Origin of the sequence: Bacteroides sp. ET225 (assembly GCF_024733745.1) — a bacterium.
Classification (GTDB): domain Bacteria; phylum Bacteroidota; class Bacteroidia; order Bacteroidales; family Bacteroidaceae; genus Phocaeicola; species Phocaeicola excrementipullorum.
This window is the reverse complement of sequence record NZ_JANRHN010000017.1, coordinates 1-57,671: the sequence shown is the minus strand read 5'-3', so window position 1 is coordinate 57,671 and position 57,671 is coordinate 1. Positions and strand designations below refer to the sequence as shown.

Genomic DNA, 57,671 nt, shown 5'->3' with positions numbered 1-57,671 from the left:
CCAGGAGTAATGCCATCAATAACTTCAAGAGAACTTGAATACATTGACCCTAGATTATACAAGGACACAATTTTGTCAGGCATTGCCATTTTACACTCATACATCAAACGGGAACCCGCATAAGCAGACCTTTTTGCGAGCCACGGATTAGATAAATCCGGAGAATTTGAATATTCATCATCAAAAGCCACACCGTCCAAATTGTAAGCGTCACAATAAGCAGCCAGTTCACGGGCAAATTCACGAGCCCCCATATCCGACAATTGAGCTACTCCAGCGATGTCGTGATTGCCAAGAATACTGATTATCACTTTCATTCCGGCTTTACGAAGCGGCTGCAGATATTCTTCATTATGGTCTAACAGGAACTGTACATTCGGGTTATTGTAGACATAAACCCGCTTCTTTTCTGCATCCCAATTAATATTGGCTGCAAACAGCACAATATGATCAAAAAAGTACTTTCCGCTTTCCGTCACAAACTCAAGCGCATTAAGCGGATTAACGTCGTTCACCTCAAAATAGAGAACATTCGTCACAGCGCCCTCCCCCTTAAAGGTATTAGGCATGTTACGATAATCCTTCACCAGAAGTACCATGTGCTGAGCATCTTCGGTCAATGTTACCCCCTCAGTCGTTGTTGTAACAGTCAACGGAACAATATAAGTTTTATCTTCTACCATTCCATCGAAAGCTTTCAACGTTACACCAATATTCGGGTATGTTTGTTCATCCGGCGCAATCAGATAAGCACCGTCATTCTCAAAACTTACATTTGCAGACGGAAACAGTTCAAAGTCAGTTCCATGTGCTGCATTATAAGTTTGGGCATAAGCCTCATCTACCGCAACCTTAATATCTACGCCTTTCTTTGGAAGCGTTGACAGACTAAATGTAATATCAGTAGAATATTCATCACCGCGCATTTCCACCACAGAATTATTTTTCAAAGTAGTTCCGTCAATCAACTTTCCTTTCAGCTGTATCACGTCTGCATACGGTGAAGTACTATCTGATCTTACGATAGCATCTTCTTCACACGAAGTCACCGTCATTAAAGTCAACATAGCCAATGGCAAGGCCTTCAGACTTTGTTTGAAAACATGTAGTATATTCATAATTCAGATTTTATCCGTTTAAACAATTATTTTCCGCTTTCAGGCAATGAAACTTTAGTCCAAGTAATATCTTTCATGGCAGTAATGTCATTACCATTTGCAGTATTGTCCTTAACTACTTTTCCTGCACCTTCATTAAATTTCCAATAAGCAATCAATCCCGGACTTGCAGGATCCACTTCATAGAAATGAGAAGCGATTTCTTCCTGCGTACGCTGCACGCTCCATACACGAAGTTCAGAGATCTCACCTTCCAGCCAGCGCTGATCATTCCAAGCATAACCAACATAACAGCCGTTTCCACCCCACAAACTAACACTGCCGCTAGCTTTTGTATCATGAGCAACCTCTTCTCCATTTGTATAGATAATACGATCACCCGTATTTGCATCCCAAACAACAGCTATATGTACCCATTCATTTGTCGGAAGCCCTAATGCTGAATTTCCTTCGGGGAAATTTCCATTCGGATTTACCAGCTGTACCTGATTTTGAGGAAATCCACTGTCACCGATACGAACCAAGAAAGAACCCTCAATTCCAAAAATGGTACTCATGGCTTCACCCTTCAGGCCATTCACTGTTCCAAAATCACGTACTCGAACCAATGCTTCGATTGTTACTGATTTCAAATTCCGTATTAAATCAGTACTTTTCCAATTTACCGGGAAATAGTTCTGTGAAATATCTGCCACAACATTAATCAAAGAAGCCCCCTTAAAGACAAAATAGGTAACTTTCTTTGAATCCAAGACATCTACTCCTGTTACATCCACCACTTCTACCGGCATTACATAAGTAGAATCCCGATTCAATGTTTCCAAATTCACAAAAGATACAGTTACAGGATTTGATTTTGTTGCACCTATATCAATGGTAGCCACTGGTGATTCAATCACACACTTATCCTCTGGCAAGGCAAGAGCCTTTTCCCCATAAAGCGAGTTGTACACGTCAACCTTTGATGGAGATGCGGCAAACGTTCCTTTTATGGTTGTGCCCGCTTCAAGAGCTGTAGCCAAATACAAATCCTGTGAAGCAGATTCCGGAGCTCCTGACCCTTTGAAAACAAAGTCATTCACAGGGTTCTCCATATCCACGAAGAGCTTGTTGTCGAAATGATGCTCATTCAATTCGTCGTTTGTCTTACATCCGCAAACGGCAATTGATGCAAAAGCGAGAGCAATTATATTCAGTTTTTTCAGTTTCATAGTTCTTTATCCGTTAGAATTTGACTAATTCATGATTTGCAACGCCTGACGAATATGCCCGTAAGTATATTCGCGCTGGAAGTAATCATCCCTTACATTGTCTACGCAAAGACCGGCCTTTTCAAAAGTACCTTGTGAAGATATCACTGCATAAGCAGCACCTATCACTGCATAAACCTTAGTTCCATCCTCATTTGTCCCGTTGAAATAGCCGTCCGTTGCCTTTTCATCAGCAAGATCAGGTATTGTCACTCCGAAAACGATACGGTCGGCAGGCACACCTTCGGTCAACTGCATTTCGGCATTCCATATCACATCATCCGAAGAAACAGCGTCAAGCATCGGGATAACAATATAATCCGCATAACTGAAAATGGAAGCGTCCATTATATTGGACGTGTATCCCTCAAATATGAATACAGCATCCTGATGGCTTTCCGCCCACGTCTTGATTTTTCCAAAGAATGTTGCCTGACGTGCCTGCAGCTGTGCTTTCTCTGCTTCAGGCATACCTACCGGTGATGCAGGATTTGAATAAACTACCTGAATGCCATCGTATCCGTACTTGTCATACAAAGCCAACAGGCTGTCTACATACTGATTGCACACTTCCGTAAAGCGGTCGGCTTCCGGCTCTGCCGGCTGTTCTGCCTCACCTCCTTCTTCAGCCTGACTTTCTGACTCCTCTTGAGAAGCGTCGTTCTCAGCTTCTTCTCTGTCCAGAATAGCCTGAAGAGCAGCTTCTACATCAGTATAGCTGATTGCATACAAAGTGCGGGTGCCCTTCTGCTCGCGTATTTCAGCCATTTCCTGCTCTGTAACCGGGTTCAGGCTGTCTGCCGCCTGCAAGACAACAAAGTCCGTGCTGTCGGGAAGCGCAGAAATACGGTCGCCCTGTCCTCCTACAGTATACCCGCTATTGTCAAACTTCGCTATCAATATCTTGTGGGGATTCTGCTTATACTCCCTCAGCAAGTTCAAGTATGCGTTATAAGCTTCCGGATCCTGTTCCGACGGAAGAGTGTAGTTATAGTCCAAGCTCTCCACATCTGTCCAGTCTGAACATGACGATACAACCGGAACAACGAACGCAGCCAGCGCAAAGCTTTTGATCAGTTTTTTATAGTTGTTCATAATCTTCAAATTTTAAAGGTTCAAGTTTACTTTTTGCAAGCCCACCATACATCAGTAGCCATATTGTCCGGACCATTCAGGTAATTGTCACGTGCATATTGAACGTTTTCCTGATTATTGGTGTTTTCTTCTGTAGGATAAGGCATCCGGCGCACTCCGCGGTTGCTGTCAACCACGCCTCCACTCTTGTTTCCTGTAGCTGTAGCAGGTATCAGATGAGGATATCCCGTGCGGCGATAATCTGCCCACGCCTCATTGCCCAGCATCCAGTTGGCAATCCACTTCTGCGTAATGATGCGTTCCTGCTTTTCTTCAACGGTAGCGCTTTCATCCCATTTGATTGTGATGTCGCTGATTGTGCTGGAATATGAATTAGCTCCGGCTGGATCTGTATAAGTTTCAGGCACGCTCGTGTCATCAGCCAAATATTCGTCAGCACCGGTAGCTCCCCACTGCTCAAATGACAGACGTACACCCTGCTCGTAGAAGCTCTGTGCAGTTCCACCCAGATCAAAGCCGAACACCGCCACACCTTCTGCACGAAGGAAAGCAACTTCTGCTGCATTCATCCACTGAACCGGATCTCCGGCAGAGATGTTTATTGCCGAATATTTTGAGAAATATTGGCTTGCAGACGAACCACGGTCTATGCTGCGGCGAAGCCCCACAAACGTGTTCTGGTTCCAGGCACCGTCTTCATTCTTAAAATAGCTGGCACGACGGTTATCCTTGTAACCGTTCATATAGCAGACGATATCTGCCGAAGGCCGGCTTTCATCACCGTTATAGTTAATAACAGTAAACAAAGAATTGGTAATAGTTCCAAAATAATGCCATGCAGCATTGTCTTCGTTCTCTTCAATCACTCCAAATTCGTGTTTGACTGCGCTTTCCGCCATTTCCTTGGCCTTGGTCGGGTTCGCATAAGAAATACGCATCGCCAGACGCAGCTTCAACGAGTTAGCAAACTTAATCCACTGCTGAACGTTTCCGCTATATACAAAGTCTGCACTCGGAACCAAAGCAGCATCCTTATTTTCGGTCAGCGTAACGATTGCGCTGTCCAATTCGTTGAAAAACGTATCATACACCTTTTCCTGCGAATCATAAGGCACTGTAATCTTTCCTTCTTCTCCAATCTGAGAATAAGGAATCGCTCCATACGCATCTGTAACACGGCTCATTGCAGCGACCTTGATCACCATAGCTATCGCATACGGAACAGGATTCTCCGTTGTCTGGGAAACGAGTTTCACGGTGTTGAGATTCGGATACAATTGCGGGATAATCCGGTCGCTTATCAAAAACACACGAGTCCAGTCATTCGTTGCATTGAAGTTTCCAATTGATGAAGGCCAGGCTCCGGAGTCAGCAAAATATCCGCCACAAGTACCTCCCAGCAAACAGTCGGTAAACTGCGCCGTATTATTATCATCCGATATCACTGTCCCGGCCAAATTACTCATAGCGGACCCAAGCGCATAGTCATCCGGATTCAAGTCACCCGGCTGATAAGGATCGGAGTTGATGTCGATGTATTTGTCAGTACAAGAAAAACTTCCCAAAGCCAAAGCACCGCACATCAATGTATTAAAAATATATCTTTTCATACCTATCTACTTATTAAAATTTAAAACTAACATTTACACCTATGTTGCGCAATGCAGGCATCATGAAATAGTCGATACCTTGATAGAAATTATCGGTAGAAGCCACAGCTTCCGGATCGAACGGAGCTTTGTTGTAAATCATCCAAAGATTGCGTCCAACCAGTGAGATGCGGATGTCACAAATATCACGAAGCATCTTTCTAGGGAATGTATACCCGAACGAAACTTCCTGCAAGCGGACATTGGTAGCCGAATAAGTATAGTATTGCGGGACAGCAGTACCTGCAGCCACCACATTATACCAATTTTCAGGAGCTATCCGGCCTCCGTCGTTGATGCCGACATAACCCAAGTCACGTGCGGCGGCAGTAGCCTCCGAAACGCCATAATAATCAAGAATAGCCTGTGTACGTGAGAATACGACACCACCCAAACGGGCAGAAATCATGAATCCCAGGTTGAAGTTGTTCCAACTGAAATTGTTTCTCCATGCAAGATTGCCTTTAGGCAGCACGCTTCCCAGTTTGATATAGTTTTTAGGATCGCTGATAGTCTGTGTCGCCACATTGCCGTTCTGGTCAACATAAATCCTTCCCTGATCGTCACGGGCCAAATCGATCTGCGAATAAAGGTCGCCCATCGTGCCTCCTTCACGAAGCAGGAAACGGGCTTCTCCCAATCCTCCCATATCCAGCTGGTCTACAGAGAATATTTCACCGGTAGCCGGGTTGACGGCATTGTCTGCCAATGTAAGGATCTTGTTGCGGTTCATTGAATAAGTGAAGCCTGTATCCCATGTAAACTTGTTCCATGTATTCTGGTAGTTCAAAGACAGTTCGACACCCTGGTTGCGCACAGCACCGGTCTGAATATAGATGGCAGAATAACCGCTGACAGACAATCTCGGATTGAATGTCTGGTTCTTGGTCTTTGCATTATAATAAGTAACATCCAGATCGAAATTCTTCAGGAAACGCATGGTCAAACCAACTTCAAACGATTCGGTACGCTCCGGTTTCAAATTGTACATCGGATATTGGGTAGTAATGCTCCACTGGTTGCCGTTCCATTCGTAACGCGGGTTGGCAAGATAACGCTGGAAAGGAGTACCTACCGATGCCCATGAACCGCGGATTTTCAGATAAGACAAATAGTCCTTATTCAAATTCGGCATCAGTTCAGACAAAAGCACAGAGGCTCCCACTGAAGGATAGAAGAACGACTTGCTTGTTGATTTCGGACCGGCAAGCTGTGAAGGCCAGTCATTGCGTCCGGTCAATGTCAGATAGTAAGTGCTCTTATAGCCGATTTCGGCAGAAGCAAAAATAGACTGTGTCTGTTCACGGTAACCGGTCTGCAAGCGCGTGCTGGTACTGCTCAAGTTCTGGATATTGAACCAGTTGGTCAATCCGACAGGCTCTCCGGAGAATTTGTCGGTACCGTCGGCAATAGGACCGCGCACCTGAACTGCATCCTCACGAACATCAGAAATAGAAGCACCTATATTTGCAGAAAGTGACCAGTCTGTTCCGAACGTTTTATTGATGTTCACCAGAAAGTCGGCATAAAGCTGTTTGTCCTGCGTCCGTGTGATGCTATAAAGTCCTCTGCTGGAACCCTCGGTCAGCTGGTCGTTGGTTGAAGCATAAAATTTCTCTGTATAGTCGTTGGTCGAGTTATCCAGACGCACACGCCCCGAAACACTCAGCCAGTCCAGAATCTCATAGCTCAATCCGGCATTCAGCATATAACGGTCCTTCTTGTTTTCGCGCAAGTTGCGGTAATTGATCCAATACGGATTCTGCATTGTCATTCCCGCGTCGCCAACCGGCCAATATTGCGTGTAAATTTTGCGTGCGGGGTCATACCGCTCATACATTCGGATATCTTCCCAGTCGTTTCCGCGCGGGAAAATATAAGCACCCACAATCGGGTTATTGTATACACCTTGATTTGTCATGTTCCGGTCGTTCTGCAAAACATAGCTGGCGCCGATATCCAGTTTCATCTTATCGTTAAGGAACGATGTAGTATTTCGCACCGTAAAGTTATAGCGGTTATACTTATTGTTGGGCACGATACCTTTTGAATTGACAGCTGCAGCCGAAGCGTATGTCTGGTTCTTTTCCGTACCGGTAGATAGAGAAACACTTTCCGTACCGATTATACCTGTTTGAAAATAATCGTTTTTCGGATCATAGCCGTAATAACTGTCCGCTGTCAGACGAGCTCCCCAACTGCGGTCGCCGGAAATAGAATACGCGCCTCCGGTACCCGTTCCATATCTGTTTTGAAATTCAGGCATCACAAACGGAGTGGAGAACTCAGTATTGCTGCTTACCGTAATGCTCAGTTTTCCTTCCTTACCTTTCTTTGTAGTGATGACAATGGCACCGTTGGCTGCATCCGAACCATAAAGAGCCGCAGCCGCCGCACCTGTCAGCACAGACATTGACTCGATATCTTCCGGATTGATGTCCGCAATCGGTTCAGAACTACCTTTTGAATCGAATTCCGTTCCGCCTCCTTCGCTTGAACGTCCGGTAAACATCGGCACACCGTCAATCACATACAGTGCGTTAGACGACTGCATGATTGATTTTGTACCACGCATCACAACTTTTGAGATACCGCCCACGCCGGAAGATGAGGCGTTGATATTTACACCAGCCACCTTACCGCTCAAGGCATTGACAAAATTCACATCCTTATTCGTAGTGATTGCGTCCGACTTCACTTCCTGCACATTATAAGAAAGCGCCTTCTCCGCACGTTTGATACCTAATGCAGTAACGACAACTTCATCCAGAATCTCAGAATCCTCCCGCATTGTCAGATTAATGGAAGCCTGGCCAGATACGGGCATTTCAGTTGATTTATAGCCAATGTAGGAAAATTGAAGCGTTGCGTTCTCAGGAACAGTCAGCGTATAGTTTCCGTCAAAATCGGTGATAGTTCCGTTTGTCGTTCCTTTCTCCAGCACCGACACACCGACCAGCGGCTCGCCATTAGCATCCACAATCCTTCCTGATACTTGTTTGGTCTTTTTCCCTTCTTGCTTGACAGATGAAGATTCACTTTCCCGCTTTGACAAATAAACGACATTTTCATCTATACGATATGAAATGTCTTTTCCGGCCAGAGCTTTCTCCAGCACTTCATTGATGGACGCATCCTTCACATTCACAGCCTCAACAGGAACCGACTCCACTTCATCATCGTAAAAAAAACGATACTTTGATTGAGATTGAATTTGCTTGATCATCGTCCCCACCGTAGAGTTCGACAAAGCAAGATTCAGTTGTGCCGATACGAACTGCGTCGGAACAGTGAGCATAGCCGCAACCACCATTGCTCGAATCAACGAGCGATTGCACGAGTTTTTGCTTCTCATACTGAACTTTTTAAGGTTACACATTACGTTTAATTTATTATTTTTACGAGTTATTCCGTTTAGGATAACACTATTATAACATAGAAGACGGGAAAAACACTTACTTCTGAGATGAACTTTTTTGGGAAATTCCCTTATTTGTCTTAGACCCTATCGTTTAAAAATACAGACATCAGAACCTTACAGACACCGAAATCTTACCGGCTAAAAATATTCGAAAAGAAAACGAGGAGAAGTAAATATCCGTGCAGATGCGAAAGGCGTTCGCGCAAGATTTTAAGTGCCTTATACATATGTGCTTCTACCGTGCGCAAGGAAATACTCAGCGTATCCGCAATATCCTTATTCTTCATATCATAAAGATAACTCAACTTGAACACCTCCCTGCATTTTTCAGGCAAACCGTTGATTGCCTGAAAAATTTCCTGACGAAGCTCACGATTTTCGATACGCCTGATCACTTCAGACTGATCCGGCTGATAATATTCGAGCTTTTTTTTCATCAGTTCAGCTTCTTCAGCCGTATAATTCTCTACGACAGCCTTATGATTGAGCACATTAATGGCACGAGTATAAACAGAACGGTAAAGAAAAGACTGAATCTGACCGCCGAGTTCAACGGTATCCTTACGCTTCCATATTTCCAAAAACACGTCCTGTACTATATCTTCCGCATCGTCTTCCCCAACAAGACGCGCAGCATAGAATGACAGTCCGGCATAATAGCGTCGGAATAAAGTTCTGTATTTTTCTTCAAACTCATTTTCCATTTTCCCATTCAGCCTATTGTACTAGTTATGCAAGATAGACATGTGTTTTCTCCTGCATTATATTACATAACATTCAGGAAACAAAAAATACTTACAGAAGCAACAGAAAAAACGTCACGCACAATCTGGATAAAAGACACCGACAGCACAAGCAACCCCAACGAGCCGGCAACTTCAGCGTAACGGATAAACGATACGAAGGTTATCAAGTTATATTTCAAAAAAAGAGAATAAAGAAAAAGATGAATTTACACGATTATTCTTTCAGCACAACAGTACTTATAACAAACATACCAGCGCTTACACAAAAGCACCATGAGTCTATTAAATATAAGGAACAAGTATCCTCTCCCGAGATGTCGGACATGCAATCCTGCCATTGAATAAACGCTCTGTTTATTTCCAGTTATCACATTACAAATCAGGAGCAAAAGGCGATGCGTTCTATTCTGCCACCTTTTACTCCTGATTCGAAAACCATCAGTCTATATAACGTTCGATAGTCTGCTCTCTGTCCGGTCCGACAGAAACTATTTTAATTGGAGTTTCCAACTGTTCTTCAAGGAATGTGATATAAGCATTGAATTCTTCGGGGAACTCATCTTCACTGGTCATCTTTGTCATATCCGTCTTCCAACCGGGGAATTCCGCATAAACCGGCTCCACTCCTTCGCTGATATCATAAGGGAAATAGTCGATTTCCTCGCCGTTTACCCGATAGGCTACACATGCCTTGACAGTATCAAAGCCATCAAGAACATCACTCTTCATCAAAATCAGCTTGGTCACGCCGTTAATCATTATCGCATAGCGCAAAGCCACCAGGTCAATCCATCCGCAACGCCGTTCACGGCCGGTTACCGCACCGTATTCATGTCCCAGGTCACGAATAGTCTTTCCTGTTTCGTCAAACAACTCCGTAGGAAACGGTCCGGATCCGACACGAGTGCAATAAGCCTTCATGATACCATAAACCTCACCGATTCTGTTCGGTCCGAGCCCCAGTCCCGTACAGGCTCCGGCACAAATTGTATTCGAAGAAGTAACGAACGGATACGAACCGAAGTCAACATCCAGCATTGTACCCTGAGCGCCTTCACAAAGGATGCTCTTTCCAGCCTTCAACAGTCCGTTCACTTCATGTTCACTGTCAACCAGATGGAATCCGCGCAAATAGTCAATGCCTTCCATCCATTGCTTTTCAAGTTCCGTAATGTCATATTCATAGTTCAGGCTCTTCAGAATCTTTTCATGACGCGCCTTGGCTTCCGCATATTTTTCAGCAAAATTATGAAGAATATCTCCCACACGCAGCCCGTTGCGGCTCACCTTGTCCGTATATGTCGGTCCGATACCCTTGCCCGTCGTTCCGACTTTTGCGTCACCTTTAGCCGCTTCATAAGCAGCATCCAGGATGCGGTGCGTAGGCAAAATCAGATGCGCCTTCTTTGATATGTGCAGACGTTCCTTCAACGGATGTCCGCTTGCCTCAAGCGCTTCAGCCTCAGCTTTAAACAAAGCCGGATCAAGTACAACGCCATTCCCGATGATATTTATCTTATCGCCTTGAAAGATTCCCGAAGGAATGGAACGGAGCACATACTTCTGCCCTTCAAACTCGAGCGTATGACCTGCATTCGGTCCGCCCTGGAAACGGGCAACCACGTCATAGCGGGGGGTCAGCACGTCAACGACCTTACCCTTACCTTCATCTCCCCACTGCAAACCTAACAAAACATCTACTTTCATGATTCTCTGTTTTATGTATTTTTCGTTATATTATTTTTCTTGCGCTTCATTCCCATGCACTTGCTGCAGAGTCCATAGATATACAGCGAATAATGCGACGCATGAAATCCTTTCAGCTTCGTTTCAGCTATGGCCTGCTTCAGATTCTCATCTTCAAATTCCGACACTTTTCCACAGCAAGTGCAAATCATATGATGATGGGTTTCATTGTTATACGAACGTTCGTATTGGGAAGTGTTTCCAAACTGGTGCTTTATCACCAGTCCAGCATCAATCAGCAGAATGATCGTGTTGTAGAGCGTTGCACGGCTGACACGGAATTTTTCCTTATCAGCCATGTAAATATACAGACTGTCTATATCGAAATGCCCTTTGATCGAATAAATCGTATCAAGTATCGCATAACGTTCAGGAGTCTTGCGATGTCCGTTCTTCTGCAAATAATCAGTCAGTATCTGCTTTACCTTATCTTTTATATCCTCTTCCATCATTCAACTGTTCAGCGTTCAAAGTTAACCTTTTTTGCGTAATATAGAAAGATTATAGACTATATTCTATCTCATTTTTTATTTCCCGGGCAGCAGCAGCCACTTCCGGCTTCTCCGATTTCTGAAGGGGTCCCAACAGCTTCATCATTTTCTTTGCCTGCATACGGCTTTGCAGAGCCAGCTTGCACAGCGAAGCAGAAGCGGCTCTTTTGATCCATGCAGAATCCCCCTCAACGGCTGCGAAAGCCTGGTCGGTAAACTCCGCCTCGGCACGTTCGTCAAGCTTGAGGTCGTTAGCCAGCAGGCGGGTCATCAGCAGGAAGCCGCACAAACGGAAATACTCACGGTCGTCCGCAATCCACCTGAACACGACTTCCGAAGCATAAGGCAGACGCTGGAACAGCGTCATCACAGTATATTCAGCCAGTTCCGGACAGGACATGTCATCCATCCACATTTCAGTAATCTCCGGATAAAAAGTTTCGGCCGGCTGCAACATGCCTGCCATGATCTTGCACTCGCGTATATCTTCCTTCCACAAAGCCTGGGCAAGTGCATGGTCCGGCTTATAAGCGGAAGCGATTTCTTTCAGCCGGGGATATTCAATGCCGAATATCACCTTGTACTTCATTCCCTTGTCGCGCAAGCTCTGCGAAACCGTACCGTTCATGAACAGACGGAACTTCGACTTTATATCTTTTATCGTTTCATGTATATCATTCATATCATCATAGAGTTAAACCAACGGCACTCCGGCAACAGCAAGCAAAAGCAATCACAGATTGCTGTATTCCCTGCTGTAACGAAGCATCTGTTCGGCATATCCTTCCGTATAGTCTACGGACACATCCACTATCTTATTCTCACTGTCTGTCGTCGCCCTGTATACAGGGTTGACAAAGCCTTTGTATGGTGCCAGGTGCAATCTCCTGTAGCGTGCGAGCACTTCTTCATGAAGCTCCTTGTCGACTCTGACTCCATATTTTTCAACAAGCACTCGGGCCGCCTCAAAATCTCCCTCACTCTTGATTCGCTGTATTTCAGCAAGCAGCCGTCCAAACAAATCCCTGAGAGCCGGATAGTCATTTATCTTCACATACGTCTTTCCGTCCCGCTTCACCAGCTCCACTACACGGGCGGAAGCTCCATGCTCCAGCGCCCACCGGGCTATCAACTGCCGGTTGCGCATATGCGCTTCTTCCACATTGCATCCAGGCTCTATCCGCACCAGCTGGGTCATCAGTCCATTCATCATATACGAATAGTATTCAGCCTTATATGCTTCCGTGTCCGGCGTGAGCTTCAACTCCACCAGCTTGGCATCAGGCAAGAAATACAACCCGAACAGATCGGCACGGGCTTCTTCAACAGTAGAGCCATAAGCTTTCAGGGCATCCGGATCGACACCTGGAAGAAGCTTGCCCGAACCATGCCCCAGACATTCATGCAGATCGGTATGAAGGTTGTCGGTCAGATCGGCATATTTGTCAAGAAGTGCCTTCTCATCCTCGCCATATACAAATTCTTCACGGAAACCGTTGCCTCGGGCCGCCTTGTTGTAAGCGTCAATCAAGTTGCCGATAGTTACAGACTTCGAACCATGAACGCTGCGGATCCAATTGGAATTCGGCAGATTGATTCCGATCGCTGTGCTCGGATACAGATCTCCGCCCAAGATGGCCGCTGTAATGACCTTGGCAGATACTCCGGCAACCTTTTCTTTTCTAAAACGCACGTCTGCCGGCGAATGGTCTTCAAACCACTGGGCATTGCTGCTGATTGTTTCCGTACGGCGGGTAGCTTCCAGATCCTTGAAATTCACGATCGACTCCCAACTGGCTTTCATGCCCAAAGGATCCCCGTAACTCTCAATAAAACCGTTCACAAAGTCTACATGCGACTCCGTATCCTTCAGCCATTCGATCGAATATTCGTCAAAAGTATGCAGGTCGCCGGTCTGATAGAATTCAATCAGCAGGCGGATCACCTTGCGCTGCGAATCATTCTCCGCAACCGTTTCCGCTTTCTCCAGCCAGCCTGTTATCTTTTCGATGGCAGAACCGTACATTCCGCCCGCCTTCCAAACCTCTTCTTTCAGCCGCCCGTTCTCTTTGACAAGCCGGCTGTTCATTCCGAACATCACGGGCTTATCGTTTCCCGGTTCTTTCTGCGCCGCATAAAACGCTTCCGCCTCCTGCTGGGTAACCCCTTCATAATAGTTGGCGGCAGAAGTCTGTACCAGATCTTCTCCGTCTGCCTGATTAACCCGCTTAGACATTACGGAAGGATCGAACATAACCGGAAACAGTTTTCCGCACATGGCTTCTTTGGTTTCTCCTTCCTCTAAAGGCAGCCGCGATTCATCCAGCGAATCAACCAGTTGTCTGAAATAGCCTTCAGAAAAGTCCGGAACAAATTTATCACAAGCATAATGGTGATATATTCCGTTTGAAAACCACACCCGTTTAAGATAAACTTCAAAGGCACGGAACTCATCTGTCGTCCGCTCTCCCTCATAATCCGTATAGACCGCCTCCAGCAGGCGGCGGATCTGCAGATTATATTTCCCGTTCTGGTCAAACAGAATATCTCTTCCTTCAAGCGCAGCCTGCGACAAATAATAAACCAATGTCTTTTGCCTGAGCGACAATTCGTCGAATCCGGGCACACGATACCGAAGCAGCTGCAAATCAGCGAACTGCTCTACCGTATAAACAAAACCATTATCCTTTTCCTTCATTTCTTTTCCTGTAATTATTGGGCGTTTCACCCAGATTTCTGTAAAAAGCAGCATAAAATGACTGACGGTTTGTAAAACCTGCCATCGCTCCGATTTCCTCGATGCTCCTTTCCGCATACCTCCTGTCCTGAAGCAGACGGAGGGCTTCCTTAATCCGATAGTCATTCAGCAGGCAGGAATAATTCTTGCCGAAACGAGAATTGATGACAGCCGACAGATAACGTGAATTTGTATGCAGATCTCTGGCTAAATCCTTGGCTGTGTAATACGGGTCCCGATATTTTTTCTGGCCTTCCACTATATCAACAATTTTTCTATACAGCTCGTCAGCCAGCCTGACGCGCATCACAGTCCGATAAGACGGCTTTTTATCCTTCTGCTCTCTCAAATTATAAGGCAACCGCTTCCCGGTTCCGCCTCCATCATCCGCATTAAGCTTTTCCTGCTCCACCATTTCATCTGCCTTATTAAAAACCATTCGTAAAAAATAGAATTACAAAAATGGCAGAAGTTTTTTTATTCTGCAAGTTTTGACCTATTTATTTCTGCCCGAAGAAAGGGCCGCCATTGCCCGCGACAAAAGTTGGAGAAAGAATAAGCAAGTCCGAAGCCTCTCGCCGGAAAGTTTGTCTTCAGGCTAAAGACATGTATCTCCAGCCTGGAGATATGCGTCTTCAGCCTGGAGATTTATATCTCTAACCTGAAGATACAGATTACTCCAATGCAAAATGCTCTTTTCCCGCATCTATCGAACGCACAGCATTTGCACAACAAGTGGAACCAAGCGTTGCTTCTCTTTATAAAAGAATCATTACCTTTGCAGCAAATCACGAACAAGATGACAAAAGAATTGATGCTAAATACCCTGAAAGCCTATTTCGGCTACACACAGTTCCGGCCATTGCAGGAAGATATCATAACAAACATCATGCAGAAAAAAGACACGCTTGTCCTTATGCCTACCGGAGGAGGAAAATCCATCTGCTTCCAGCTCCCGGCTCTCATGATGGACGGAACAGCCATCGTCATCTCCCCGCTTATCTCACTCATGAAAGATCAGGTGGAGGCTCTTCAGGCAAACGGCATTCCGGCCTACGCGCTGAACAGCATGAACGACGAAACGACCAATGCGCGCCTGAAACAAAAGTGCCTGCAAGGGAAAGTGAAGCTGCTCTACATATCGCCCGAACGCATCCTGTCAGAAATCAACTTTCTCCTGCGCGACATCAAAATATCTCTTTTTGCCATTGACGAAGCGCACTGCATCTCGCAATGGGGCCATGACTTCCGTCCGGAATATACGCAGCTGAAACTCCTGCGGGAGAGCTTCCCGAATGTTCCGGTCGTGGCGCTGACAGCAACCGCCGACAAGATTACACGCGAAGACATCGTGCGGCAACTCGACATGCACGCCCCGAAAATCTTCATTTCGTCATTCGACCGCCCCAACCTCAGCCTGGAAGTCAAACGCGGATACCAGCAGAAAGAAAAGATACGCACCATCACAAACTTCATCCTGCGGCACAAGAACGACAGCGGAATCATCTACTGCATGAGCAGGAACGGAACGGAGAAGGTTGCCGAACTGCTGAGGAAAGAAGGTTTCAGCGTCGCTGTCTATCATGCCGGACTGAGCAACGCCCAACGCGAAGCAGCACAAGACGACTTCATCAACGACCGTGTGCAAATCGTATGCGCCACCGTGGCTTTCGGTATGGGAATCGACAAATCAAACGTGCGCTGGATTATCCACTACAACCTGCCCAAAAGCATCGAAAGCTTCTATCAGGAAATCGGACGGGCAGGGCGCGACGGGCTCCCGAGCGAAACCTTGCTGTTCTATTCGTTCGGCGACATCGTCATGCTGTCTAAATTTGCAGAAGACAGCGGACAACAGGAAATAAACAGGGAAAAGCTGGAACGCATGAGGCAATACGCTGAAACGGACATCTGCCGCCGACGGATTCTGCTGAACTATTTCGGAGAAAACATGGACCATGACTGCGGAAACTGTGACGTCTGCAAAAACCCGCCGGAACGGTTTGACGGCACTGTCATCGTACAGAAGGCTCTCAGCGCAATCATGAGAACCGACCAGAAAGTAGGCATGCACACGCTGATAGACATTCTGAAAGGTTCGCCTACTCAAGAAATCACGGCAAAAGGGTATCATAACCTGAAAACGTTCGGCGCAGGAAGGGATGTCCCGGCGCGCGACTGGCAGGATTTTCTTCTGCAAATGTTGAATCTGGGCTTCTATGAGGTAGCATATAATGAAAACAATCACCTGAAAATAACCGATGCGGGACGCAAGGTCCTGTTCGGCCGCGAACGGGCACAGCTGGTGGTTATCAAAAGAGAAGAAAGAGTTTCCAAAACAGCAGAGAAGAAGAAACATACGGCATCCGCAAAACCTGCCGCTACTCTTTTCGACCGTCCGGCATCGACAGATGACGCGCTGTTCGAAGAACTCCGCCAACTGCGTAAAAAACTTGCCGACCAACAAGCTATACCGCCCTATATTGTACTGTCAGACAAGACGCTAAAACAAATCTGCATCCAAAAGCCTGTCACACTCGACGAGTTCGGAGAAATAAGCGGAATCGGAGAATTCAAAAAAACACATTACGGAAAGGACTTCACCGATGCCATAAAGAAGTTCCTTTCAAGCAACAGGCTCTGAAACAACAGACAGGGCATAAAGGAAACGGGATTTCATACGCTGAATTTGCGAGCATACGAAATCCCGTTTCCTTTGTATTTATGTCGGATACGACTCAGTCCGGCAACAGCAATTCTATTTCAAAAGTATGCCTTCCATCGGTTTCCGCTTCTTTTCGGGAATAACCGAATCGGCAGCATAGCCAAGCGGAATCAGAACAGCAGGCTCAATTCCGGCCGGAAGGCTCAATGCCTCAGCGCATAACCGGACATCGAAATTGCAGACCCAACAGGTTCCCAGACCAACTTCGGTGGCTGCAAGGCAAAGATGTTCTACCGCAATGGCCACATCAATGTCGCCATGATCCTTCCCGTCAGACGGACGATGCCACGATTCGTTGTGATTGACACATGCAACGACAATGCAAGGAACCGAAGCAATCCAGTCCCGCGGGTAAGCCCTTTTAAGAGCTTCCAATGCAGTGCCCTCCGTAACGACAGCAAACCGCCACGGCTGAAAATTGACCGCCGAAGGAGCCATCCGGACACATTCCATGATGTAATCAAGTTTGGACTGCTCTACCGGATTAGGCAGATATTTTCGCACCGAATGTCTGGACTTTACCAAATCAAGCATTTTCATAACTCCACCTTTCCTTTTCTAAACAGCCAAAAGCAATATCAGTAACTGAGCTGTCAAAATACGCAAAAACATAGCCAATGGATAAACCGTTGAATAACCTACCGCCGGAGCGTCATTTCCAGAGGTCTGGTTGGCATAAGCCAATGCAGGGGGGTCTGTGTTGCTTCCGGCAATAAGTCCCATCAGCGTAAAATAATTGACCTTATGATGCCAACGTGCCACCGCACCAATGATAATCAGAGGCAGGAAGGTTATCAGGAATCCGACCCCCACATAAAGCAGCCCGTCGCCCTCAATGACTGTCTGCACAAAATTCTCTCCCGCCTTGATTCCGACACTTGCAAGAAAGAGAACCAGGCCGACCTCACGAAGCATCAGATTTGCACTCATGGTAGTATAAGTGACCAGCTTCACTTTATAGCCGAAACGTCCTATCAGGATAGAAATGATAAGCGGACCACCGGCAAGACCCAACTTCACCGGAGTAGGCATACCCGGAATGGCAATAGGCAGACTGCCGAATATGATACCGCAGAGAATACCTGCGAAGATAGTCACGATGTTCGGATGGTCAAGACGCTTCAACTGATTACCCAGCAGATTGGCTACGCGTTCGATAGCGTCCCGCGGACCGACAACCATCACACGGTCACCGACCTGCAAGCGCAGTTGGCGCGAAGCGAACAAATCCATACCCGAACGGTTCACTCGCGTCACATTTACACCGTACATACTGCTGAAATGAATCTCACCTAACGTCTTTCCGTTAATGCTGGGCTGAGTAACCAGGATACGACGCGACACCATTGTCTTGTCGTGCTGGTCGGTGATTCCCCACTCCTGCTCCACTCTCGGACCAATGAAGGCCACAATCGCTTCAGCATCATCTTCCGCACAGATAATATACATCCGGTCGCCCAAATGAAGTTCCGTCTTAGAACTAGGCGTATGCATATGTTCATTCTGGATAATGCGCGAACAAACGAAGTCACGCGCAAGGAAGTTCTGCACCTGCGACAAGGTTTTCCCGTTCAAAGCCTCGTTATGGACTTCCAGAGAAAGAGAGAACGGTTTCAGATGCGGGTTTGCTTCTTCCTGCTGCTGTATCTCTTTCATTTCCTCAGCCAAATCCACCCGGCAAAGGTAACGGATAACAATCGTAGAGAGAATAATGCCCATTACGCCCAACGGATAGGCACATGCATATCCCATAGCGATTTCCGGACCGTTGTAATGCAGCTGCTGCAACGCTTCGTTCGCAGCACCAAGTCCCGGAGTATTGGTCACCGCACCGCAAAGGATACCCACCAGCATCGGAATCTCAATGCGGCCCTGCAATGCATAATAGCAGACTAAAGCTACGGCAATATTCAGCGCCACCACACCGACAGCCAGAAGGTTCAGCGTTATACCTCCTTTCTTGAATGATGAGAAAAAAGACGGACCTACCTGAAGACCGATACAGTAGACAAACAGAATAAGTCCAAAATCTTGCAGGAATGAAAGAATGGCCGGATTACCGGTAAAGCCAAAGTGTCCGGCCAGGATTCCAGCAAACAAAACAAAAGTTACTCCAAGCGATATGCCGAAGAACTTAATTTTTCCCAACAACACCCCTAAAGTGATGACAAATGCATAAAGCGCCACTATATGGGCGATGGAATTGGGGTTTGTCAATAAATCTTGTAGCCAATTCATAATATTAAATCATTTCAATTTGCTGACAAATGTAACCAATTAAAAGCAACATGACAAACTTTTCTTTCACAATATACGAAAAGCCAGACATAAAAAAGCCGGACATAAAAAGCCGGACATTCCCTATGACTCGCACAAAAACACGCCCGCTCCTTCAGTTATACCAGAAGTAAGACACGGCCTTTGCCGTTGAAACGGACACGGACATCCATTAAAAAAATATCCCGATGCCATCTGCCGGCACCGGGATACCTGTTGGGGATATTGAAATTTTCTGCATTACCAGATGTTCACGCGCTTTTCCGGAGCAACATACAAAGAATCGTCTGCAGTAATGCCGAACGCATCATACCATGCCTGGATGTGAGGAAGCGCACCGTTCACGCGCCATTTGCCCAAAGAGTGAGGATCAGACTTGGTATACACGCGGATCTGCTCGTCACGGATGTTCCCGGCCCACAAAGTGGCGTAAGCGATAAAGAAACGCTGCTGCGGAGTGAATCCTTCCTTCACTTCCAAAGGAGCATCCTTCGTTGCATTCTGGAATGCCAGATAAGCCACATTCAGACCTCCATGATCTGCAAGGTTCTCACCCAATGTCAGCTGGCCATTGCCATGCAGTCCCGGAAGCACTTCGATGTTGTTAAAGAAATCAACCATAACCTGGGCACGTTCCTTGAAACGTTCCGCGTCACCTTCGGCCCACCAGTCTTTCAAATTTCCGTCCTTATCGAACTGGCGGCCCTGATCATCGAATCCGTGAGTCATTTCATGGCCGATAACCACACCGATGGCACCGTAGTTGGCTGCATCGTCAGCATCCATATTGAAGAAAGGAGGCTGAAGAATAGCTGCGGGGAAACAGATTTCGTTTGTAGACGGATTGTAATAAGCATTTACAGTCTGCGGGGTCATCAGCCACTCTTCTCTGTCCACCGGCTTGCCCAAACGGCTGATCATATCATTGAATCCCCATTCAGAAGCACGGCAAACATTCGCCCAATAAGAATCTTTCTTGACTTCCAGCTTTGAATAGTCCTTCCACTTGTCCGGATAGCCCACCTTTACATGGAAAGCAGCCAGTTTTTCATGTGCCTTGACTTTCGTACTGTCACTCATCCACTCCTGCGCATCGATACGTTCGCCCAAAGCTACCTGCAAGTTATTGACAAGCTTCACCATACGCTCCTTTGCAGCTGCCGGGAAATATTTCTCTACGTACATTTGTCCAACCAGCTCGCCCAACATGCCGTTTACTGAATTTACCGCACGTTTCCAGCGAGGCTGGTTCACCTGACGGCCCGACAGCACTTTTCCGTAGAAATCAAAGCGGGCAGCCACGAAATCATCGCTCAAGCAAGAAGCCGCTGCATCAAGCAGATTATATTCCAGATAAGAAACATGCTTTGATACCGGCAAAGCGTTTATCAAACGCGCAACTTCCTGAATCGGTTCCACCTGCTCCACATTCAATTCTGTCGGAGGCTGAATACCCAGTCCGATCATGAAAGCGTTCCAGTCAATGCCAGGAATCTGCTTCTTCAGATCAGCATAAGACATCTTGTGGTAGTTAGCTTCCGGATCCCTCAATTCGGTTGCACTGCGGGACTTCTTTGCGATGCTTGTTTCTATTTCCATTACATCAGCCACCTTCTGCTGCGCTTCTGCCTCAGAGAAACCGGCCAGCGTAAACAGTTTGCCGATGTATTTCTTATATTCATTACGGATGTTTTCAGTGATGCTGTCTGTATCCAGATAATATTCTTTTTCGCCCAAGTTGATGCCACCTTGTCCCATCTGGAATATATTCAGCGCACTGTTCTTCGGGTCTGCATATACATAGAAACTGAAATACGTACCTATACCTTGGTTGCGGCGCATCTCGACAGCCATCGGAATAATCTGCTTTTTGTCGGTCAGGGCAGCAATCTTATCAAGCATCGGCTTGATTGGCGTGTATCCCTGCTCATTCAAAGCGACACTGTCCATCGCCATATTGTAGAGATCGCCGACTTTCTGTGCTGTTGTACCCTGCTCATTCTGCTGTGCAGCCAATCCTTCGATCAGTTCTCGCAACTGCTTCTGGTTGTTTTCTGCCAGCTGGTCAAATGTGCCGTAACGGGAATATTCGGCAGTCAGCGGATGCGCTTCGTTCCATCCGCCACATGCATAGCGGAAAAAGTCCTGACCTGCCGACACTGTAGTGTCCATATTTGCCAAGTCAATGCCCGAAGTATTTTTTACTTCTTTTTGTCCGCCGCAACTTGACAATACAGCCAAAGTCATTGCAGCCACGGTCAAATAATTTTTCTTGTTCATAATCTGTTTATTTTAAATAATCAATTCCTTTCCATACCCTCCAGTTCCAGCGAAGCGTTCTCCCATTCTTCTTCAGCCTCAGCTATCTGCTTTTTGATCCGTTGATGCTCTTCATAAAGCTTTACATCAGAAGCCCCTTCGGGAGTAGACATTCTCGTTTCCAGTTCTGCGACCTGCGCTTCAAGCTTCTCAATACGTTTTTCACAATCCGCAACCAGTTTCTCCAGTTTGCGCACCTTTTTGTTCTGCTCTTTCCGCTCTTCATACGAAAGTTTGCTTTCGGTTGGAAGAATTTCCTTTTTCTCCTCTACAGCCGCAGGCGATTTGGAAAGCTGCAGCTCGTCAAGGTTTTCTATCTTCTTTTTCTGAAGGAAGTCATAGATGCCTCCCAGATGTTCACGAACCTCACCTCCGCCAAACTCATAAACTTTAGAAACCAGACCGTCCAAGAAATCACGGTCGTGAGAAACAACAATTACCGTTCCGTCAAACTCCTTGATCGCTTCTTTCAGAACGTCTTTTGACCGCATATCCAAATGGTTGGTAGGCTCGTCGAGAATCAACAGATTGACAGGCTCCAGCAGCAGACGAATCATGGCCAGGCGGCTCCGCTCTCCACCGGAAAGCACTTTCACCTTCTTGTCCGAGGCTTCACCGCCAAACATAAAGGCACCCAGTATATCACGGATCTTCAAACGGACATCGCCTTTCGCCACACGGTCTATCGTATCGAATACCGTCAGATTCTCGTCAAGCAACTGTGCCTGGTTTTGTGCAAAATAGCCGATCTGCACATTATATCCGATCTTCAGGTTTCCTTCGTAAGGAATCTCTCCCATGATACACTTGACCAAAGTAGACTTACCTTCTCCGTTCTTGCCGACAAACGCAACCTTGTCACCCCTGTGAATTGTAAGATTCACGTCATGAAAAACAACGTGATTTCCATACGCTTTCTTTACATCCTCACAGATCACGGGATAGTCGCCAGACCGGACAGCGGGCGGAAACTTCAGATGCAAAGCCGAATTGTCCTCCTCGTCTATTTCTACAGGCACGATCTTTTCCAACTGCTTGATACGGCTCTGCACCTGCACGGCTTTGGTAGCCTTGTAACGGAAACGCTCGATAAAATCTTCGGTTTCCTTTATTTCTTTCTGCTGGTTTTCGTAGGCGCGCAACTGTTGTTCGCGACGCTCCTTGCGCAATACAACATACTCGTCATAAGGAACCTTGTAATCATAAATGCGCCCGCATGAGATCTCAATGGTGCGGTTAGTCACATTATTGATAAATGCCCGGTCATGGCTGACAAGCACGACAGCTCCCGTACTCGTTTTCAGAAAGTTCTCCAACCACTGGATGCTTTCGATATCCAGATGGTTGGTCGGCTCGTCAAGCAACAGCACATCGGGACGCCTCAACAGAATCTTTGCAAGTTCGATACGCATGCGCCAGCCGCCGCTAAACTCCGAAGTGGGACGGTCGAAATCACTGCGCACGAAACCAAGCCCCATCAATGTACGTTCAATGCTTCCCTTGTAGTTCGTTCCGCCCAGCATAAGAAAGCGCTCGTTTTCGTGCGTGAAACGATCAATCAGCTGATGGTAGCTTTCCGAATCATAATCCGTACGCTCCGCCAGTTCCCTGTTCATCCGATCCAGACTCTGCTGCATCTCAAAAATATGACTGAAAGCCGTTTCTGCCTCTTCCATCACCGTATGCGTATCGCTCAACACCATCACCTGAGGCAAGTATCCTACCGTTACGCCACGCTGTACTGCAACGGTTCCGTCAGTAGGATTCTGAAGACCGGCAAGAATCTTCAGCATAGTCGATTTTCCCGCTCCGTTCTTTCCCACCAATGCTATGCGGTCTTTCTTGTTTATCACGAAAGAAACGTCTTCAAACAAAGGTGTTGCCCCAAATTCAACTTTCAGTCTTTCTATCGAAATCATAAAAATACTCTTCAACTTTACAAAGTGCTCGCAAAGTTACAACTTTTCAAGCAATATCACGTAAATGCAATTCGTTTTTTGCCTTTCATTACCTTTCAGTCCGTTTCCGTAGCCTATACAATTGATAAGAATTAACAATATTGTGCCATACACTATAAAATCCGGCAGCGATTGATGTTACGGGAGTAAAAAAAGTATATCCGAGCCAAATGGCAAAAACAGTATTCTTCTGCCCCAACGCCTGACCGGCACTGATCGAATCGCCATAACAGTTTCCAATCCGCTTGCCAAAATAAAATTGCGCAATGCAGCATAGAAAAGAAACAACGGCAAGGCCTATCTGATACCATACAGCAACCTCACTATGCACGATGCTCTTCACCGTCAGCGCAATTGCCAGCATCAAAGCAACCGCCCACATGTAAAACGACACATTCTGCATGCCGGCCAGCCTGGCATGGAGTTTCGGACAAAGGAAACGCAACAATACGGCCAAGACAAACGGGCAAAGCAACATAGGAAACACTTTTCCCATAATTCTTGTAAAAGATACGCCGAACGATTCGCCCGCGTTCGGACTCAGCAACGGCACGACCAACGGTATCAGCAAGGCCGCCAAAAAATTGACAAGGATCGTATAAGTGGTAACCCGTGCCGCACTTCCTCCCAATTTAAACGTAATGACCGCACTGGCAGTAGCCGTGGGGCAAATCAGACAAAGCATGGCACCCTCCACCAGCACCCGCCCTGAGAAACCCGGGAAACAGACAAGCAGCAGCCCGAGAAGCAAGAAACATCCGCCTTGTATCAGCAGCAGCCAGACATGCCACTTGCAAGGATGCAGATCCTGAAAGCTTATCTTACAGAACGACAGCAGAAGCATACAGAATATCAGCATCGGCTGTACGATATCAACAGCCCTCAACACATAAGGTTTGGCAGGAGCCAGCCAGGGAATATTCACATAAACAAAATAAATCAGCACACCCATTCCCATCGCGATGGGCAATGTCCAATTCCTGCAAAAACGAAGAACATCCATAGGACTAAATAAAAATGGCGGGCATTTCGCCCGCCTATACATTTATATATTACTACAATATCACTTGCAGTTGCCCGCACAACGAGGCTTGATCTGCTTAAAGAAGTCATTGCCCTTGTTGTCCACCAGAATGAATGCCGGGAAGTCTTCCACTTCAATCTTCCAGATAGCTTCCATTCCAAGTTCAGGATATTCTACACACTCTATGCTCTTGATGTTGTTCTGAGCCAGAATTGCAGCAGGACCTCCGATAGAGCCGAGATAGAAACCTCCATGTTTCTTGCAGGCATCTGTCACTGCCTGGCTGCGATTGCCTTTTGCCAGCATGATCATACTGCCCCCATGGCTCTGGAACAAGTCGACATAGGGATCCATACGGCCCGCTGTAGTCGGTCCCATCGAACCGCATGCCATTCCTTTCGGAGTTTTGGCAGGTCCGGCATAATAGATCGGATGGTCTTTGATATACTGCGGAAGCTCCTCGCCCCTGTCCAGACGTTCTTTCAATTTAGCATGAGCGATATCACGCCCTACGATAATCGTACCGTTCAATGACAGACGAGTAGCCACCGGATACTTGTCGAGTTCGGCAAGTATTTCATTCATCGGACGGTTCAGGTCAATCCGCACAGCGTTGCCTTCGCCCGCCTGACGCAATTCTTCCGGAATCAGCTCGCCCGGATTTGAGTCCAGCTTCTCAATCCAGATACCGTCCTTATTGATCTTGCACTTGATGTTGCGGTCAGCAGAGCAAGATACGCCCAGTCCCACCGGACAAGAAGCGCCGTGACGAGGCAGACGGATAATGCGTACATCATGCGCATAGTATTTGCCTCCGAACTGAGCGCCCAAACCGATATTGTGAGCTGCTTCCAGCACTTTCTTTTCAAGTTCGACATCACGGAAGGCACGGCCATACTCATTGCCTGTAGTAGGCAGATTATCATAGAAGTGAGTAGAAGCCAGTTTCACCGTCAGCAAGTTTTTCTCGGCCGAAGTGCCTCCGATAACAAACGCAATATGATAAGGAGGACAAGCTGCCGTACCCAGCGTTTTCATTTTCTCAACCAGGAACGGAACCAAAGTTTCCGGATTCAAGATGGCTTTTGTTTCCTGATACAAATACGTCTTGTTGGCAGAACCGCCACCTTTCGTTACGCACAGGAATTCGTATTCCATTCCTTCGGTAGCTTCCAGATCAATCTGTGCAGGAAGGTTGCAGCGAGTGTTCACTTCATCATACATTGTCAGCGGCGCATTCTGAGAATAGCGCAGGTTGTTCTCGGTGTATGTCTTGTAGACTCCAAGCGACAAAGCCTCTTCATCACAATAGCCTGTCCATACCTGCTGTCCCTTTTCACCGTGAATGATGGCAGTCCCCGTATCCTGACAGAAAGGCAAAACACCTTTTGCAGCCACTTCCGCATTGCGCAAGAAAGTCAGAGCAACATACTTGTCGTTCTCGCTCGCTTCCGGATCATGCAGAATCTTGGCCACCTGTTCGTTATGCGAACGGCGCAACATAAAAGAAACATCATGAAAAGCGGCGTTAGCCATAGCCGTAAGACCCTCTTTTTCAATCTTTAAGATAGGTTTTCCTTCAAACTCACTTACAGACACATAGTCTTTTGTAAGCAGATAGTATTCAGTCGTATCCTTACCTTTTTCGAACATCGGCTGATACTTGAATTCTGGTGTTGCCATAATAAATATGAATTAATTGTTAGTTATCGTGAGGCAAAGTTACAAAGTATTATTGAAATTTTTCCTTAAATCCTGCTTAAAAATTCGCCCAAGTTTATGCCTGAAAACAGAAACTTTTCCACAGGATCTCTATCTCCAGCCTAAAGATATATATATCTAGGATAAAGATACATATCTCCAAGCTAAAGACATGTATCTTTAAGCTAAAGACCGAGAATGCCACGGCATGTTTTTCTTTTCTTCATAACCAAAATCAACCGGGCGCTGGCTGACAAAAACTATACATTCCGCACCGTTTATTCCCCAACGGCACGAAGCAGTTCCTTTTCAAGTTCATCAACGCCGGGAAAGCCCACATAACGACGCTGAAGCTTTCCGTCATGGCTGATAATCAAGTAAGCCGGTATGCCTGTCACACCATAGGCGGAACAGAGGTACTTCCACTGCGCGTCATTCAGACGATAGTGCACACCCGTCATTTCCTTCAAATTATCTTTCCACGTATTTTCAGGAGAAGACGGGCCAGTCAGGTAGACATATACCACATCTTCATCAGCAAGTTTCTTCTTCAGCGGAAGAACAGACTTCATGCTTTTCTTGCACGGACCGCACCAGGTAGCCCAAAAATCAATCAATATGGCATGGCCCTTGTGCGCAGAAATAATCTGAGGCAAAATGTCAGCACCTGCAACATTACTTCCGAGCGAAGCTATCACAGCCCCCTGCATCGACCGGCTGCGCGCTGCCTGCGAACGCAAGTCTGTTTCCTTTTGCAGAACATAACTGGCAATATCCTTCAATTCGAGTCCTTTCAGAATTTTCTTGTCAGCAAAAGATAGTTCTGAATTTTTAAGCAAGTTCTTACAGATCGGCTGTGCCTGTTCTATGTCTTTTTTCACCAGCTCCGCCATCTGTTCATTGCTGAACAATGTTTTCTCAACCGAACGATACGCTTTCAAGGCTTCTGATTCGCCTTCCGCAGCCAGCTCCGAGTTTATCAGTTCTGCGGCGCCGTCAAACCAGGCTTTCTGTCTCTTCCCGTAATGGTCTTTATGCAAACGTGAGGCAGACATGCTTAACAATGGAAGATTGACATAAGCTGTAAACTCCTCATCAGGCACGAGAAATAATTCCATTTTTGCCTCATTCACATATAAGGTTGCCAGCGTAGGCTGAAGCAGATCTACCTCAAAATGGAACAATCCGTCATGATGAACATGGATATCTTCTCTCCATGAAGAAGGGAACAGGCCGTCAGCATACTCCAGATTCATAGCCAACCGCATGTCTGGTTCGTATCCCAACAAATAGCCGTTCACTATGGCTTTTCCTGCCGAGAATCCGGGTTCAGGCAGTTCATTGCTCCGCTTCGGCTTTCCAGTCGTCAGAAAATCCGGGACATAGACATAAGGCTCTTCACGGCTCAGCTGCACCCCCCAAATAATCCATCCGGCTTCCGGCTCCACAAAGTCCACTTCATGCACCCCTACCGGAACTGGAGCAAAAGAAAGCACCACATCCAGCCGCCCGCTTTCCGGAATCAATTCAGGTTCAGTCGTTCCGTCAATAGAAACTCCCCCTGCCTCACGCAAGCGGAAAGTCGCATTATCCGAACGCAGACATGTATGGGAAGAAATAACGACGGGCGTACCGGCCTTACCGTACATGACGGCATCCACTTGAGTCTGTTCGGCTGTAAGTATGATTTTCTTTATCTCTATATCAGAAGTGTTGGCTGTCACAAACCCCGGACGTTCAACCACTTTTTTCGTCCGGGTCTGAGCCTGCACGCCCAAAGCCAACAAACAAAACAGGAGAATGCTTCCTATATATTTCGTTGCCATAAACTTTCCTCCAGAATTCTTTGTTAAAGCAAATTCTTCAGACGGTCGATCAACTCATTACCCAATTCCGTCTTCACCTTGATATGCTCAAGCACGGCGGTAACAAACGGATTGCTTTCAAACACTCCGCGCACCTCCTCAAAATCCCGCACTTGCTCTTCCCTGCTTCCGTCAGCACCGAATCCAGTCATTGAAGTCAGTGAAAATTCTTTCTTGGCATCTTCATAAACCAACTTGTCAAGCCCGACAACGGCTTCCTGCCACCTTCTTACAATAGCCACAACATCTTTTGCCGTGACAGTATCCGGATCCAGATGATAAAACTCCAGTATCTTACCATAAGCCCATGTCCATTCATAGATGTAATAATTGGCATGCATTTCGGCAAACCGCGCATGAATTTCATCCACAGTGGTCAGCGTTCCGCTTTCAATATCGTCCATCAGACGCTCAATTTCACTCTTCGGAGCAATCAGCCCGGAAACGTCCACCCATTCGCCCTCACCCACCGAAGTGTCCGGCAGCAAGCGGCGGCGGATCTCCTCATCACTTCCGAAAGACTTTATTTCCAGACGTTTGATAATAGAGTTTCCGAGGAACTTATGTATGGCGGTTTCATAAAACTTAATGCCATTGTTCAAAGAAGAATTCTTTATTTTCGCACTCTGATACGAATAAATCTCCGATGTTTCTCCCGACACACGCGCCAGTTCCTTCAAGATATTCCGCCCTACCATCATTTTCTGAATCGTATACGGACTGAGCAAATTATAATTGATCTGATCCAGTTTGCAAGGATCCTTGCGCTGGTCGCGCTTCGGCCATTTCTGCGCATCACGAATCGTACCAACACTGCGCAGATTCACTCCAGGCACCAGATAAGTGGTATTCTTGTCTTCTATCAGATAAGAAAACGGCAGATTCGACGTATCCGGATGAGCGACATGACGCCCCATAACCAACGAAAACGCACCGATACGCGCAGGCCACAGAATATACGAATCGGATGTCGTTTTCGCTCCCCGCTCAAGCGCACCCTGATGAATGGGGCCCAACTTATACATATGGTTGCTTTGGTTCGAACCGGAACCGGCGTTCATGAACGAGAACATGCCGGCAATAAGCAAAGTCGATTTATGGTGAGTCACCGTAAACGGACCTGCAAAAATAGCACATGCCTCACCGTTTTCTTCCTGGCAATTGCTGAAGAAAAGCGAATCAGAAGCAGAATAAGTATGTCCCAGATGACAGGCCTGCCCCACAAAACAACGGGCAAGCATTGTGCCGTCCTCCACATGCGAACCGCTCGAAATGATAAAATCATCGCAAATAACTCCATATCCGATATGTACCGGGGCATACTGGTTGCTGTTCACACTACCGTTTTTCAAGCGGCCCGCACCTTCTATCTGGCAATAATCTCCGATGCGCACATTCTTTATATAACCGGAATTGACAATCGTGACATGGCTTCCGATCGTTCCGGTTGCAGAGGCGTGCCTCTCGGCATAATCCTCTACAATCCGCTTCATCCGCTCAATCAGTTTGGGGCGGTGGCGATACAGTGCCATGATATATGCCTGGTGTGCAGACAAACGGTCGTGAATATACACCTCACGCCCGCCAGTTTCATTCAGCACAGATACTTCTACACCATTTCCAAAACGGCTCCGTCCATCCACAAGGATAATATCCACATTCTCGATGAATGTGCTGTCGCCAATCTCATAATTGGCGATATAATTCTTCACATTTTCGATATAGCAGTTATCACCGACCACCACATTATATAATGTAGCATAATACAGTCCGGAATGTTTGGTTATCCCTCCGGCAAGCCTGAACTCCTTATCAAAGCATCCCAGGCGGATTTCTCCGGAAAAACGGATATGATGTATATGGTCAGGACGGAAACCATCCGTCACCTTCACCATACTCCAGTCGGAAGCCATGCAGTGCTGCGCTTCCAGCCGTGAGATTTCTTCAGCCGTAAGTGAACGATATTGCTTCATTGTTCGTCGTCGTAAGTTTGATACAAAAAGTCATTATAAGGATACTTCTGCACATGAAGCTGCTTTACCTTCTTGTACAGCAACGCGCGGAATTCTTCCAGATTGGTCTTCTCCCGTGCAGAGATAAAGATGCAGTTATCATCCAGCTTCGCCATCCATGTACGCATCAGTTCATCCAGCGTAATGTTTTCTTTCGTCCTGGGAGTCAAATCATCCTCGTCTTTCTCTATATAAGAGTAAGCGTCAATCTTGTTGAAGACAATCATGGTCGGCTTTCCGCCCGCTCCGATATCAGCTACCGTTTTGTCGACCACCTGAATCTGTTCTTCAAAGTCGGGATGCGAAATGTCAACCACATGCACCAGCAAATCCGCTTCGCGAACTTCGTCCAGCGTCGATTTGAACGAATCGACCAAATCGGTAGGCAGTTTGCGTATGAAACCTACTGTATCCGAAAGGAGAAAAGGAAGATTCTCTATTATCACTTTACGGACAGTCGTATCGAGAGTAGCAAAAAGCTTGTTTTCTGCAAAGACATCACTTTTTGCCAGCAGGTTCATCAGTGTCGATTTTCCCACATTCGTGTATCCCACGAGCGCAACACGGATCAGACGACCGCGATTCTTACGCTGTGTAGACTTCTGCGTATCTATTTCCGCCAAACGCTGTTTCAACAGCGACATGCGGTTCAGAATAATACGGCGGTCCATTTCGAGCTGCGTTTCACCGGGACCGCGAAGCCCTACCGAACCTTTTCCTCCGCCCGCACCGGAGCCTCCGCCCTGACGTTCCAGGTGAGTCCACAACCGTTGCAGGCGTGGCAGCATATATTTATATTGTGCCAGTTCCACCTGCGTCTTGGCGTTTGCAGTCTGCGCGCGCATTGCAAAAATGTCCAAAATCAATGAAGTCCGGTCCAGAATCTTCACGTTCAATTCTTTCTCGATGTTTCTGATCTGTTTCGCAGAAAGTTCATCATCAAAAATCACCATTCCGATCTCAGTGTCTTCGCTTTCATTCTGCACAGCCAAATACTCCTTGATTTCCTGCAGTTTACCTTTTCCCACATAAGTTACAGAGTTGGGAGTGTCGATTTTTTGCGTAAAGCGTTTCACAACCTCCGCCCCTGCCGTTTCTGCGAGGAAAGCCAGTTCGTCCAAATATTCGTTCGTCTTGCGTTCATTCTGAGTCTGCGTAATCAAACCCACCAGCACAGCCTTTTCGGTCTGCGCGTCAGATATAACAAATTCTTTCATTCAATGTGATTCAACTATTCAATCGCAAACTTAAATAAAATTCTTGATTTTATATATTTCTGAAATAACTTTTTATGAATTACTTGATTGAAAGCACGCCGCAGAAAAGCAACGCGTCTTACAACATGCAATCCACCACAAAACTATTGTCTGCGCATAAAATACCGCGCCTGCATGAATTTTACGGAAAGTACCGTTCGCCATATGCCAAAACTTCGTAACTTTAGCCACAAAAAACAATTCACATTCAAACAACTCTGAAAATCGTCAATTATGAAAAGCTTAAAGTTTTGTACATTGCTGATCGGAATGTTTCTCGCTGCAGGAACAAACACGCATGCCACCAATCTGGAAAACAGCGACAAGTCTTCCGCAACGGCAAAGAAAACGCGAAGTGAAACATTCGTCTACTCAGACAAGCAGTCCTGGGAACCGGCGGGAAAAGGCGTAACACGACAGGTGATGGGGTATGACGGCCAGGTAATGATGGTTAAAGTGAAATTTGAGAAAGGTGCAGTAGGCACTTTACACACACATTATCATACCCAAACAACTTATGTTGCCAGCGGCAAGTTTGAATTCACCGTCGGCGGTGAAACAAAGACCGTAGAAGCCGGCGACGGCATCTATATGGAACCAGACGTTCCGCACAGCTGCACCTGTCTGGAAGCCGGTATGCTGATAGACTGCTTCTCGCCGATGCGGGCGGACTATCTGACAAAATGAAAAGATGCCCCAACAGAAGCAATGCAACCAGGCTCATCCAGCCTTACGCAACTCGTCATCAGACTTTATAGAGGTTACTAGTCGGCTTTTTGCCACACACCAGTAGCCAAGATGAGTATTTCCCAATTGATATGCCTGCCAGTCAAGAGCACCCCATTTCTTTAGGACAGGCACTTTGCCCTTGACATTCTTCCATGAGTTCCAGATACACATGCGTATCCGTTGCCTTAACCATTCGTCGGCATCAGTGCAAAGACGTTTCACACAAAAGGAGCATCTCAGAAACTTTATCCCTCTCACATAAGAAACGACCGTCTTCTCTCCGTTTGCTTTAAGGAAGAGTTTTCCCTCTATGAAACGAGTTCTTGATTCTTTTACACGACGGGAGGCACGTTTGGATTTACAACCATCGCATCGTCCGCATAACGGACCAAGGAAAAACCGAGGCTTTCCAACTCCTTACCCAGCTCTTTGGGCATGATGTTACTCAACAAACAACTTAAGAGGGTGCATCAAAATGTACGTTAACATACATTTTGACACACCCTCTCTTATTTCTATTTACAGGCAATATTGCTTATCGCGAGCCTTTTGCCCACCAAACATTTTCAGTAAACACATACTGTCCGTTTCCATAGGCTTCCTGTACATTCGGATTGGCGCTGACTTCATCGCTGCCATAAGGTGCTCTCAATGGAAATTTTCCCGGATTTTCCAAAGAATATACATCACGCCCTTCCGCTTTCAAACGACGGACATCATTGTATGCCTCTGTTGTTTCTCCATTGGCTCCCCACATAGCTATATATTTCTGAATCATCGTTTCTCCCAGCGGATCTGCATCAAACAACGGCGATACATTCGTATCAAAGTAGTTCTCGGCGTCACTCGCTGTCAATGCAGATGTAGAATTGGGCCGAACCGGCACTACCGTATTTGCCAAGGCATTCTGAACGTTTTCTTCCGTATTCAACATTCCGGCAACAACAGCCTCCTTGAGAGCCGTTTTCGCTTCGGATATACGGTTCAGACGAACCAAAGCCTCAGCTTTCAGAAAGAGCAGTTCATGATAGCTCATAAGGTAAGTGGGCGCACTGGCAGCCATCAGGAAAATAGAAGTATTGTAATATTCCTGCGACTGCTGCAACGTTTCGCCTCCGTTGGGCGCCATCATCGACATGAAATTAGCCTCTGTACCATCCAGCTGTTTGCAATAATACGGACTAGGCAGCGTAGCGTCGGCACCGATGGCATCTACATACACCCGATGCAGACGAGGATCCTGACGTTCCTGCAACTTTTTCGCCATGCTGGTGCTGGCTGCCGTATATTCACGGCTTGTAAAGAAGTCGAACAGCGGATTTATGTTCACATTCCCGTCATATTCCGTAAACTCAGCCTGTTCGTCTGCGCTCTGAAACGAATTGTCAACATAAGTCAGCACATTATTCAGTGCAGCTGTCTGATCTTCCGTAACATTCAGCAAACGCATAGCATACCGTGCCTTCAGTCCATAAGCAAGTTTCAGCCATTTCTGAGCATCTCCATTAAATAGAATGTCTTGAGAACCGACAGGACCGCTTCCATGATTGTCTCCCTTCGGCAGATCCTCTATCGCATCGTCCAAATAATCGTTTATTGCCGTATAGATGCTTTCCTGCGAATCGACTTCCGGAGTCATGTATTGAGGCTTTCCGTTATCCAGCTGAGCCAATGCAGCCTGCGAATAAGGCGCATCGCCAAACGCATCCGTTATCAATGCCGAGTTGATAGCCGCCAGCACTTCACCCATTCCTTTTGTAGTATAATTTTCAGGCTGTGTTCCAGTTTCCGAACATTTGTCAATAATAATGCGGGCATTTTTCAAAGTGGCATAAGTGTTGCCCCATATATTATTGAAAGTAGACGAAGAATAAACCTCTGCTACACGCATCTCCGCATTATACAACTGATTGAAAACGCCCACCTCCTGCTCTATATAAGAAGCAAAATAATGATTAAAGTCACCTCCTATATTGCTGAAGGCCGTAGAAGTGACAGCATCTGTCAGGATAAACTTGGCATCCATGCTGTGAGGATTGTCAATGTCCTGATTGATTCTGTCCATTTTGTCTTCAGAACAAGAAAGTATCATACTGCCCATCAATACCGCAGACAGACAGATTCTTATGTTTTTATATGCAATCTTCATATTTCTTGTCTATTAAAAAGTGAAAGTTAATCCAAAGCCATAGCTTGAAGATCCCGGCAGAGAGAAGCGTTCAAAAGCTCCGGCCATATTGTTGTTTCCTAAAGTTGCCTCCGGATCCAGTCCCGGCAATTGCGACCAGATGAGGATATTCCGCGCAAACACGTTTGCTGATATCTTCAGATAATCTTTATCCAACACCGGATAGCTCAGCGAGATCTCACGCAACTTGATATAAGAGTTGTCATAAACAGAGGCTTCATCGATAGAGTTCATCGCATTGAAGTATGCATAGGCATTTTCTCCTTTAATCTTGATGTCATTCGGAGAATATGTACCGTCGGCATTCTGCTTCACTGCCGGTTTCTCGAACAAGAACTCGTCCATGTTCCGGATGTCGGCAGAATGCTGGGTCACGCCGTAATAGTCAAGCACTCCCAACGTGCCGCTGTAGATCTGCCCGCCCTGCTTCCAGTCAAGCACAGCCGACAAACGGAACTTGTACAGTTCCAGAGTCGTATTGAATCCCAGGCGGAAATCCGGTGAGATCTTACCGATAACCTGCGGCTCTCCGGCCTGCGGCATACCGTTCTCATCCACAACGATATCTCCATTCTCATTGCGCAAAAAGCCTGTACCGTAGATTACGGGGAACTTGTCTCCGATGCTTGCACGAACCTGCGGAGTAACAAATCCTCCCAACATGATGCTCTGCACTCCATCAGCCAGCTTGTCTACATAATTATCTATCTTTGAGAAGTTAAATCCAAAGTCCCAATATACATTTTTCCTGTCTATCGGTTTGACCGTCAAAGTCAGTTCATGGGCATTGGTGTGGATAGAACCTCCATTTGTCACCATTTCGCTATAACCGGTAGAGGTAGAAAGAGGAACAGCAAAGATCTGGTCCTTGACATTCTGGCGCGAATAAGTATAGTTCAACGAAACCAGGCCATGCCAGAAAGCCAAGTCCAATCCGATTTCATATGATTTCGTGTTCTGCGGTTTCAGATTCGGATCATAAACCCTATAATAAGGAATATAAGATGTTACCGATCCGAACGGATACTGGATGGGCGTACCGGCAGAAAAGCCTCCACCATAAGCGGGCACAACATACAAGTTCTCGACATATTCTCCTGCCATACCTACTTCGGCATACGACCCTCTGATCTTTCCGAAAGTCAGCACATCATTCTGAAGAGCAGGAAGCTCAGTGAATATCCACCCCAATGAAACCGAAGGATAAGTAAACGAACGGTTTCCGCGAGGCATTGAAGACACTCTGTCGTTTCTTACCGTAGCATTCAGATACAGCATGTTTCTCCATGACAATGAAAGATTTCCGAAATTACCGACCGTACGTCTTTTCGTTGTGCTTTGTCCCGACTGGAAAGTGGTGGCGTTGCCGATATTGTTCCAGCCCGGGAAATTGAAGTTATATCCTTGTGCCGTGGTGACACGTGTGCTTTTATCCACCCACTCATTACCGTACATCAGGTTAAAATCAAAATCCTCGCTGATTTTCCAGTCATAGGTAACCGTAAGCAGAGAGTTCATTTCAGTTATCTGATAATCATCCTGGCGGGAATATCCCGTACTGTAACTTCTGTCACCATATCCGTAATTATCCGAATAGATGGTGCTGTAGGCATCCGCTCCCAACTGATACCTTGCGGTGAGGCTGTGATTGTCAGTGCCGAAGTCAGTGTTATACTGCACATAAGCGTTACCGAAAAAGCGCTGTGAACGCTCTACGAACGAATTGTTTTCTGTCGCCCAGTAAGCGTTGTTGAACGTTGAAGGACGATAATTGTTCTGCGTATAAGGATCCCCGTCGATGTGAGAAGGGATTCCGTTGAAGTCATAGCTTGACGGTGCTCCATAAACAGTTGCAACAATACCTTCGTTACCCGAACTTTGCTTCTTGATTTTTGAAGTGATAAAATTACCGCTGAATCCGGTAGTCCAGTTTTTCGTCAGATTTGCCGTCGCGTTCAACTTTACATTGTAACGGTCCATACCTGTATTCGGAATAATTCCGTCTGAGGTGCTGTTACCCAACGAGAAAGAATAATATCCTTTGTCAAAAGCCTGAGAAACATTGACATTGTTGCTCCAGGAAACGCCCGTATTGAAGAATTCCTTTGCATTGTCATAAGCCTGAGGCACAGCCCAAGGATCCAATCCGGCCGCTGCCCGCTGCGGAACATAGTACATTCCTTCGTGCATTCCGTATTGCTGCGTATAGGCATTGCTTACATTTCCACCATACGTAGCATCATTGGCCAGTTCAGATATTTTGGGTCCCCATGCAGTCGAAGCGTTCGGATCAAACACGCCGTTCATGCCTTGAGCGTATTCTTTCTGAAATTCAGGCAATGTAGAAACCTTGTCAAAAGACAAGTTCGTCTTAAATGTCACGCTCGGCTTGCCCTTAGAAGCCCCTTTTCCGCTTTTAGTGGTAATGACAATGACACCGTTTGACGCACGCATCCCATAAAGTGCAGAGGCAGCTTGCCCCTTCAATATATTAATGCTCTCAATGTCATTCGGGTCCAAGTCTACAGCACGGTTTGCAAAGTCCGCGCCAGCCACACTTCCTGTATTTCGCGCATCCGTGTCAATATCAGCAGCCGAAGAAATAGGCATTCCGTCAACGACATACAATGGCGTATTGTCACCTGTAAATGAGCGCACACCACGAATCACAATTTGTGACGATGCACCTGGCATACCTGACGAAGGGGTAATATCCACGCCCGACACTTTTCCCTGCAATGCAGAAGAAAGGCTTGTGCTTGCAGCCTGGGTCAACTGCTCACCCTTCACATCTTGCACTGCATAGGCCAGCGCCTTTTTCTCTTTCGATATTCCCATCGCCGTAACGACCACTTCATCCAGCATCTCATCGTCCGATTTCAGCACTACGTTTACAACCGGCTTGATATCAACCTCTTGAGTCTGCAACCCGATGAACGAAATGATCAAAGTACCGGCCGAACTGAAAAATAGCATATATTGCTGGAATACAGCATTTTGCTTCTGCCGTGAAGAGCTGGCATTTCTATTGAAAGTCAGTCTGGAAAGATATCCATGGAAGCGTTGGTACGCATGTCTTCTACCCATTTCTTTGCGTATTTCAGACAAAGAAAGAGCAACTCGTTGATTTCGTTTTCGCATGTGCTTTGTGCACTTTTGGACCATTTCTGTTTCTGTTCTTCGTCAGACTATATGCTTGCTTGAAACAGGTTAAACGTTGCAATTAATTTTATTCGTTATCTTGACTAAAAGACCGCGGTCTTTCACTTAAAATTACCCGTCATCTTAATCAAGATTACCCGTTATTTTAAATTGCAGATTGCACTCATTCAAATCATGCTTGACAGATTCATCGAATTCAAAACGATTCCTTTATATTGTCTGCCGTTGCATTCTATTTTCAAATGCGCCGGCTCGAAGTTTTAGAATTTACATTTCTTCAAGTCATTGACAATTGTTCCCGAAAATATTTCGCCGTAACCTTGGGTCGTCTTTACATTGCGATGTCCCAACAGCTTCTGCACCGTTGTTATCTGCGCTCCCAAGTAAATCAACAAGGTTGCGTTCGTATGGCGGGCGGTGTGGAAAGAGAAATGCTTACCGAGTTTTGCAAGTCCTGCTATGCCTGCAAGATCTTTATTTACAGAAGAATTCAGTTTCAGATTGAAAAAAGAATTGAGTTTGTTTCTGTATCTGTACAATATATCGGCTGCCTTTCCGTTGAAAAGCAAATACAATGGTATGCTGACCTCCGTGCCTGTCTTGACAGTTTTAAATTTCAGCCAAAGTTTTCCGTTCAGCCGGATAATGTTGTTGGCTGAAAGATGCGTAAAATCAGAGTATCTGAGTCCGGTATAGCAACAAAAAAGAAAAGCATCGCGTGAATGTTCCAACTTTTGATTTTTTCCTGCCAGTTCGAGATTCTCTATCCGCTTCAATTCATCGGGCAATAGAAATGTGTGTCTGCTAGCGCCCGTTTTGATGACATATTTTTTAAAAGGATAACTTCCTTGGCTCATATAGTTCCGTTTGATTGCTTCGTTTACAATGCTGCGCAAATGGCGCATGTGTTTGGCTATAGTGTTAATGCCATAAGCCTTTTCCTTTTGCATGAAACATTCGAAATTCTGGAGAAAATTATAGGTAATGTCATCAAACGAAGCTGAAGGGGCGAATTGCTCCAGTACATCCAATGTGGTCAGGATATTCTTTTTCGTGCTTTCTTTTTTCATTGAGTTCTCTACCCATTTTCTACCGAATCCGGCAAACAAGTTTGAATCGTCATTGATATCACTCGGGCTTTGCTTAAAAAACGAGAGCGAAACAGGCATTCCTTTCTTCCATAGTTCAAGTTCTTTCCACTGCAATTTCAGAATCATTTCGTCAAGCATTCTGTTGAGTTCCTCCATTTGCGGATGTGAAACGATTTCCTTCTTTTTATTGTCCCATTGAAAGGGAAATACATAAATGTGCGTCGAAATGTAAACTTTGCTTTTGTTCAAATATAATTCAACCTGAATCAGTGCTTTACCTTGTGCGTTTAACTTCTTTTTACGATTGAATACCAAGCGGTAGCTTATTTTGTCCATAATGATATTGATTAAAAAAATAGGGTTGAAAAAAGATAAAAACAACGGATATACAATGGTTTTATTTATAAATTAAAAGTTAATGTTCAAATAGTTCATGCAGACACAATATTTGCGCCAAATAATTTTATATGCAAGAAATATTCACTGTAAAACGTGTATTTGGAAGAAAAATTGCGATAAAAGTGTTAAAAAGCAGTTTTTTGAATACATTCCTTGGAAAATGGTACAAAAGTCTGAAAATATATTTCTATTTTTGCAAACTGTTAGAGTGAATAAATTTTATTAATGTAAAGTTAAACTTTAAGAGAGGTTTTTATGAAAAGAAAATTGATGCTGTTAATGACCTTCCTGATGATAGGTATAGGTCTGGTAAACGCTCAAGTCAAGAAAGTGACGGGTCATGTCACTTCCGATGAGGACGGTTTACCCGTAGTGGGCGCATCAGTGTTGGTGAAGGGTACTACAGTAGGTACCGTTACTGACATTGATGGTAATTTTACATTGAACAATGTGCCAAGTTCGGCCGGTACTTTGATCATTTCGTTCATCGGGTTGCAGACGCAGGAAGTTGATATCAAGCCGGTTGTGAACGTAGTGCTGAAATCGGATTCAGAGGTGCTGGACGAAGTAATGGTGGTAGCGTACGGCACTGCAAAGAAGTCCTCGTTTACAGGGTCAGCAACCAACATCCATGCCGACCAAATAACATCAGGATCACGCGAATCTATCGACAAAGCACTCAGCGGAAAAGTAACTGGTGTCCGCATTGCATCAGCTACTGGCGACCCGGGATCCATGGGTGAAATGAATATCCGCGGTGTAGGCTCTATCAACGGTTCTACCACTCCGCTTTATGTCATCGACGGAGTGATAATGAAATCGGACAATGACATGAGCTATTACGGAAAGTCACAAAGCGTATTGAGCACGCTGAATCCGGACGATATCGAAAGCATGACCATCCTGAAAGATGCAGCTGCCGCTTCTCTGTATGGTTCGCGCGCAGCCAACGGCGTGGTAATCATCACAACAAAGAGCGGAAAGGAAGGAAAAACCCGCGTATCATACAATGGAGAAGTGGGCTGGAACAAAATGGCTGTCAACCAGTTCGAGATGATGAACGCTACAGACTACAAGAATTATGTACGCGAAGCCGTAGCCAACTACTACATGGAGCATGAAGGATTTACAGACAAGAATGCCGCATACACAGCAGCAGACACTTACAACGGAGATCCGACACAGAATGTAGGAGTCGGTGATTTCCTGTACGACACAACCGGAAAATACAGCACGAACTGGAAGGATGAGATCTACCGCACGGCAGTTACTCAAAATCACCAAGTATCGCTGAACGGAGGTAACCAAAGCACCAGATTCTACGCCGGATTCGGTTACAACAAAAGCGAAGGTATCGTACTGGGAAGTGATTTCCAACGTATTTCGGGCAGAATCAATGTAGACCAGAAAATTACAGACTGGGCTGATTTCTCTGTAAAACAGATGATCGCATCAACGACACAGAACGGATTCCGTGATCAAAACGACCAGGCGCAAGGACTCGGAACAAGCTCTCCGCTAGGTATCTTGTTTGCGATGGATCCGACAGCACCCGTAAAGAACGAAGACGGGACCTACAACGAAAACGCAGGTTACGGACAGGTAAGCAACCCCCACCTGATGTTAGGAGGCAAGGATAGCGACACTGCTATGGAATGGATTCAAAGCAAGATGTTCCGCAGCATGACCAACGCCGAACTGAGCCTGCATTTCCTCGACAAAATATTCTTCCGCTCGGTTTTCGGATACGACTATATCGATAACAAGCATTTCGAATATTGGGACCGCGACGGAGTTAACGGAGCATCTGTAGGAGGTATGGGTAGCCGCTATACATTTGAAAACTCTACGCTGACCAGCTCAAACACCTTGACTTATACGGACACATTCAAGGAGAAGCACAACTTGTCTGTCCTGTTGGGATTTGAATTGGAGAACCAGAACCTGCTGTCTATCGTAACAGTGGCGCAGAATTACTCAAACCATCTGCCCGAATTGTCTAACGGACAGCCCTCACAGGCATCCAGCAGCACGTATGGTTCGGGAATGCTGTCTTACTTCGGCAATGTCAACTACAATTTCGACGACAAGTATTATCTGTCTGGAAGCTTCCGTCGCGACGGATCTTCACGCTTGAGCAAAGAAAACCGCTGGGCAAACTTCTGGTCTATTTCTGGAGCATGGCGTCTGAGCAAGGAAGGATTCATGGAAGACATGCCTTTGTTCACAGACTTCAAGCTGAAACTCTCATACGGAACAAACGGTAATCTGCCGACCGACTACTATGGCTACAAAGACCTGTATGTAGGTTCCGGATACGGAAACAATCCGGCAATCTACTGGTATCAGTTGCCGAACGAAACGCTGACATGGGAAAAATCAAAAAACCTGAACGTAGGATTCGAGTGGAACATGTTCAACCGCGTAACTTTAAGCGCTGAATATTATCTGAAGAAAACAACCGATTTGCTCTTCAATGTCCCCACTTCATACGTAACCGGCTTCTCCAGCAAATGGGACAACTTGGGTGAACTGAAGAATGATGGTGTAGAAATCGAAATTAACTCCAAGAACATCATCCACAAAGACTTTACCTGGAACACCAACTTCAACCTGACTTATCAGCGCAGTATCGTAGAAAAGCTTCCGGATGGAGAAGACATCCAGTACGGTGACGGACAGATGTATATGCACCGCGAAGGTGAATCAATGTACAGTTTCTACCTGCCGGAATGGAAAGGCGTGAACCCCGAAACGGGATATGGAGAATTCTGGATAGACCCGAATGACCACTCGAAAGGAACAACCACCAACTATAGCGAGGCTCAGTGGGGCATTGTAGGAAAAGCGCTGCCTGATGTAATGGGTGGTATGACCAATACGTTTACCTACAAAGATTTCGATCTTTCATTCCTGATCACGTATCAGTTTGGAGGTGACATGTTTGATTATCCGAGCTATTTCTCACACCACGACGGATACCGCCTCGGTTCAATGGTGCCCGAAGCTGATGTGGCCGGAAACTACTGGACCCAGCCGGGAGATGTTGTAGACAATCCGAAACCTGTTTACGGAGGAGCTGCAACCGGACGTTCAGACCAGTTCTCAAGCCGCCACATCAAGTCGACAGACAACATCCGCCTGCGCGAACTGACAGTGGGCTACAACATCCCGATTTCTAAGAAATACATCAATCGCCTGCGCGTATATTTCCGTGCCAACAACCTTGCCATGATTTGGGCAAAGACCAAGCATGTGGATCCGGATGTTGCCATCAACGGATATCGTCAGGCTGATACACCTCAGTTGAAAAGTTGCGTATTCGGTATTAATATTGAACTTTAAAAAAACAACGAACAATGAAGAAATTACATTACATAGCGGCATTCGCACTGGGACTGGCCACCGTGTCCTGCGATGTGCTTGACAAAGAACCCTCCAATTCATGGGAATCTTCGACTGCCATTCAGAGCTACGATGACCTGGTATATGCTGTAAACGGAGTCTACGAAAGCCAGACAAACGCCATAGACAACGGATCGAACTACAGGGGAAGTTATGCCGGCGACTTCACTCTCTACGCAGATATGAAGGGAAGCGACTACCAGTGCCTCGGATACAATAATCAGGCAACCGATGTATCCAGGTATCAGGCCACTCCTTCAGGAAGCGTTTCGGCAGACAACTTCTATAAACGGTTCTATCTTTCCATTGCACGCGTCAACAAAGTGCTGGAAGGAGTGAAAGAAGCAGGGCTTGAAGGAGAAGATGTAAACGCTCAGTTGGGCGAACTTTATGCGCTGAGAGCTTTATTCCATTTCGATTTGGCGCGTCTGTTCGCGAAACTTCCTTCTACAGTGAACGACTGGGAAAACGAACCGGGAATCGTGCTTTCTCTGGAAACCCATGACTCGGACTATATAGGAACACGCTCCAGCCTGAAAGCTACTTACGAGGCGATTATCAGCGATTTAGGAACAGCCTTAGGTTATCTTCAGTCTGCTACCACAACGAATAACGGACACTTCAACTACTGGGGCGCTCTTGCACTGCGCGCCCGCGTGTACCTGTACATGGACAATTGCGGAGGAACAGACTACAATTCTCTCGCCCTTCAGGATGCCGAGGATGTAATCAATTCAGACGTATATTCTCTCTATGAAAGAGATGACTATGCAGGCGCATGGAGCAGCGAATATACGTCAGAAAGCATTCTGGAGATTCAAGTAACCTCTCTCTACAACCCTCAACGCAATTCGCTGGGATACTATACCCACGCAGAGGGCTATGCAGAAGCAGCACTGAGCACAAGTTTCCAGACCTTCCTGAACGGACACTCGGGCGACATCCGCAGCACAGTTGTGGCAACAGAACAGGATGGAAACATCAGCGGCACTTTCTCGCAGAAGTACCCGGGACGTAACGGAGAGATTTACGTGAATAACCCAAAGGTTATCCGCCTGTCGGAAATGTACCTGATTGCAGCAGAGGCAGCATTGAAAGCAAATTCCGGAAACGCAGCCTCATACATCAATCAGCTGCGCGAGAAACGAATCGAAAGCTATTCGGATGTATCCAACGTTACTTTGGATGAAATTCTAGACGAACGTCGTTTGGAACTGAATGGCGAAGGACACATGGCATGGGATATGTGGCGAAACAAAAAGTCTGTAAACAATCCGTATGCAGGAGAAATCACATATGATGATTACCGCACTGTTTTGCCGATACCTCAAGCAGAAATCAATGTTTCTAAAGGTTCCTTGAAACAAAACCAGGGCTATTAACACTCAAAAGGGCATGCCGCAACATGCCCGCATACCAATATCAAACTTACCCAAGATTGCAAACGCAAGATTCTTGGGTAAGTTTATTTTTTACAGCCACCTCTGGTCGTGCCGGCTTTCGATTACAGTTCCGGCATCTGCCACAGAATACAATGCGACAAAGCGCGATACGACACGTAAGGGTCAAAAGAAAGAGTCCGACTCATGCCGGACCCTCACTCAATACAAAACTCTATTTCTTCCTGATCTTCAGAAACGTCCAATAATCAGCGAACTTGAATTACCAGATACCTTGACACACTCCAAAAAGCGCTGGGATTCGTAATCTTAAGCGTCAACTGGTTCTTATCGTCCTTAACCAGCTCGTACGAACCCACAGGGTGAGTGGTCAACAACTCGGCACGTTTGGAATACAATTTGATTTCTTTATCCTTGCGGATATCGATTTGAGTAAAATAATCCTTGTTGAACTCATTGTCTTTCAACACATCGCCGCGCTTGAGAATCTTCTGGTCTTTCAACTCAGATTTTGTACCGAACACATACCATGCAGTGTTAAGTGCCTTGTCCTGAGCTTCAACCGTTTTAGCTTTCGCTTCATTCTCTGCACTAAGTTCATCTACATTCTTGTTCAAATCCATCACCGCTTCATCAAGTTCAGCGATACGGATGTTCTTAGAAGCCAGTTCAGCCTGGAGCGTTTCGATTTGCTGCTGCTTGGCATTCAGTTCAGCGGTCAGATTCTTGATAGCCTTGCGCAGCTGTGCCGACTGATAATTGCTGTTCTTGAGCTGTTCCTCCAGTTTAGCTATCTGCTCACGGTTGGACTTCAGTTTGTCACTGATAAAACGGATATCCTCTTTAATCTTATCAGCCGACGACTGGCTCTCCAATGTGCCGCCCTGTAAATCCACACGATTCTCCGCTTCATTGATTTCACGGAATCCCTCTTGAATCTCATTGAAAGATCCCATAATTTCATCCAGCTCAGCATCTCTGTTCGAAAGTTCAAGCATCAGCGAATCGTTCTGCGCCTGTAACGCATCCTTATTCTGCCCCATATTGTTGCACGAAGCCAACAGTGCGGCCATACAGCATACAGATAACACAATCTTTTTCATAGACTTCAGTTTTTATGAATTTATAATTAGTCTTCTTTACCACCTACAATTATGACAATTTCACCTTTAGGTTCTTTTTCCTGAAAATGCGCAATAACTTCTTGCAGCGATCCCCTGACACATTCTTCATGCACCTTGGAAATTTCCCTGCAAACAGCCACCGGCCGCTCCATGCCAAAATATTCGGCAAACTGTGAAAGAGTCTTTACCAAACGATAGGGCGATTCGTAAAAGACCATCGTCCGGGTTTCATCTTTCAAAGCATTAAGACGAGTCATGCGCCCTTTTTTCTGAGGAAGAAATCCTTCAAAGCAGAAACGCTCGTCCGGCAATCCCGAAGACACCAATGCCGGCACAAATGCTGTGGCACCGGGAAGACACTGCACGTCAACTCCGTTTCTTACACACTCACGCACGATCAAGAAACCGGGATCTGAAATGGCAGGCGTTCCTGCATCCGAAATCAAGGCTACATTCTCTCCGCCTTTAATCCGACTGACAATCCCTTCAACCGTCTGGTGCTCATTGAACTTGTGATGCGACTGCATGGCATTCTTGATCCCATAATGCTTCAAAAGAATACCCGACGTGCGAGTATCCTCAGCCAAAATCAAATCAGCCTCTTTCAACACCCGAATGGCACGCAAAGTTATGTCCTCAAGATTTCCCACCGGAGTGGGCACTACATATAGTCTACCCATAGCTAAAACTAGTCTTATAGAACAAAGGTAAAAAGAAAATGCATCCATCAATGAAAATCGGCTAATATTTAACAGATGTTTCACCTTTCACTTTTCTGAAACATGACAAGCTGAAATTCTTTATAATTCAGAGTTAAATTGTATTTTTGCAGCATAAAAATCAAAATACAATGAATCTGTTTACAGAAGATATGAAAGAAGAAACAGCCAGCAGAGGACGCATTGAAGTTATTTGCGGCTCAATGTTCTCTGGCAAGACTGAAGAACTTATCCGGCGTCTGAAACGTGCGAAATTCGCCCACCAGCGAGTTGAAATATTCAAACCTGCAATCGACACCCGGTATTCGGAACAAGACGTGGTGTCACACGACAACAACACCATCCACTCTACTCCCATCGAATCATCAGGAAGTATCCTGCTGTTCACCTCAGAAATTGATGTCGTCGGAATAGATGAAGCGCAATTCTTCGATGACGGACTTGTACATGTATGCAACGAACTCGCCAACCAAGGAATCCGGGTTATAGTGGCTGGGCTGGATATGGATTACAAAGGAATACCTTTCGGACCAATACCTGCCCTTTGTGCCATCGCTGATGAAGTGACAAAGGTTCACGCCATATGCGTCAAATGCGGCAATCTGGCCTATCTGTCGCACCGTACCGTAAAAAATGACAAACGTGTCTTATTGGGAGAACAGGAAGAATACGAACCTTTATGCAGACGCTGCTACCAGAAAGCCGTAAAAGAAGGGAAGTAAAGCATGAGCAACAACAAATGCGGTCCTGTTTCGACAGATTTAGGTTTAAATACATCAGGAAAATAACAAAAGCACATAAAAAACAATGATAAAATTTGGCAGTTTGCAACAAAGTCCCTACCTTTGCACACGCTATCAAAAATGACAGCAAGAGGGTTTGATTCGCTAGCTCAGCAGGTAGAGCACAACACTTTTAATGTTGGGGTCTTGGGTTCGAGCCCCAAGCGGATCACCAGAAAATCAAGCGGTTATCTAAAACAGGTAATCGCTTTTTTCGTGTTTATACGTTGGTTTTTAACGTCTGATGTAAACCAAGATGTAAACCAAAAACTGATACCGGCCTTACCTATTGGCAGAATCAAGCACTAGCCTGCTTAGAGTTTAAATTTTCCAATAAAGCAATATTGTTATCAGGCCCTTAATCCCGCCAACAAGTTTTCATATCCTTAGAGCCGTTTAAAATCTACAATTACCAGCAACTTTATTCAAGATAAGAGAAAGCTGGATATGGACGATACGGAACGGAAGACATTATTCGCATTATGATGCTCTAAAGCTTCGCCTTGTGAAATACCCCATGCGGCAGACAAACATTTCACCTTCGCTTTCCGGCACTCTTCTATGTCCGAAACCGTATCTCCAATATATACGATTTCATCTGCTGACAAATGATAGGTATGCAACATCTCATCCAAGGCTTCCGACTTGACATTTCTTTCAGCACTTCCGGTAAAAATCTTTGCAAAACACGTTTCCATATCAAATTGCCGCAGTGTAATATCACAGCTCTTTGTCCCCTTTCCAGTAACAAGCGCCACTATAATACCCTTTTGCTTCAGTAAGGCTATCAGTTCACGCACTCCCTCAAAAGGCTTCGGACACATTGTTTTATGCAATTCCTCATAAATTACATAAAAATCATGCAGTGCCTGTTGGCGGTGTGCTTCGCCGACAACACGCCTTATCATGCCTTCTTCGTTCAGTCCAAAAGTCTGTACTACCTCCTCGTCCGACAATTCATGCAAAGCATATGGCTGTACAGCTTCCTTAAAGGCCCGTATGCACATCGGCAAAGTGTTGCCTATTGTGCCGTCCAGATCAAAAGCAACCAATTTAATCATGGCTATATTGAAAGATTGATTTTCCGAATTACCTTACAGGGGTTTCCCACGGCAAGACTATTTGCCGGAATCGATTTAACGACAACGCTACCTGCCCCGATAACACTACCCCGGCCGATAACAACACCTGGCAGGATAATGACTCCACCGCCAATCCAACAGCCGTCTTCAACAGTAACAGACAAAGCATACGTGTGGCGGATATATTCGATCTCATTTTGTTTTTCTACAGGTTCTAAGCGTTTGTTCAGTTCCACCGGATGAGTAGCCGTATAAATTTGTACATTCGGAGCTATCAGCACATTGTTTCCGATTGTGATTTTATTGCAATCCACAAAAGTACATCCGGTGTTTATGCTGACATTGTTTCCTATGCTGATGTTACAGCCATAGTCGCACATAAAAGCATGCCCTACAGAAACCTTTTCGCCAATACTTTCAAACATTTCCTTCAACAGCGCATACTTTTCTTCTTTACAATCATACGGCAATGCATTGTATTTCAGCAACAGCTCATGCGTTTTTCTTTTGAACTCCATAAATACGGGAGCGTGGCAGTCGTACCATTCGCCCGACAAGCATTTTTCCAATTCTGTTTTCATATCCAATCATGATAAAAGTTACTACTATCCTTCTATTTCCGGCAAAGTTATACATATCCATGCGATAAGATCTGTATTCTTTTTCTCTTTATTTGTATCTTTACAGCAAACAGCAAATTACATCAGATGAAAAGAGAGAATCTGCACCAACCGTTTGAAATCAGTTTCAGCGAACTAGACGAGTCGCAACTACAAGAGCATGACCATACTTTTTTCGAACTGGTCTATATATTATCGGGAACAGGTGTCCAGTGGATAAACAACAACAAATTCCTTTATCACGACGGACATCTTTTCATGATTACTCCCGGAGATACACATTCATTCGACATTCACACTACCACAAAGTTCGTATATATAAAATTCAATGACATCTACATTCATTCGGCTGTTTTGGGAACAGAAAACAGCCGGCGACTAGAATTTATACTGCAACACGCCAACCATCGTCCCGGCTGCATTTTGCGCAACCAAACCGACAAATTGCTGGTCAAGCCCATGATAGAAGCGATTATCCGTGAATATGTGAACAGAAACATATACAGCAGTGAAATTATTACGCAATTAATCAACACGATTGTCATCATTGTCGCCCGTAACATTGCCCTATTCCTGCCGGAACAAATAGATGAAAACTCGGAAGATAAGTCACTGAACATTTTACAATACATTCAGTCCAACATCTGTTTCCCCGAAAAAATAAAGGCCAGAACGATAAGCCAACATTTTGGAATTTCGCCTAATTACCTTGGGAGATACTTCAAAAAGCAGACCAATGAAACCATGCAGCAATATATCTTCAACTATAAAATGAAAATGGTGGGAAGCAGGCTTTTGCACAGCGAAATGAGAATCAACGAAATAGTAGAAGAATTGGGATTCACAGATGAAAGCCATTTGAACAAGCTATTCAAGAAATACAAAAGCTGCAACCCTACTGATTTTAGAAAAAAGCACAGGGGATAACTTTTTATAAACGATACTCTCGCACCTATAACAGAAGTTTTTCATCATTTCCGTCATGGCAGTCATTAAAACCATAAATGATTTCCATACCTGAACCACAAGTTCTTCAAGTAAAATGCGCAGTAGTCAGTTGATATTAGACTAACTTCATCGCCAAACTGTATGGCATTCTATGGATTCCTTTTTCCTTAACCGGTCTGTTCCTTTCCATTGTTGCCTTCCCAAAATGGACAGAAGGAAATATGACAACTATGATGAGAAGCAAAATCTGCTGTCAAAACAATAGTATTTAGCTCATATTGCAAACCTTTGTCCGGCTTCCCTTGTTATATGAAACATTTATTTTAAAATTGAATGTAATGGATACAAATCACAATTTGCAAAACATTGTAGAGCGGTCAATGGCAATCCGCAATAAATACCATAAGCTAGAAGTCACGCTTCATGGCGAAAAATGGAATCTGACTGAAGATGCCTTAGCATTTATAACTGACGCTTCGCTGGTAGGAAGGAATATAATGTCCATTCAGAACCGTTGGCCCAATCAAGACGATAAGAATATCTTACGGAGCAAAATAGGCGAATGCATCTGGTGGCTGATTGTTTTGGCTGAAAGAAGTGATATAGATGTTATTGATGCAATAAATGAGTTCATTCAAAACATCGAGAAAATTTTAGATGCAACAGAACCCTTGCCATAATGCAAAATCCTGGGCAGTACCTTGATTCCCTTTTATTCACATTTGGAATATGGCAATTACCGCCTCCCACTGCTTGACATTCTCATCATCATTACGGTAGCGTACTCCCTGGTAGCCAGTATTCTGGCCAATTACCCTCCACGTCCACTTGCACCGAGGGGATGTCACGCATCAGATCACTGACAGAGCCGGACACGCTCATCAGATCTTCACCTGCATAAAAGACTCGTTTGTCAATGCGCTGCACATACGTAGGCCGACGTGCCTCCACTACCACTTTCTCCAACCGCCCGGAAGACCGGCAAAGATAGAATGTGCCTAAATCCGCAACACGCTGTTTCCCGACTGCAAACGCCGGCGAACAGCGCATTTCATAGCCCATAAAACCATACTTCACATAATAGCGTCCCGCAGCCACCGAACCGAACGCAAAACATTCTTCCGAGTCTGCCACGGATCCAGCAACCAGCACACTGTCCGCCGCCCGATAAAGAGCAACATCCGCAAACTCCATCGGCCGTTCCGTTTTCTGTTCCCTGATATGTACGGTTACGGTGTATGCCGCACACGGCATATACCAGCAGGTCAGGACAAAGAAGAATAACGCTTTCATCTCCTGCCATACCTGTTTACCGGCCCTGCTCGTCAAGAAGCTTCGTATGTTTCTTGATATATTTCAGCACCACATATCCGATGCCGCTTGCAACCGTCATGACCAGCAGACCGAAATTGACAGAAACAGACGGAGCCTGCCAAGCAACAATAAAATCGAACAGGCTGAATAGCAGGAAAAGAGCAAACACACCGTTTTTTTCTTTTTTGGCCACCTTTTTCCATGAAAACGGCAGTCCGGACGGCTTGAAACGGTTAAAGCGGGGCAGAAAAGCCGGAGTCTGCTCAGCCCAATGCAAGTAAGTGTCGCCAAATTTCCGGCGAAGAAACTGTTCTTCCGCATACATGATACGCTCATAATAGATCCAATAGCCTAATATGAACACTGTGACGAAACCGATATTGCAGGTCAGCAAGGCAATGCCGAGCCACATCAGAAAATTCCCCAGATACAACGGATGCCTTACAACCGAATAAATGCCGGTCGTATTCAGACTGTCTGCCACTTGTCCGGCTGTATTCCTGCCCGAAGTGCCTACGGGAGTATGTCCTACGGTATAAATGCGCACCCAGGTTCCTGCCAGACTTACCGCAAGGCACAGACATTCGTATACTTGCCAATAAGGAAGGACTGTTGAAAATACAGTTCCGACAGTGCGGACCGTAAACAGAAGTACCAAAATACCCGCCAACAATACAGCGAGCGGCAAAAGGCTCCGGCGACGGAACAACCAGTTGCCTTGCGATTCCAATTCTTCTTGCAATGCCATAGTCTTTATCTTTTAATGTTATGGCAGCAAAAATACGTCTTGAAGTTTGTGATAATTTTGAAGTTACGCCATTGCGTTGCGCCAGGAAGCGGAAAAACAGGCAGCAAACGGATGCCGGGTTTTGCAGACTACCATCTTAAAAACTGACCGTGAAGCAATGCTTCCCTTCCTTATACTGATAGCCTACCATCCATCCGTGATACTCGCAAACGGCTTTTACAATGGCAAGTCCCAGACCGCTACCTTTCGTCTTTTCCGAAGGACGGTAGAATCGGTTGAATATCTGCCGGCTGTCCAATGCAGGCTCGTCTGAAGTGTTTGACAGGATCAGCTGCCTGCCGGCTACGGCAAGCGTGATTTCTCCGTTCGGGCGGTTATGCCGGACCGCATTCACAACCAAGTTGTTTACAAGGCTTTCAAGCAATGTCCGGTTGGCGCATACAGTCAGCATGTTCCGGAAATCTTTATGAAGGACAATGCTCCCCGACAAGATTTCGAGCGACGGAAGCAGCTCGTCAAGAAAATCTCCGAGATTTATCTCCTCCATCTGTCCGTACTGGTGGTTGTCTATCTTGGCCAGCAGAAGCAGGTTACGGTTCAGACGGGCAAGACGATTGGACGTTTCATACAAGCCCTGCATCAGTTCGGCCTGCTGCCGGGTAAGTCCGGGCTGCTGGAGCAGGAGGTCAAGCTTGCTCTGAAAAACTGCAAGCGGAGTCTGCAACTCATGCGAAGCATTTTCTGTGAACTCTTTTTGCGTGCGGTAGCTGGCCAGACTGTTCTGCATCAGAGTCTGCAAGGCATGGTTAAGACGGATGAATTCAGCGACATCGCTGTCAGCCAGCACCGGCAGGACACCGTCTTCCAGACGGAAACTTTCGATCCGCCGCAAGGTTTCGTCAAACGGTTTCCACAGCCGCCGGGAAATAAACCGCACGGTCAGCACAGTCGAAACTGCCAGCACAAACACTATCACGCCGAACTGTATCATCACGCCCTGCATGATATCCTGCTCCAGATCAAGAGGAGGAATAGGCTTGCCCTGGCCCACAGCTTCGACAATGTCTATCATATCTTCGGCATAATAATGCTTCGTCAGAAAATAAAACAACGGTGTGGCAAGCAGCAGCAACACCGCCATGCAGACGACAAACTGCGTCAGCATCTTCCGCGAAAGGCTCCACTTCTTCATCTCTCCAGCCACTTATATCCGGTCCCATACACATTTTTGATGCAGTCACGCACCCCCGCTTCCGCCAATTTCGCTTTCAAATTCTTGATGTGCGTATAAACGAAATCGTGATTGTCCAGCATATCCGCCATGTCGCCGCTGAGATGTTCAGCCATAGAAGCCTTCGACACCACCTTGTTCCGGTTGCCTATGAAAAACAGCAGCAGTTCATATTCCATCCGCGTCAGTACAACGGGCCGTCCTCCGACACATACATACTTGGCAGGCAGATTGATTTCAATGCCGTTGCTGCGCAACAGATTGCTTGCCGCAAATTCCCTGCGGCGGATAATGGCATAGATGCGCATCGAGAGCTCGGGCAAGTGGAAAGGCTTGGCCAGATAGTCGTCCGCGCCGATCTTCAGCCCTTTCACCTTGTCGTCCAGCGAGTCTTTGGCGGACACGATAATAACCCCAACGGAATTCCGGTTCTCCCTGATCTCCTGCAAAATGTCCAGTCCGTTTCCGCCGGGCAGCATCAGGTCAAGCAGCACACAGTCGTAATCATAAAGATTTACCTTTTCCAGCGCATCGTCATACGTAAACGCCTGTTCACACACATAATTTTCGGAACTGAGGTAAGCCACAATGCTGGCCGAGAGTTCCAGTTCGTCTTCTATTATCAGCAGTTTCATTTGACTAACATTAAAATGCTTCCGCCCGTAATCAGCAGTGCACCTGCCACAACCCGCAGGCTGACAGGCTCTCTCAGAAACAGAAACGAAAGGCAGATGGTTATCACGACACTCAGTTTGTCTATCGGTGCCACGCGCGAAACGTCGCCCGTCTGCAATGCCTTGAAGTAGAACAGCCACGACAAGCCCGTCGCCGCTCCGCTCAATATCAGGAACAGCCACGCATGGCGCGGTATATCCTTTATCTCTCCTGCATGCGAACCGAACAGCACGATGCCCCATGTCAGCAGCAAAACGACCGTAGTGCGGACAGCAGTGGCCAGATCTGAATTGATTTCCCTTACGCCCACTTTGGCAAAGACAGCAGTCAGCGCGGCAAAGAAGGCAGACAGCAGTGCATAGTATTTCCACATAATATTTATATCTATCTCAAAGATGTGCCAGTCCCAAGTTCAGGGACTTTATTTTTTCATGCATGTATGCAGTTTAGCCAATAAAAAGTCCGCAGCCTGAAACACGGCGGAAAGCCGACAAAAACCGGATGCCATCCGTCGAAATCTTTATCTCTAGCCTAAAGATATGCATCTCCAGCCTGGAGATCTATATCTCCAGCTTAAAGATACATATCTCTAAGTTAAAGACAGGCATTTCAACGACGACGGAAGGGCCTTTGTCAGAGAAAGCCGTTTCCCCTTCAGCCGGCTAAAGGACATTTTTATCTACAAAAATATTATATCCGGCAAAAATAACGCGAAATTTTGTAGGAATTTTGAAGAAGGGCATTTCACCTATGAATTTTCCGCATCAGTGCCGACAGCACCATCAGCAGCAAAGGCAGTCCTGCCACAAATCCGCCAATCACCGCCACAGCCAGGGGCTGCTGCATCTGTGCTCCCATTCCCCATCCCAGAGCAAGCGGCATCAAGGCAAGGACAGCTCCGATAGCAGTCATCAGTTTGGGACGTATGCGCAGAGCGATAGCGTAATCAACAGATTCTTCCACCGTACCTCCTCTCCGCCGGTTCATCCTGTATTGCCATACCGTGAATATGGCATTCTCCGCCAAGATGCCCACAATCATGATGATGCCCGTATAGCTGCTGACATTCAGTGGCACGCCGGTAATCCACAGGGCCAGCAGGCAACCGCAGATACCCGTCAATGATACCGTCAGCACAGCCAGCGACAACCGCCATTCGCGCAGCAGAAACATGAGCACCGCAAAAACAAGCAGAGTGGCCAGACTCAGAATCATCGCCAGTTCATGAAACGACTTTTGCTGCTCGGTATATGCTCCGCCGAAAGCAATGCTGTAGCCGGGCGGCAGTTTCAGTCGTTTCCCAAGAGCCAGCCTGACCTCATCAACGGCGCTTCCCAAATCACGCTTCTCCAGCCGGGCCGTCAAAGTGACATTGCTTTTCAGGTCCTCACGCCGTTGCTCTATTTCGCCGGGAACAACCTGCACATCGCAGAAGAACGACAGCGGACGTGTGGAGCCATCGGGCAAAAAAATGAGCTGCCTTTGCAAGAGTTCGGGCGAATTGTCGGCAAAATCGGTAAAGCGCAAAAGGATGCGGCGCATCTGCTCGCCGTCCTGCACAGAGCCGATTTGCAGTCCGCCCGTCAAGGATGCCTGCGCAGGATTCGGCTCTATCATCCCTTCCGCCTGGCACAAGGGAATGCCGCCCGTATAAATCGCAAGCTGCTCCTGGAAACCTGTCAAGGATATGCCGAATTGCGAAAGCCGTTCCTCGTCAGGGATGAATACCAGCGAAGCGCCGGCAGGCACCAGGCCGTCATCTATGTCTACCACACCGGGAACCGACTGCATGACTTCTTCTGCCTGGGCTGCCAAACGTTGCAGCATAGCATAATCGTCGCCGAACAGCTTCACTTCAACAGGCTTCGGCGTACTCATCAGATCTCCCAAGAGATCAGCGATACGCTGGCCGAAGTCGATAGTCATTGCCGGAACGACCTGAGAAAGACTGCGGCGCAAGTCGCTGATAACTTCAGGCGTGGATTTCCTGCGGTCTTTCTTCAACTGGATAAGGTAATCGCCAAAATTTGTGGGACGTGTCTTGAATGACATGCCAAGGGCAGTACGACGCGAATAGGTTTCCACATCGGGATGGGCCAATATAATGCGCTCCATCTGACGGCACAACCTGTCGGTTTCCTCAATGTCCGTACCAGACGGAGAGTGATAATCGAGCACGATGGTCCCCTCATCCAGATCGGGAAGAAAGCCCGAAGGCAATTGTGTGGAAGCATACCAGCCGCCGCCAATCAGCAAGAGCACAAAACAAAAGGCAACGGCCGGTTTCCTGTATAAACAGGTAAGGAAATGCACCTTGCGTATGGAAGATTCTTCCAGCTCTTTGGCATCCAGCACCCGCGGGCGCAATTTCTCCCGGTATCCAACAAGCAGGTGGAGCACAGGCAACAGCAGCCATGTCACAAGGAAAGATGCCACCATCGTGAGCTGCATCGTATCAGACAGTTCCTTGAAAAAACTGCCGGCCAGTCCGCTCATTAGACGGAAAGGGAAGTGAATGACGATCGTTGCCAGCGACGATGCCACCATCGCCGGAAAAAGATCGCGGATGGCATGGCGTACAACGGCGAAGCGGTCGCTGCCGGGATGTTCTTCGTGCTCACGGTATATCTGCTCGATGATAACGATGGCATCGTCGATTATCAGTCCCACAGATGCTGCCATCGCGCCAAGCGACATCACGTTGATGCCAATGCCTGCCAGATAGCACAGCAGAATACTGAAGGCTACCGTTACGGGAATGGTAAGCATCACCGCCAGACTCGACCGCCACGAATGCAAGAACAGCACCATCACCACAAGGGCAAGAAAAAGTCCTTCATAAATCGTCCGCAACACGCCCTGGATACTGTCGCCCACAAAAGCACTCTGGTTATAGTAAGGCTTCAGTTTATAACCTTCAGGAAGCTGGCCGCGTATCTCTTCGGCCTTCAGCTCCATACTTCGGGCAAATGTCAGCAGGTTTACCCCAGGCTGCTTCACCAGATCAATCAATACGGCGTCATTTCCATCTGCATTGATCTTCAAGAATTCCTGCTGCTCCTGTATTCCTACATCAGCAAAGTCACAGAGACGAATGACGCGCTTGCCGTCATTACGGATAACAGTATTTTTCAGATCTTCCAGATCATGGATGCGCGTATCGGTCAACGAAAGATAGAGCCGGCCGTAATCAGCGACATTGCCGTTTCCCAGCACAAAATTGGTTTGCTCAAAGGCCGCCTTTATCAATGATGGAGTAATGCCCAATGCAGACATCTTCACAGCATCCGGCTTCACTACAAACTCTTTCGCCTTGCCGCCGCGGACTACTACATTGCTGATGCCGTCTACCTGTGAAAACATCGGCCGGACAACCAGATTCCCTACATCACGGAGAGCAATCCGACTATGTGTCCTGCTTTCAAGCGTAAAGCCATAAACGGGAAAGAGCGACTGGTTCATTGCCTCCGTAGAAATGACCGTGCCTGCGGGAAGAAAACTTTTTATTTCGTTGATCCTGCTCTCCAGTTGCGTTTTCAGCGCGTAAATGTCCAGCCCCCATTGAAAATACACATCAATGACGCAACTGCCGCGCGAAGTGCTGCTTTTCACTACCGTTGTGCCCGGCACCTTCTTGACAGCACTCTCCAACGGCTTGGTAACAGTGATCATCATGCGGTCGACCGGCTGCTGCCCGGCATCGGCTATGACCGTGATACGCGGAAACAGCACTTCCGGAAACAAGCTGATCTGCATCTGCATGTAACTGTAAACGCCCGCTAACAGAAGCAGCAATCCTACAAAAAGGATGGGCTTGGCATAAAGCTGGTGAAGTCCTTTCTTATTCATGGCTGACAATGATTTTGCTGCTGTCCGGCAACGCATAGCCTCCGGTCAGCACAATGCGGTCATCCGGGCTCAACGGTCCCTCAACCTCTATACTGTCGTTACGGCTGTCCCCTGTTTTCACAGGAACCCGAACAGCCATACTGTCACTCAGAAGTTTCATAACCCAATGAGAGGAAAGACTTTCATCACTCTGTACGGCACCTTTGGGCAACAGCATGTGCAAGCCTTTCTCATCGGTACGTATCACAGCCTTTGCATGCATGCCTTCGGGCAGAAACGATACATCCGCATGCGCTACAACCGGTTGCGTCTGTGAAAAAGTGTCCATTGAGGCCAGCGGACCGCCGACCGTCGCCCGCAAATGAGTCTCATCAGAAAGTTCCAGGGTACAAACAGCTCCGGGAGCAACAAACCCAGAAAACTCATAAGGCACGTTCAACAAGAAAACAAGGCTTCCCGAGTCTGCCAGCGTACACAATTCCGTGCCTTCCGGCACATAATCCCCTTTCTGCCGCAACACATCAAGTAAGATACCGTCTTGTCCGGCACAGACGGTTATCGGCGGTATACCTGCAGATGAAAGGGTGTGCTGCTCCTTGCTTTCCAGTTCATACAAAGGTTCTCCGCTTTTTACTTTGTCTCCCGCCTGCACATACGTTTTTATTATGTATCCGGCAATCGGAGCGGCAACAACTGATTTACTCAAATAGGCAGTCGTAGCCGACAAAACGATGTCGCTGGAAATATTTCCATAAACGACATGAGTCAAAGTGACAGCAACGGCAGGCATGGAAACAGGATCGTCCTTTTCGGTT

42 protein-coding genes and 1 tRNA gene (1 of these 43 running past the window's edge) are annotated in these 57,671 nt (G+C 46.4%); 8 read left to right on the top strand and 35 right to left on the bottom strand.

Translation table 11 applies throughout. The features are described from left to right. From NW212_RS08865 to NW212_RS08815, 11 genes are all read right to left on the bottom strand, one after another. A protein-coding gene (locus tag NW212_RS08865) for a BT_3987 domain-containing protein (protein ID WP_258338289.1) crosses the window boundary here: on the bottom strand, positions 1-1,118 show its 5' portion. 310 nt of this gene lie to the left of the window's left edge; 1,118 of the gene's 1,428 nt are visible here — the first part of the coding sequence; the start codon lies at positions 1,116-1,118; the stop codon falls past the left edge of the window. 26 nt (positions 1,119-1,144) lie between these two features. Beyond that, on the bottom strand, positions 1,145-2,329 hold the full coding sequence (locus NW212_RS08860; protein WP_258338288.1) for a DUF1735 and LamG domain-containing protein: 1,185 nt from the start codon (positions 2,327-2,329) through the stop codon (positions 1,145-1,147). Between the two features lie 24 nt (positions 2,330-2,353). Then, positions 2,354-3,463 carry a glycoside hydrolase family 18 gene (locus NW212_RS08855; protein ID WP_258338287.1) on the bottom strand — a complete coding sequence of 370 codons (1,110 nt, stop codon included), beginning with the start codon at positions 3,461-3,463 and terminating at the stop codon, positions 2,354-2,356. Positions 3,464-3,489: 26 nt separating this feature from the next. After that, complete coding sequence (locus NW212_RS08850; protein ID WP_204462928.1) at positions 3,490-5,073, bottom strand: RagB/SusD family nutrient uptake outer membrane protein; 1,584 nt, start codon at positions 5,071-5,073, stop codon at positions 3,490-3,492. Between the two features lie 13 nt (positions 5,074-5,086). Continuing rightward, positions 5,087-8,467: a TonB-dependent receptor gene (locus tag NW212_RS08845; RefSeq protein WP_258338286.1), complete on the bottom strand. Its 3,381-nt coding sequence runs from the start codon at positions 8,465-8,467 to the stop codon at positions 5,087-5,089. Between the two features lie 197 nt (positions 8,468-8,664). Further along, positions 8,665-9,237, bottom strand: a complete 573-nt coding sequence (locus NW212_RS08840; RefSeq protein ID WP_204462931.1) for an RNA polymerase sigma-70 factor — start codon at positions 9,235-9,237, stop codon at positions 8,665-8,667. Positions 9,238-9,717: 480 nt separating this feature from the next. Beyond that, positions 9,718-10,986 (bottom strand): adenylosuccinate synthase, encoded by a 1,269-nt coding sequence (locus tag NW212_RS08835; RefSeq protein ID WP_258338285.1) that lies wholly within the window; start codon positions 10,984-10,986, stop codon positions 9,718-9,720. 11 nt (positions 10,987-10,997) lie between these two features. Then, positions 10,998-11,474, bottom strand: a complete 477-nt coding sequence (locus tag NW212_RS08830) for a Fur family transcriptional regulator (RefSeq protein WP_258338302.1) — start codon at positions 11,472-11,474, stop codon at positions 10,998-11,000. A gap of 52 nt (positions 11,475-11,526) precedes the next feature. Beyond that, the gene (locus NW212_RS08825; protein WP_258338284.1) at positions 11,527-12,198 is read right to left on the bottom strand and encodes a DNA alkylation repair protein; all 672 of its coding nucleotides are present in this window, start codon (positions 12,196-12,198) and stop codon (positions 11,527-11,529) included. 51 nt (positions 12,199-12,249) lie between these two features. Further along, the gene (locus NW212_RS08820) at positions 12,250-14,214 is read right to left on the bottom strand and encodes a dipeptidyl peptidase 3 (protein WP_258338283.1); all 1,965 of its coding nucleotides are present in this window, start codon (positions 14,212-14,214) and stop codon (positions 12,250-12,252) included. Beyond that, the gene (locus NW212_RS08815) at positions 14,198-14,668 is read right to left on the bottom strand and encodes an AraC family transcriptional regulator (RefSeq protein WP_258338301.1); all 471 of its coding nucleotides are present in this window, start codon (positions 14,666-14,668) and stop codon (positions 14,198-14,200) included. Before NW212_RS08815 ends, NW212_RS08820 begins: the two co-directional genes overlap by 17 nt. A 399-nt stretch (positions 14,669-15,067) precedes the next feature. Here NW212_RS08815 and recQ point away from each other — a divergent pair, with 399 nt between their 5' ends. Beyond that, on the top strand, positions 15,068-16,897 hold the full coding sequence (gene recQ / locus NW212_RS08810; RefSeq protein ID WP_258338300.1) for a DNA helicase RecQ: 1,830 nt from the start codon (positions 15,068-15,070) through the stop codon (positions 16,895-16,897). Between the two features lie 114 nt (positions 16,898-17,011). Here the strand turns inward: recQ and NW212_RS08805 are convergent, their stop codons facing one another. The 9 genes from NW212_RS08805 to hflX form a co-directional block, all read right to left on the bottom strand. Beyond that, the gene (locus NW212_RS08805) at positions 17,012-17,518 is read right to left on the bottom strand and encodes a nitroreductase family protein (protein WP_258338282.1); all 507 of its coding nucleotides are present in this window, start codon (positions 17,516-17,518) and stop codon (positions 17,012-17,014) included. Between the two features lie 18 nt (positions 17,519-17,536). Next, the gene (locus tag NW212_RS08800; RefSeq protein ID WP_258338281.1) at positions 17,537-19,216 is read right to left on the bottom strand and encodes a putative transporter; all 1,680 of its coding nucleotides are present in this window, start codon (positions 19,214-19,216) and stop codon (positions 17,537-17,539) included. A 279-nt stretch (positions 19,217-19,495) separates the two neighbouring features. After that, positions 19,496-21,535: a M13 family metallopeptidase gene (locus tag NW212_RS08795; protein ID WP_258338280.1), complete on the bottom strand. Its 2,040-nt coding sequence runs from the start codon at positions 21,533-21,535 to the stop codon at positions 19,496-19,498. Between the two features lie 20 nt (positions 21,536-21,555). After that, the gene (locus NW212_RS08790; protein ID WP_258338279.1) at positions 21,556-23,493 is read right to left on the bottom strand and encodes an ABC-F family ATP-binding cassette domain-containing protein; all 1,938 of its coding nucleotides are present in this window, start codon (positions 23,491-23,493) and stop codon (positions 21,556-21,558) included. An 88-nt stretch (positions 23,494-23,581) separates the two neighbouring features. Further along, entirely contained in the window at positions 23,582-24,535 is a 954-nt protein-coding gene (locus tag NW212_RS08785) for a transporter (RefSeq protein WP_258338278.1), read from the bottom strand. A gap of 60 nt (positions 24,536-24,595) precedes the next feature. Beyond that, a complete protein-coding gene (locus NW212_RS08780; protein ID WP_258338277.1) occupies positions 24,596-26,239 on the bottom strand; it encodes a fumarate hydratase in 1,644 nt (547 codons plus the stop codon). 296 nt (positions 26,240-26,535) lie between these two features. After that, entirely contained in the window at positions 26,536-28,083 is a 1,548-nt protein-coding gene (locus tag NW212_RS08775) for a TlpA disulfide reductase family protein (RefSeq protein WP_258338276.1), read from the bottom strand. A gap of 23 nt (positions 28,084-28,106) precedes the next feature. Further along, positions 28,107-30,095 carry a DUF4954 family protein gene (locus NW212_RS08770; RefSeq protein ID WP_258338275.1) on the bottom strand — a complete coding sequence of 663 codons (1,989 nt, stop codon included), beginning with the start codon at positions 30,093-30,095 and terminating at the stop codon, positions 28,107-28,109. Beyond that, positions 30,092-31,351, bottom strand: coding sequence for a GTPase HflX (hflX, locus tag NW212_RS08765; RefSeq protein WP_258338274.1), 1,260 nt, complete (start codon positions 31,349-31,351; stop codon positions 30,092-30,094). Before hflX ends, NW212_RS08770 begins: the two co-directional genes overlap by 4 nt. 273 nt (positions 31,352-31,624) lie before the next feature. Here hflX and NW212_RS08760 point away from each other — a divergent pair, with 273 nt between their 5' ends. Then, the gene (locus NW212_RS08760) at positions 31,625-32,077 is read left to right on the top strand and encodes a cupin domain-containing protein (protein WP_258338273.1); all 453 of its coding nucleotides are present in this window, start codon (positions 31,625-31,627) and stop codon (positions 32,075-32,077) included. 33 nt (positions 32,078-32,110) lie between these two features. On the opposite strand, the gene NW212_RS08755 is transcribed toward NW212_RS08760, so the two are convergent. From NW212_RS08755 to NW212_RS08740, 4 genes are all read right to left on the bottom strand, one after another. Beyond that, complete coding sequence (locus tag NW212_RS08755; protein ID WP_258338272.1) at positions 32,111-32,341, bottom strand: hypothetical protein; 231 nt, start codon at positions 32,339-32,341, stop codon at positions 32,111-32,113. Positions 32,342-32,654: 313 nt separating this feature from the next. Continuing rightward, positions 32,655-34,268 carry a SusD/RagB family nutrient-binding outer membrane lipoprotein gene (locus NW212_RS08750; protein WP_258338271.1) on the bottom strand — a complete coding sequence of 538 codons (1,614 nt, stop codon included), beginning with the start codon at positions 34,266-34,268 and terminating at the stop codon, positions 32,655-32,657. A gap of 12 nt (positions 34,269-34,280) precedes the next feature. Further along, positions 34,281-37,283 carry a SusC/RagA family TonB-linked outer membrane protein gene (locus NW212_RS08745; protein ID WP_309148245.1) on the bottom strand — a complete coding sequence of 1,001 codons (3,003 nt, stop codon included), beginning with the start codon at positions 37,281-37,283 and terminating at the stop codon, positions 34,281-34,283. A gap of 446 nt (positions 37,284-37,729) precedes the next feature. Then, positions 37,730-38,896 carry a site-specific integrase gene (locus NW212_RS08740; RefSeq protein WP_258338269.1) on the bottom strand — a complete coding sequence of 389 codons (1,167 nt, stop codon included), beginning with the start codon at positions 38,894-38,896 and terminating at the stop codon, positions 37,730-37,732. 318 nt (positions 38,897-39,214) lie between these two features. Between NW212_RS08740 and NW212_RS08735 the strand changes: the two genes are divergently transcribed. Continuing rightward, a complete protein-coding gene (locus NW212_RS08735) occupies positions 39,215-42,304 on the top strand; it encodes a TonB-dependent receptor (RefSeq protein WP_258338268.1) in 3,090 nt (1,029 codons plus the stop codon). A 14-nt stretch (positions 42,305-42,318) separates the two neighbouring features. After that, the gene (locus tag NW212_RS08730) at positions 42,319-43,746 is read left to right on the top strand and encodes a RagB/SusD family nutrient uptake outer membrane protein (protein ID WP_258338267.1); all 1,428 of its coding nucleotides are present in this window, start codon (positions 42,319-42,321) and stop codon (positions 43,744-43,746) included. Positions 43,747-44,012: 266 nt separating this feature from the next. Here NW212_RS08730 and NW212_RS08725 read toward each other — a convergent pair whose 3' ends face one another. Further along, on the bottom strand, positions 44,013-44,867 hold the full coding sequence (locus NW212_RS08725; RefSeq protein ID WP_258338266.1) for a hypothetical protein: 855 nt from the start codon (positions 44,865-44,867) through the stop codon (positions 44,013-44,015). 26 nt (positions 44,868-44,893) lie between these two features. Beyond that, positions 44,894-45,568 (bottom strand): 16S rRNA (cytidine(1402)-2'-O)-methyltransferase, encoded by a 675-nt coding sequence (gene rsmI, locus NW212_RS08720; RefSeq protein ID WP_258338265.1) that lies wholly within the window; start codon positions 45,566-45,568, stop codon positions 44,894-44,896. Positions 45,569-45,738: 170 nt separating this feature from the next. Here rsmI and NW212_RS08715 point away from each other — a divergent pair, with 170 nt between their 5' ends. Both NW212_RS08715 and NW212_RS08710 read left to right on the top strand, forming a co-directional pair. Continuing rightward, on the top strand, positions 45,739-46,329 hold the full coding sequence (locus tag NW212_RS08715) for a thymidine kinase (protein WP_258338264.1): 591 nt from the start codon (positions 45,739-45,741) through the stop codon (positions 46,327-46,329). Positions 46,330-46,488: 159 nt separating this feature from the next. After that, positions 46,489-46,564 (top strand) — tRNA-Lys (locus NW212_RS08710). Between the two features lie 250 nt (positions 46,565-46,814). On the opposite strand, the gene NW212_RS08705 is transcribed toward NW212_RS08710, so the two are convergent. Beyond that, the gene (locus tag NW212_RS08705) at positions 46,815-47,450 is read right to left on the bottom strand and encodes an HAD family hydrolase (RefSeq protein ID WP_258338263.1); all 636 of its coding nucleotides are present in this window, start codon (positions 47,448-47,450) and stop codon (positions 46,815-46,817) included. Between the two features lie 2 nt (positions 47,451-47,452). Next, complete coding sequence (locus tag NW212_RS08700) at positions 47,453-48,052, bottom strand: sugar O-acetyltransferase (RefSeq protein ID WP_258338262.1); 600 nt, start codon at positions 48,050-48,052, stop codon at positions 47,453-47,455. 126 nt (positions 48,053-48,178) lie between these two features. Here NW212_RS08700 and NW212_RS08695 point away from each other — a divergent pair, with 126 nt between their 5' ends. Then, the gene (locus NW212_RS08695; RefSeq protein ID WP_258338261.1) at positions 48,179-49,018 is read left to right on the top strand and encodes an AraC family transcriptional regulator; all 840 of its coding nucleotides are present in this window, start codon (positions 48,179-48,181) and stop codon (positions 49,016-49,018) included. Positions 49,019-49,377: 359 nt separating this feature from the next. Then, a complete protein-coding gene (locus NW212_RS08690) occupies positions 49,378-49,719 on the top strand; it encodes a MazG-like protein (protein ID WP_258338260.1) in 342 nt (113 codons plus the stop codon). A 91-nt stretch (positions 49,720-49,810) separates the two neighbouring features. Here the strand turns inward: NW212_RS08690 and NW212_RS08685 are convergent, their stop codons facing one another. The 7 genes from NW212_RS08685 to NW212_RS08655 all read right to left on the bottom strand — a co-directional run. After that, positions 49,811-50,332, bottom strand: coding sequence for a hypothetical protein (locus NW212_RS08685; protein ID WP_258338259.1), 522 nt, complete (start codon positions 50,330-50,332; stop codon positions 49,811-49,813). 16 nt (positions 50,333-50,348) lie between these two features. Beyond that, complete coding sequence (locus NW212_RS08680) at positions 50,349-51,101, bottom strand: isoprenylcysteine carboxylmethyltransferase family protein (protein WP_258338258.1); 753 nt, start codon at positions 51,099-51,101, stop codon at positions 50,349-50,351. Between the two features lie 136 nt (positions 51,102-51,237). After that, entirely contained in the window at positions 51,238-52,293 is a 1,056-nt protein-coding gene (locus tag NW212_RS08675; protein WP_258338257.1) for a HAMP domain-containing sensor histidine kinase, read from the bottom strand. Beyond that, the gene (locus tag NW212_RS08670; RefSeq protein WP_258338256.1) at positions 52,290-52,967 is read right to left on the bottom strand and encodes a response regulator transcription factor; all 678 of its coding nucleotides are present in this window, start codon (positions 52,965-52,967) and stop codon (positions 52,290-52,292) included. The genes NW212_RS08675 and NW212_RS08670 overlap by 4 nt, the downstream gene beginning before the upstream one ends. After that, positions 52,964-53,380, bottom strand: coding sequence for an EamA family transporter (locus NW212_RS08665; RefSeq protein ID WP_258338255.1), 417 nt, complete (start codon positions 53,378-53,380; stop codon positions 52,964-52,966). The genes NW212_RS08670 and NW212_RS08665 overlap by 4 nt, the downstream gene beginning before the upstream one ends. Positions 53,381-53,751: 371 nt before the next feature. Then, the gene (locus NW212_RS08660; protein ID WP_258338254.1) at positions 53,752-56,856 is read right to left on the bottom strand and encodes an efflux RND transporter permease subunit; all 3,105 of its coding nucleotides are present in this window, start codon (positions 56,854-56,856) and stop codon (positions 53,752-53,754) included. Next, the coding region (locus NW212_RS08655; protein ID WP_258338253.1) for an efflux RND transporter periplasmic adaptor subunit at positions 56,849-57,671 on the bottom strand (823 nt) is incomplete at its 5' end. The genes NW212_RS08660 and NW212_RS08655, both read right to left, overlap by 8 nt.

What these genes read in the sequence shown, in the direction of transcription:
- NW212_RS08665 (WP_258338255.1), bottom strand. Translation starts at nt 53,380, where the DNA reads ATGTGGAAATACTATGCACTGCTGTCTGCCTTCTTTGCCGCGCTGACT.
- NW212_RS08850 (WP_204462928.1), bottom strand. Translation starts at nt 5,073, where the DNA reads ATGAAAAGATATATTTTTAATACATTGATGTGCGGTGCTTTGGCTTTG.
- NW212_RS08800 (WP_258338281.1), bottom strand. Translation starts at nt 19,216, where the DNA reads ATGAATTGGCTACAAGATTTATTGACAAACCCCAATTCCATCGCCCAT.
- NW212_RS08815 (WP_258338301.1), bottom strand. Translation starts at nt 14,668, where the DNA reads ATGGTGGAGCAGGAAAAGCTTAATGCGGATGATGGAGGCGGAACCGGG.
- NW212_RS08840 (WP_204462931.1), bottom strand. Translation starts at nt 9,237, where the DNA reads ATGGAAAATGAGTTTGAAGAAAAATACAGAACTTTATTCCGACGCTAT.
- NW212_RS08860 (WP_258338288.1), bottom strand. Translation starts at nt 2,329, where the DNA reads ATGAAACTGAAAAAACTGAATATAATTGCTCTCGCTTTTGCATCAATT.
- NW212_RS08855 (WP_258338287.1), bottom strand. Translation starts at nt 3,463, where the DNA reads ATGAACAACTATAAAAAACTGATCAAAAGCTTTGCGCTGGCTGCGTTC.
- NW212_RS08830 (WP_258338302.1), bottom strand. Translation starts at nt 11,474, where the DNA reads ATGGAAGAGGATATAAAAGATAAGGTAAAGCAGATACTGACTGATTAT.
- NW212_RS08845 (WP_258338286.1), bottom strand. Translation starts at nt 8,467, where the DNA reads ATGAGAAGCAAAAACTCGTGCAATCGCTCGTTGATTCGAGCAATGGTG.
- NW212_RS08805 (WP_258338282.1), bottom strand. Translation starts at nt 17,518, where the DNA reads ATGAAAATGCTTGATTTGGTAAAGTCCAGACATTCGGTGCGAAAATAT.
- NW212_RS08785 (WP_258338278.1), bottom strand. Translation starts at nt 24,535, where the DNA reads ATGGATGTTCTTCGTTTTTGCAGGAATTGGACATTGCCCATCGCGATG.
- NW212_RS08770 (WP_258338275.1), bottom strand. Translation starts at nt 30,095, where the DNA reads ATGAAGCAATATCGTTCACTTACGGCTGAAGAAATCTCACGGCTGGAA.
- NW212_RS08730 (WP_258338267.1), top strand. Translation starts at nt 42,319, where the DNA reads ATGAAGAAATTACATTACATAGCGGCATTCGCACTGGGACTGGCCACC.
- NW212_RS08685 (WP_258338259.1), bottom strand. Translation starts at nt 50,332, where the DNA reads ATGAAAGCGTTATTCTTCTTTGTCCTGACCTGCTGGTATATGCCGTGT.
- NW212_RS08820 (WP_258338283.1), bottom strand. Translation starts at nt 14,214, where the DNA reads ATGAAGGAAAAGGATAATGGTTTTGTTTATACGGTAGAGCAGTTCGCT.
- NW212_RS08715 (WP_258338264.1), top strand. Translation starts at nt 45,739, where the DNA reads ATGAATCTGTTTACAGAAGATATGAAAGAAGAAACAGCCAGCAGAGGA.
- NW212_RS08795 (WP_258338280.1), bottom strand. Translation starts at nt 21,535, where the DNA reads ATGAACAAGAAAAATTATTTGACCGTGGCTGCAATGACTTTGGCTGTA.
- NW212_RS08760 (WP_258338273.1), top strand. Translation starts at nt 31,625, where the DNA reads ATGAAAAGCTTAAAGTTTTGTACATTGCTGATCGGAATGTTTCTCGCT.
- recQ (WP_258338300.1), top strand. Translation starts at nt 15,068, where the DNA reads ATGCTAAATACCCTGAAAGCCTATTTCGGCTACACACAGTTCCGGCCA.
- NW212_RS08835 (WP_258338285.1), bottom strand. Translation starts at nt 10,986, where the DNA reads ATGAAAGTAGATGTTTTGTTAGGTTTGCAGTGGGGAGATGAAGGTAAG.
- NW212_RS08680 (WP_258338258.1), bottom strand. Translation starts at nt 51,101, where the DNA reads ATGGCATTGCAAGAAGAATTGGAATCGCAAGGCAACTGGTTGTTCCGT.
- NW212_RS08780 (WP_258338277.1), bottom strand. Translation starts at nt 26,239, where the DNA reads ATGGCAACACCAGAATTCAAGTATCAGCCGATGTTCGAAAAAGGTAAG.
- NW212_RS08825 (WP_258338284.1), bottom strand. Translation starts at nt 12,198, where the DNA reads ATGAATGATATACATGAAACGATAAAAGATATAAAGTCGAAGTTCCGT.
- NW212_RS08675 (WP_258338257.1), bottom strand. Translation starts at nt 52,293, where the DNA reads ATGAAGAAGTGGAGCCTTTCGCGGAAGATGCTGACGCAGTTTGTCGTC.
- NW212_RS08660 (WP_258338254.1), bottom strand. Translation starts at nt 56,856, where the DNA reads ATGAATAAGAAAGGACTTCACCAGCTTTATGCCAAGCCCATCCTTTTT.
- rsmI (WP_258338265.1), bottom strand. Translation starts at nt 45,568, where the DNA reads ATGGGTAGACTATATGTAGTGCCCACTCCGGTGGGAAATCTTGAGGAC.
- NW212_RS08670 (WP_258338256.1), bottom strand. Translation starts at nt 52,967, where the DNA reads ATGAAACTGCTGATAATAGAAGACGAACTGGAACTCTCGGCCAGCATT.
- NW212_RS08750 (WP_258338271.1), bottom strand. Translation starts at nt 34,268, where the DNA reads ATGAAGATTGCATATAAAAACATAAGAATCTGTCTGTCTGCGGTATTG.
- NW212_RS08735 (WP_258338268.1), top strand. Translation starts at nt 39,215, where the DNA reads ATGAAAAGAAAATTGATGCTGTTAATGACCTTCCTGATGATAGGTATA.
- NW212_RS08695 (WP_258338261.1), top strand. Translation starts at nt 48,179, where the DNA reads ATGAAAAGAGAGAATCTGCACCAACCGTTTGAAATCAGTTTCAGCGAA.
- NW212_RS08745 (WP_309148245.1), bottom strand. Translation starts at nt 37,283, where the DNA reads ATGCTATTTTTCAGTTCGGCCGGTACTTTGATCATTTCGTTCATCGGG.
- NW212_RS08690 (WP_258338260.1), top strand. Translation starts at nt 49,378, where the DNA reads ATGGATACAAATCACAATTTGCAAAACATTGTAGAGCGGTCAATGGCA.
- NW212_RS08740 (WP_258338269.1), bottom strand. Translation starts at nt 38,896, where the DNA reads ATGGACAAAATAAGCTACCGCTTGGTATTCAATCGTAAAAAGAAGTTA.
- NW212_RS08775 (WP_258338276.1), bottom strand. Translation starts at nt 28,083, where the DNA reads ATGGCAACGAAATATATAGGAAGCATTCTCCTGTTTTGTTTGTTGGCT.
- NW212_RS08705 (WP_258338263.1), bottom strand. Translation starts at nt 47,450, where the DNA reads ATGATTAAATTGGTTGCTTTTGATCTGGACGGCACAATAGGCAACACT.
- hflX (WP_258338274.1), bottom strand. Translation starts at nt 31,351, where the DNA reads ATGAAAGAATTTGTTATATCTGACGCGCAGACCGAAAAGGCTGTGCTG.
- NW212_RS08725 (WP_258338266.1), bottom strand. Translation starts at nt 44,867, where the DNA reads ATGAAAAAGATTGTGTTATCTGTATGCTGTATGGCCGCACTGTTGGCT.
- NW212_RS08700 (WP_258338262.1), bottom strand. Translation starts at nt 48,052, where the DNA reads ATGAAAACAGAATTGGAAAAATGCTTGTCGGGCGAATGGTACGACTGC.
- NW212_RS08790 (WP_258338279.1), bottom strand. Translation starts at nt 23,493, where the DNA reads ATGATTTCGATAGAAAGACTGAAAGTTGAATTTGGGGCAACACCTTTG.